The sequence below is a fragment of the Streptomyces sp. NPDC048825 genome (genome assembly GCF_043198355.1).
Classification (GTDB): domain Bacteria; phylum Actinomycetota; class Actinomycetes; order Streptomycetales; family Streptomycetaceae; genus Streptomyces; species Streptomyces xiangluensis.
On record NZ_JBICUR010000014.1, the window covers coordinates 149,853 to 207,523 of the forward strand.

General features: G+C 69.0%; 50 protein-coding genes and 1 tRNA gene (2 of these 51 cut by a window edge). 35 read left to right on the top strand and 16 right to left on the bottom strand.

The genetic code is table 11. From position 1 onward, the window contains the following. Positions 1-1,877 carry the 5' end (the start) of a Pls/PosA family non-ribosomal peptide synthetase gene (locus ACGFNK_RS30650; protein ID WP_393421080.1) on the bottom strand. 1,999 nt of this gene lie to the left of the window's left edge, so the window shows 1,877 of its 3,876 coding nt (coding positions 1-1,877); the start codon lies at positions 1,875-1,877; its stop codon lies beyond the left edge, outside the window. Positions 1,878-2,241: 364 nt separating this feature from the next. Between ACGFNK_RS30650 and ACGFNK_RS30655 the strand changes: the two genes are divergently transcribed. Beyond that, the gene (locus tag ACGFNK_RS30655) at positions 2,242-2,937 is read left to right on the top strand and encodes a DUF2637 domain-containing protein (RefSeq protein ID WP_393421082.1); all 696 of its coding nucleotides are present in this window, start codon (positions 2,242-2,244) and stop codon (positions 2,935-2,937) included. Between the two features lie 677 nt (positions 2,938-3,614). Then, on the top strand, positions 3,615-4,295 hold the full coding sequence (locus ACGFNK_RS30660) for a TetR/AcrR family transcriptional regulator (protein ID WP_393421270.1): 681 nt from the start codon (positions 3,615-3,617) through the stop codon (positions 4,293-4,295). A gap of 121 nt (positions 4,296-4,416) precedes the next feature. Here ACGFNK_RS30660 and ACGFNK_RS30665 read toward each other — a convergent pair whose 3' ends face one another. Continuing rightward, positions 4,417-5,265, bottom strand: a complete 849-nt coding sequence (locus tag ACGFNK_RS30665; protein ID WP_393421084.1) for a hypothetical protein — start codon at positions 5,263-5,265, stop codon at positions 4,417-4,419. Positions 5,266-5,817: 552 nt separating this feature from the next. Between ACGFNK_RS30665 and ACGFNK_RS30670 the strand changes: the two genes are divergently transcribed. The 8 genes from ACGFNK_RS30670 (at position 5,818) to ACGFNK_RS30705 (ending at position 13,057) form a co-directional block, all read left to right on the top strand. Continuing rightward, entirely contained in the window at positions 5,818-6,483 is a 666-nt protein-coding gene (locus tag ACGFNK_RS30670; RefSeq protein ID WP_393421271.1) for a TetR/AcrR family transcriptional regulator, read from the top strand. A gap of 339 nt (positions 6,484-6,822) precedes the next feature. Next, complete coding sequence (gene glnT / locus ACGFNK_RS30675) at positions 6,823-8,214, top strand: type III glutamate--ammonia ligase (protein WP_386344417.1); 1,392 nt, start codon at positions 6,823-6,825, stop codon at positions 8,212-8,214. 13 nt (positions 8,215-8,227) lie between these two features. Continuing rightward, positions 8,228-9,088, top strand: a complete 861-nt coding sequence (locus ACGFNK_RS30680; RefSeq protein WP_393421086.1) for a creatininase family protein — start codon at positions 8,228-8,230, stop codon at positions 9,086-9,088. A 58-nt stretch (positions 9,089-9,146) separates the two neighbouring features. Then, complete coding sequence (locus tag ACGFNK_RS30685) at positions 9,147-10,169, top strand: ABC transporter substrate-binding protein (protein WP_393421088.1); 1,023 nt, start codon at positions 9,147-9,149, stop codon at positions 10,167-10,169. Further along, positions 10,166-11,056 (top strand): ABC transporter permease, encoded by an 891-nt coding sequence (locus ACGFNK_RS30690; protein WP_393421090.1) that lies wholly within the window; start codon positions 10,166-10,168, stop codon positions 11,054-11,056. The genes ACGFNK_RS30685 and ACGFNK_RS30690 overlap by 4 nt, the downstream gene beginning before the upstream one ends. Next, on the top strand, positions 11,044-11,832 hold the full coding sequence (locus tag ACGFNK_RS30695; protein WP_393421092.1) for an ABC transporter ATP-binding protein: 789 nt from the start codon (positions 11,044-11,046) through the stop codon (positions 11,830-11,832). The genes ACGFNK_RS30690 and ACGFNK_RS30695 overlap by 13 nt, the downstream gene beginning before the upstream one ends. A gap of 212 nt (positions 11,833-12,044) precedes the next feature. Beyond that, on the top strand, positions 12,045-12,869 hold the full coding sequence (locus ACGFNK_RS30700; RefSeq protein WP_393421094.1) for an N-acyl homoserine lactonase family protein: 825 nt from the start codon (positions 12,045-12,047) through the stop codon (positions 12,867-12,869). A gap of 32 nt (positions 12,870-12,901) precedes the next feature. Next, entirely contained in the window at positions 12,902-13,057 is a 156-nt protein-coding gene (locus ACGFNK_RS30705) for a hypothetical protein (protein WP_393421096.1), read from the top strand. 77 nt (positions 13,058-13,134) lie between these two features. On the opposite strand, the gene ACGFNK_RS30710 is transcribed toward ACGFNK_RS30705, so the two are convergent. Continuing rightward, positions 13,135-13,219, bottom strand: a tRNA-Leu gene (locus tag ACGFNK_RS30710). 187 nt (positions 13,220-13,406) lie between these two features. Here ACGFNK_RS30710 and ACGFNK_RS30715 point away from each other — a divergent pair. From ACGFNK_RS30715 to ACGFNK_RS30725, 3 genes are all read left to right on the top strand, one after another. Next, entirely contained in the window at positions 13,407-14,732 is a 1,326-nt protein-coding gene (locus ACGFNK_RS30715) for a M20/M25/M40 family metallo-hydrolase (protein WP_393421098.1), read from the top strand. 172 nt (positions 14,733-14,904) lie between these two features. Further along, positions 14,905-15,138 (top strand): chaplin ChpH, encoded by a 234-nt coding sequence (chpH, locus tag ACGFNK_RS30720; RefSeq protein ID WP_386344430.1) that lies wholly within the window; start codon positions 14,905-14,907, stop codon positions 15,136-15,138. Positions 15,139-15,286: 148 nt separating this feature from the next. Further along, positions 15,287-16,003, top strand: coding sequence for a chaplin (locus ACGFNK_RS30725; RefSeq protein ID WP_393421100.1), 717 nt, complete (start codon positions 15,287-15,289; stop codon positions 16,001-16,003). 83 nt (positions 16,004-16,086) lie between these two features. Here ACGFNK_RS30725 and ACGFNK_RS30730 read toward each other — a convergent pair whose 3' ends face one another. After that, positions 16,087-16,275 (bottom strand): DUF5703 family protein, encoded by a 189-nt coding sequence (locus ACGFNK_RS30730; protein ID WP_033323315.1) that lies wholly within the window; start codon positions 16,273-16,275, stop codon positions 16,087-16,089. Between the two features lie 47 nt (positions 16,276-16,322). Between ACGFNK_RS30730 and ACGFNK_RS30735 the strand changes: the two genes are divergently transcribed. Continuing rightward, the gene (locus ACGFNK_RS30735) at positions 16,323-17,048 is read left to right on the top strand and encodes a hypothetical protein (RefSeq protein ID WP_344393452.1); all 726 of its coding nucleotides are present in this window, start codon (positions 16,323-16,325) and stop codon (positions 17,046-17,048) included. A gap of 272 nt (positions 17,049-17,320) precedes the next feature. Here ACGFNK_RS30735 and ACGFNK_RS30740 read toward each other — a convergent pair whose 3' ends face one another. Continuing rightward, positions 17,321-19,792: a helix-hairpin-helix domain-containing protein gene (locus ACGFNK_RS30740; RefSeq protein ID WP_393421102.1), complete on the bottom strand. Its 2,472-nt coding sequence runs from the start codon at positions 19,790-19,792 to the stop codon at positions 17,321-17,323. Continuing rightward, positions 19,789-20,772: an aldo/keto reductase gene (locus ACGFNK_RS30745; protein ID WP_393421104.1), complete on the bottom strand. Its 984-nt coding sequence runs from the start codon at positions 20,770-20,772 to the stop codon at positions 19,789-19,791. The genes ACGFNK_RS30740 and ACGFNK_RS30745 overlap by 4 nt, the downstream gene beginning before the upstream one ends. Positions 20,773-20,958: 186 nt before the next feature. Between ACGFNK_RS30745 and ACGFNK_RS30750 the strand changes: the two genes are divergently transcribed. The 6 genes from ACGFNK_RS30750 to mshC all read left to right on the top strand — a co-directional run bounded on the left by ACGFNK_RS30750 (position 20,959) and on the right by mshC (position 26,689). After that, positions 20,959-22,011, top strand: coding sequence for an LLM class F420-dependent oxidoreductase (locus ACGFNK_RS30750; RefSeq protein ID WP_393421106.1), 1,053 nt, complete (start codon positions 20,959-20,961; stop codon positions 22,009-22,011). Positions 22,012-22,262: 251 nt separating this feature from the next. Further along, positions 22,263-23,051, top strand: a complete 789-nt coding sequence (locus ACGFNK_RS30755) for a ferritin-like domain-containing protein (protein WP_386344441.1) — start codon at positions 22,263-22,265, stop codon at positions 23,049-23,051. A gap of 153 nt (positions 23,052-23,204) precedes the next feature. Then, a complete protein-coding gene (locus ACGFNK_RS30760; RefSeq protein ID WP_386344443.1) occupies positions 23,205-23,891 on the top strand; it encodes a histidine phosphatase family protein in 687 nt (228 codons plus the stop codon). 99 nt (positions 23,892-23,990) lie between these two features. Continuing rightward, positions 23,991-24,581, top strand: coding sequence for a DUF3090 domain-containing protein (locus tag ACGFNK_RS30765; RefSeq protein WP_386344444.1), 591 nt, complete (start codon positions 23,991-23,993; stop codon positions 24,579-24,581). After that, the gene (locus ACGFNK_RS30770) at positions 24,545-25,357 is read left to right on the top strand and encodes an SCO1664 family protein (protein WP_393421108.1); all 813 of its coding nucleotides are present in this window, start codon (positions 24,545-24,547) and stop codon (positions 25,355-25,357) included. The genes ACGFNK_RS30765 and ACGFNK_RS30770 overlap by 37 nt, the downstream gene beginning before the upstream one ends. 102 nt (positions 25,358-25,459) lie before the next feature. Then, entirely contained in the window at positions 25,460-26,689 is a 1,230-nt protein-coding gene (gene mshC, locus ACGFNK_RS30775; RefSeq protein WP_393421110.1) for a cysteine--1-D-myo-inosityl 2-amino-2-deoxy-alpha-D-glucopyranoside ligase, read from the top strand. 79 nt (positions 26,690-26,768) lie between these two features. Here the strand turns inward: mshC and ACGFNK_RS30780 are convergent, their stop codons facing one another. The 6 genes from ACGFNK_RS30780 to ACGFNK_RS30805 all read right to left on the bottom strand — a co-directional run bounded on the left by ACGFNK_RS30780 (position 26,769) and on the right by ACGFNK_RS30805 (position 33,952). Further along, positions 26,769-27,767, bottom strand: a complete 999-nt coding sequence (locus ACGFNK_RS30780; RefSeq protein ID WP_393421112.1) for a PAC2 family protein — start codon at positions 27,765-27,767, stop codon at positions 26,769-26,771. A gap of 157 nt (positions 27,768-27,924) precedes the next feature. After that, positions 27,925-28,596: a FadR/GntR family transcriptional regulator gene (locus ACGFNK_RS30785; protein WP_386344451.1), complete on the bottom strand. Its 672-nt coding sequence runs from the start codon at positions 28,594-28,596 to the stop codon at positions 27,925-27,927. Positions 28,597-28,768: 172 nt separating this feature from the next. Beyond that, complete coding sequence (locus ACGFNK_RS30790) at positions 28,769-30,385, bottom strand: FAD-dependent oxidoreductase (RefSeq protein ID WP_393421114.1); 1,617 nt, start codon at positions 30,383-30,385, stop codon at positions 28,769-28,771. Between the two features lie 50 nt (positions 30,386-30,435). Further along, positions 30,436-31,974 (bottom strand): glycerol kinase GlpK, encoded by a 1,539-nt coding sequence (gene glpK, locus ACGFNK_RS30795; protein ID WP_386344455.1) that lies wholly within the window; start codon positions 31,972-31,974, stop codon positions 30,436-30,438. Between the two features lie 116 nt (positions 31,975-32,090). Next, on the bottom strand, positions 32,091-32,879 hold the full coding sequence (locus ACGFNK_RS30800) for an MIP/aquaporin family protein (protein WP_393421116.1): 789 nt from the start codon (positions 32,877-32,879) through the stop codon (positions 32,091-32,093). 308 nt (positions 32,880-33,187) lie between these two features. Next, a complete protein-coding gene (locus ACGFNK_RS30805; protein ID WP_393421118.1) occupies positions 33,188-33,952 on the bottom strand; it encodes an IclR family transcriptional regulator in 765 nt (254 codons plus the stop codon). 280 nt (positions 33,953-34,232) lie between these two features. Here ACGFNK_RS30805 and metH point away from each other — a divergent pair, with 280 nt between their 5' ends. From metH to ACGFNK_RS30825, 4 genes are all read left to right on the top strand, one after another. Beyond that, on the top strand, positions 34,233-37,751 hold the full coding sequence (metH, locus tag ACGFNK_RS30810) for a methionine synthase (RefSeq protein WP_393421120.1): 3,519 nt from the start codon (positions 34,233-34,235) through the stop codon (positions 37,749-37,751). A gap of 185 nt (positions 37,752-37,936) precedes the next feature. Continuing rightward, entirely contained in the window at positions 37,937-38,632 is a 696-nt protein-coding gene (locus tag ACGFNK_RS30815) for an HAD family hydrolase (RefSeq protein ID WP_393421122.1), read from the top strand. Positions 38,633-39,103: 471 nt separating this feature from the next. Next, the gene (locus ACGFNK_RS30820; RefSeq protein ID WP_393421124.1) at positions 39,104-40,708 is read left to right on the top strand and encodes an ABC transporter substrate-binding protein; all 1,605 of its coding nucleotides are present in this window, start codon (positions 39,104-39,106) and stop codon (positions 40,706-40,708) included. 108 nt (positions 40,709-40,816) lie between these two features. Further along, positions 40,817-42,400, top strand: coding sequence for an ABC transporter substrate-binding protein (locus ACGFNK_RS30825; protein ID WP_393421126.1), 1,584 nt, complete (start codon positions 40,817-40,819; stop codon positions 42,398-42,400). Positions 42,401-42,488: 88 nt separating this feature from the next. On the opposite strand, the gene ACGFNK_RS30830 is transcribed toward ACGFNK_RS30825, so the two are convergent. Further along, on the bottom strand, positions 42,489-43,160 hold the full coding sequence (locus ACGFNK_RS30830; RefSeq protein ID WP_016639462.1) for a response regulator transcription factor: 672 nt from the start codon (positions 43,158-43,160) through the stop codon (positions 42,489-42,491). Between the two features lie 14 nt (positions 43,161-43,174). Next, positions 43,175-44,182, bottom strand: a complete 1,008-nt coding sequence (locus ACGFNK_RS30835; protein ID WP_393421128.1) for a RecB family exonuclease — start codon at positions 44,180-44,182, stop codon at positions 43,175-43,177. A 184-nt stretch (positions 44,183-44,366) separates the two neighbouring features. Here ACGFNK_RS30835 and ACGFNK_RS30840 point away from each other — a divergent pair, with 184 nt between their 5' ends. The 3 genes from ACGFNK_RS30840 (at position 44,367) to ACGFNK_RS30850 (ending at position 47,705) form a co-directional block, all read left to right on the top strand. Further along, entirely contained in the window at positions 44,367-45,926 is a 1,560-nt protein-coding gene (locus ACGFNK_RS30840) for a site-2 protease family protein (RefSeq protein WP_393421130.1), read from the top strand. A 57-nt stretch (positions 45,927-45,983) separates the two neighbouring features. Next, positions 45,984-46,886: a tRNA (adenine-N1)-methyltransferase gene (locus tag ACGFNK_RS30845; RefSeq protein ID WP_386344467.1), complete on the top strand. Its 903-nt coding sequence runs from the start codon at positions 45,984-45,986 to the stop codon at positions 46,884-46,886. A gap of 243 nt (positions 46,887-47,129) precedes the next feature. Next, on the top strand, positions 47,130-47,705 hold the full coding sequence (locus ACGFNK_RS30850) for a hypothetical protein (RefSeq protein WP_393421132.1): 576 nt from the start codon (positions 47,130-47,132) through the stop codon (positions 47,703-47,705). A 57-nt stretch (positions 47,706-47,762) separates the two neighbouring features. Here ACGFNK_RS30850 and ACGFNK_RS30855 read toward each other — a convergent pair whose 3' ends face one another. After that, complete coding sequence (locus tag ACGFNK_RS30855) at positions 47,763-48,068, bottom strand: ferredoxin (protein WP_386344471.1); 306 nt, start codon at positions 48,066-48,068, stop codon at positions 47,763-47,765. A 254-nt stretch (positions 48,069-48,322) separates the two neighbouring features. Between ACGFNK_RS30855 and arc the strand changes: the two genes are divergently transcribed. The 6 genes from arc (at position 48,323) to prcA (ending at position 54,357) form a co-directional block, all read left to right on the top strand. Further along, the gene (gene arc, locus ACGFNK_RS30860; protein ID WP_344393485.1) at positions 48,323-50,089 is read left to right on the top strand and encodes a proteasome ATPase; all 1,767 of its coding nucleotides are present in this window, start codon (positions 48,323-48,325) and stop codon (positions 50,087-50,089) included. A gap of 234 nt (positions 50,090-50,323) precedes the next feature. After that, positions 50,324-51,835, top strand: a complete 1,512-nt coding sequence (gene dop, locus ACGFNK_RS30865; protein WP_393421135.1) for a depupylase/deamidase Dop — start codon at positions 50,324-50,326, stop codon at positions 51,833-51,835. A gap of 166 nt (positions 51,836-52,001) precedes the next feature. Continuing rightward, positions 52,002-52,220: a ubiquitin-like protein Pup gene (locus ACGFNK_RS30870; RefSeq protein ID WP_033323361.1), complete on the top strand. Its 219-nt coding sequence runs from the start codon at positions 52,002-52,004 to the stop codon at positions 52,218-52,220. A gap of 304 nt (positions 52,221-52,524) precedes the next feature. Then, positions 52,525-52,701 carry an endonuclease domain-containing protein gene (locus tag ACGFNK_RS30875; RefSeq protein ID WP_386344617.1) on the top strand — a complete coding sequence of 59 codons (177 nt, stop codon included), beginning with the start codon at positions 52,525-52,527 and terminating at the stop codon, positions 52,699-52,701. Then, on the top strand, positions 52,653-53,498 hold the full coding sequence (gene prcB, locus ACGFNK_RS30880; RefSeq protein ID WP_386344476.1) for a proteasome subunit beta: 846 nt from the start codon (positions 52,653-52,655) through the stop codon (positions 53,496-53,498). Before ACGFNK_RS30875 ends, prcB begins: the two co-directional genes overlap by 49 nt. 79 nt (positions 53,499-53,577) lie before the next feature. After that, positions 53,578-54,357 (top strand): proteasome subunit alpha, encoded by a 780-nt coding sequence (gene prcA, locus ACGFNK_RS30885; RefSeq protein ID WP_393421137.1) that lies wholly within the window; start codon positions 53,578-53,580, stop codon positions 54,355-54,357. Positions 54,358-54,422: 65 nt separating this feature from the next. On the opposite strand, the gene ACGFNK_RS30890 is transcribed toward prcA, so the two are convergent. Next, complete coding sequence (locus ACGFNK_RS30890) at positions 54,423-55,439, bottom strand: LacI family DNA-binding transcriptional regulator (protein ID WP_393421139.1); 1,017 nt, start codon at positions 55,437-55,439, stop codon at positions 54,423-54,425. A 108-nt stretch (positions 55,440-55,547) separates the two neighbouring features. On the opposite strand from ACGFNK_RS30890, the gene ACGFNK_RS30895 reads away from it, so the two are divergent. Beyond that, positions 55,548-56,807: an MFS transporter gene (locus ACGFNK_RS30895; RefSeq protein WP_393421141.1), complete on the top strand. Its 1,260-nt coding sequence runs from the start codon at positions 55,548-55,550 to the stop codon at positions 56,805-56,807. 9 nt (positions 56,808-56,816) lie between these two features. Next, positions 56,817-57,671, top strand: the 5' portion of a protein-coding gene (pafA, locus tag ACGFNK_RS30900; protein ID WP_030955459.1) for a Pup--protein ligase. 507 nt of this gene lie beyond the right edge of the window; only the first 855 of its 1,362 coding nucleotides appear in the window; its start codon is at positions 56,817-56,819; its stop codon lies off the right edge, out of view.

Below are 57,671 nucleotides of genomic sequence, written 5' to 3' on the forward strand. Positions count from 1 at the left end.
GCCACCGTCCAGCGCAGCCCGAGGATCGTGAACAGAGGGATGAGCAGAAGCAGTTGAACGACCTTGGCCCGCAGCGGCACCGGCGCGATCTCGCGGGCGGCACCGTCGCCCTGCGCGGACTTCTCCAGATGCCGGGCCAGCTTGCGCAGCACGGGGTGCTGATAGAGGTCGACCACGGCGGCGCTGGGGTAGCGGGTACGCAGCCTGGTGGTGAGCTGGGCGGCGGCCAGGCTGCTTCCGCCGATCGCGAAGAAGTCGTCCCGCGCGCCGCCCACCGGGATGCCGAGCACCTCGCTCCACTGCTCGGCGAGCCAGGCCTCGGTGCCGTACAGCTGCTCGGTGGGACCACCGGTCTCCAGGCCTTCGAGCGGCCACGGCAGCGCGTTCCGGTCGACCTTGCCGGACGTACGCGTCGGCAGCTCGTCGACGGGCGCGAGCAACGGCACCAGGGCCGCGGGCAGTTCGGCACGCAGCTTCTTGACGGCACTCGCGTGGTCCCAGCCGTCCTGCGTCACCACATAGCCGACGAGTAGCTGGTTGCCGCTGCGCGCGCTGCGAACGGCGGCAGCCGCGCCCTGGACACCCGGGAGGGCCTGCAGCGCGGCGTCCACCTCGCCCAGCTCGATCCGCCGCCCGCCGAGCTTGATCTGTTCGTCGGCCCGCCCGAGGAAGACCAGCCCCTCCGGCTCGGCCTTGACCAGGTCACCGCTGCGGTACGCACGCTTCCAGCCCAACGACTCCAGCGGGGCGTACTTCTCCGCGTCCTTCTCCGGGTCGAGATAGCGGGCAAGGCCCACCCCGCCGATCACCAGCTCACCGCTGCCGCCCATCGGCACCGGCTCCCCGGCCTCGTCGACGACAGCCAGTTCCCAGCCGTTCAGCGGCAGCCCGATCCGGATCGGCTCCTCGCCGTTCATCAGCGAGGCGCAGGCGACGACGGTGGCCTCGGTCGGCCCGTACGTGTTCCAGACCTCGCGTCCCTCGGTCACGAGCCGCTGGACGAGCTCGGGCGGGCAGGCCTCGCCGCCGAAGATCAGCAGCCGGACGTCGTTGAGGGCCTCCGGCTCCCACAGGGCGGCCAGCGTCGGCACCGTGGACACCACGGTGATCTCCTGCTCCACCAGCCAGGGCCCGAGATCGGCACCGCTGCGCACCTGGGAACGCGGCACGGGTACCAGACAGGCCCCGTACCGCCAGGCCAGCCACATCTCCTCGCAGGAGGCGTCGAAGGCGACGGACAGCCCCGCCATGACCCGGTCGCCGGGCCCGATCGGCTCCTCGGTGAGGAACAGCCCGGCCTCGGCGTCCACGAAGGCGGTGGCGCTGCGGTGACTGACGGCGACGCCCTTGGGCTTCCCGGTCGAGCCGGAGGTGAAGATGATCCAGGCGTCGTGCTCGGTACCGGGCCGCGCGGCGGGCGTCTCGCTCTTCTCACCGACGGTCAGCTCGTGCCCGGCCCCGACGACTGCCCGCACTCCAGCCTCGCCGAACACCAACTCGGCGCGCTCGTCGGGGTCCTCGGCGTCCACGGGCACATAGGCGGCGCCTGCGGCCAGTACGGCGAGGATGGCGACGTACAGGTCATTGGTCCCGGAGGGGACGCGTACGCCGACCCGGTCGCCGAGGCCGACCCCGGCGGTGCTCAGGCGTTGCCGCAGGTTATCGACCTCGACGGCCAGCGCCCGGTACGTCAGAGGGCGGGTCCCGTCGTCCAGAGCCAGCTCGTCCGGATACGAGCGGACGGAGGCCTCGAAGACGTCGACAAGGGTGCGGGGAGAGGCCGCGGGACCCGCGGAGAAACGTGCCGTATCGCCGAACTGTTCGCGGATCTCTGCGTCGAGCACACCGAGAGCACTGCTCTCGTGTATGGCTGCCATCGCGTCCTCGCCTCTCGTTCCCGGAAACCTCCGGGGCGCTGGCGGGCCCGCAGGTCTGCCTGGGGTTGTCCGGCTCCAGCTCCGTAACAAGCCGGAAATCTTAGTACGACTCTGGACTCACCCCTTACGAGCGGCGATACGGGAGGTCCGTTCGGGGTTGCCCATCGAAGGTCCTCGCACGCCGTGACCTCGTGATCTGCCCCTCGGACGAGAGATCGACCACACATCGACCGGGGCCGGAGATCCGATGAGTAACTAAGCACATCAATATGGGTACATTGCTTTTAAATTGGGCGTATCCAGCTAATTTTCCCCTCGTTGGGGAGTGCATGGCGACGATGAGCCCGCAGGGCACGGTGACGGCATGAGCGGTTACTGGCCCCAGCCCGAGGACGGGTTGGACAGCACTGGATATCAGTCGGGCTCCTTCGGAGCGGACGTGCTCGACCCCACGGTCCCCGAAGGCCTGCACACCGAGTGGGACTTCGACCAGGACCTGACCAGGCTGCTCCAGACCGGTGCCCCCGCCGCACCCGTCTCCACGGCGCCCCCGATCCCGCGCAAGCGCGGTGCCCGCCGGCGGCCCAACAGGCTGGTGCGGTGCGCCCGTTGGTTCCAGAGGCCGTGGCTGAAGGTGCTGAGCCTGTCCATCGCGGCGCTGACCGCGGTGATCGTGGGCATGGTGAGCGTGCTGGGCGCGCTGGTCGCCTACGACCCGCTGCGCCGGGTGGCGGCCCCGGGGGCCCATGGGCTGGCCGCATGGTGGCCGCTGCTGGTCTACGGGCCGTGGCTGGTGGCCTCGTTGTCCATTCTGAGGGCCGCGCTGCACCGCCGCCGCGCCGCGCACTCCTGGGCCGTGGTGCTGCTCTTCTCCGCCGTCGCGATGTGCCTGTGCGTCGCCCACGCTCCCAAGGCGCCGATCGCGATGGCGGTGGCGGCCCTTCCACCGGTCACCGCCCTGCTCTCCTTCCAGCAGCTCGTCCGCCAGCTCACGCTCACCACCCCCGCCAAGCCGGTCGTGCCCCGCCAGCGGCGCGCCAGGCGGCACGCCACCGGCTGACCTGCGCAGCCGTGGCAGGGGAATTCATGGCAGCCTCGTCCTCGCCGTCGCCGGACTGCTGAGGGGGCGGCCTGCGACGACCTACTGGGCCTCCGCCGAGTACCTCCAGTCCACGTTCGACGTGGCCTGCCTGGGCAGAACGTTCGACGTGGCCTACCTGGGTAGAAGGGAGGCAGTACCCGAGGTGAGGATGGACGCGATGTACAGGATTCCTCGCTGGGTCGTCCAGGCGATCGGCCTGCTCGCCACGCTGGCGATACTGCTGTGGCTGGCGACCCTGTTGGTGGAGAACTTCTGAGGCAGCAGCTCGGGCTGCGAGTGACGCAGACCCAAGCAACGCGACGGTGCCGGCCGAGAGTCGGCCGACACCAGGGGACGTACTGTGCGCGTCCGAGGACCGACACGACCACTACGCCTGCGCTCTGGCGCGGCGGACTCGGCTGCTGGTTTTCTCCAGCGTGATGACCGTGGCGCTGAACGTGACAGATCCGCCGCTCGCCGGCCAGATGGGCATGGCGTCCTTTGGCGCGGTCGGACCGCTGTTGCTGGTCGGCTGGTCCGAGTTCGGACCGGGTCTGCTGCAGTCCATCCCGTATGGCGGCTTCGGGCCGATCGCCCGACCGTTCCACACCCCTCACCGCGGCTCGGCGCCTCGGCGCGTGTGCGACGATCCTTCGGTGACCACCACGGGACACGGGCGTGTCGGGCGGCCGCGCGCCGCCAAACGGGCGGACAGCGGGCTTTCCGCCCGCGATGAGCTTCTTGCAGCGGCAGCCGAACTCTTCATCGCCCTTGGCTACGCGGCGACGACCACCCGTGCGGTGGCCGAAAGGGCCGGCATGCGGCAGGCGTCCATGTACCACCACTTCGGCGGCAAGGAGGACCTCCTCGCCGAGTTGCTGGAAGCCACCGTCCGGCCGTCCCTCGACGTCGCCCGCATGCTCGCCGCCCCCGACGAAGGGCCCGGCGAGGTCCGTCTGTGGGCGCTGTGCCGCGCGGACGTCGCCCTCCTGTGCGGCGGCCCGCACAACCTCGGTGCCCTCTACTTCCTCCCGGAGGTGGGCGCCGAGCGCTTCGCGGACTTCCGGGCCTTGCGCTGCGAGCTCAAGGCCGCCTACGGGCGGTTGCTCGCGGCGACCGGCCCCGGCGCCGAACTCCCGCCCGAGGAGCTGGAGATCCGCGCCGACCTGGTCTTCGGTCTCATCGAGGGCGTCATCCTCATCCGCCGTGAGGCGCCGCACCGTGACGTCGTCACCTTCGCTGCCGCCACAGCCGACGCGGCCCTGCGGGTGGCCGGCTGCCCTGAGCACGTCCTGCCCAAACTCCGGCGGGAAGGCGAAGCGCTTCTGTCCCTCTGACCGTGAGGGGCCGCCCGAACTGCCGGTTCGCGCCGTAAGTGCGGTGCTCGAAGTACTCCGGCCCGGGGTGTCCTCGACTGCGGCAGGAGAAAGAGGGCTGCGACCGTCGTCGGTGTGTTCTCTAGCACGGCCCTCTCGCCGCGAGGAGAGACCCCGGCCCCTCACAAGCGGCGATCTCCCAGACCAGTGGGACGACAGTGCCGCCGGCGTCGACGTCCTGCACACACAGACAGTCCTTTCCGTCCGTGGTGGGCAGCATCGGAAAGGGGCGCCCCTCGCGATGCGGCAGCGTGGAGCGCAGGACCTGCCAACGCCCGTCCGCCACCCGGCCCAGCGAGACCTCACAGTCGAGCAGCTCTCGCGCCCTGGCGAGCGAGGCGGCTCCGAGTACTCGGTCCGCAAGGCTCTCGGTGCCGGTCAAAGGCTCGCGGCGGTCGCGGGCGTACAGGAACCACGAACCCACCCGGACGAGTATTCCGGCCAGGCCATCGAGCCGTCCGTGCAGCCGGGCGGCCGCGGTGTCGGTGCGGTCTCGTTCCTCCGCCTGCCAGTGCTCACGGTAGGCCACGTACCGCCCCTCCTCGACGATGACGCCGTCGGCCGGGTGCGGACTCGCTCGATCCACAAGGGCGCCGTCCGCCGTGTTGAGACTCCCCACGTCGGGAAAAGGGCCGGGGGGTTGGAAGTCGATCTCGCGATGCCAGGTGAACAAGCCGTCGCCGTACTGCAACTCGCCGGCGAACGCCTCCTGGGCGGCGAGCGAGAGAAGGTGATCCTGACCCAGGTGGTGCAGACCCAGCACCCCGCGGTGGCGGGGATACCCCGGGGGCTGGCGCAGGTCGCCGTAGAGCGAGGATCCCTGGACCCAGGTGACGTTGGTCTCCGCGTCGCGGGTTCCGTCCGGCCGGACGAGCAGTGCACGCTGCCACACGCCGACCAGGGCGTCGGCGGCGGGGCGGTACTCGGGCATGGGTCCTCCTGTCATGCGGGGCACCAATGCCGGGGCGGGGACCGGACGTGCGGGGGGTGCGGGGGCGGGCACGGCGTACACAGTGCCCGGCCGCGCGGCGGGGGCGGTGAGGATGCGCGCGTGAAGCCCCGCGAGCCGCGGTCGGCAGGCGTCAGAGAGCAAACAGCCTGGATGTTGCGCTCACGGCAACGCAGGGTTACGGATCTGCCGGCCACGTGCCCCCACAACTGCGAGCCGCGCCCCCTCAGTCCCTCAAAGGCCGACATCAGGCACCGAAACGTGAGCTTCACACCGCACAGGTACTATGCCGGACGTAGGGGCGTTGAGATCACCGTCGGAGCCGGGGACAGCACAGATGTCCTCCTCCGGAGCTCCGCCTCCGACCCGAGCTGTACGTGATCTCGGTGCGCTGGTGTGTCGCGGACCGACCTGCTGGGAGAGGCGTAATTGAAGCCGGAGAGTGACGACGGGGCAGGTGCGGCGGCCGGTGGTGGACGCCGCGTCGGGCGGCCACGAACCTCCGGTCCGTCGCCGGACGCTCCGCCCCGCGATGTGATCGTCGCCGTCGCGGCGCGGTTGTTCGCCGAGAAGGGGTACTCCGGAACGACCATGACGGCGATCGCGCGGGCAGCGGGGCTGAAGCAGCAGTCGCTCTACTACTGGTTCCCGCGCAAGGAGCAGGTCCTTCAGGCCACTCTCGCCGTCAACCGGGTGTCTCTCGACTTCATCGACCGCCTGCAATCCGTCCCGGACTCTCCGGCGCTCAAGCTGTACCGCCTGGTGCGATACGACACGCTGCAGCTCTGTCTGTCCCCGGTGGATTTCAACGAGATCGAACAGCTCGCTGCGAAGCAGCCCGACGACTTCGCCGGCTTCTGGCGTGACTACGATCGCCTCGTGCGGTGGGTGGTGGCATTCATCGAGGACGGTGTCGCACAGGGGCAGTTGCTGCCCGTCGATGTAGAGCTCACCGCACTCGGTCTGCTGACTTTCGACGAAGGCATGCAGAAGCGCTTTCGGCATCGCGCCCAGCACCGTCTCGACTCGGAGATCCCCTTCCGCTACGGGGACTACAGCGCCGTCGACTATGCGGACTTCGTCGCCGTGACATCAATCCGGTCGCTGCTTGCGCAACCTGGTGAAGTCCGGACCATTCAGCAGCAGGCGGCACGGTACGAGGACTCCCCTCCGCCGGACGGCCGCCGCGCCGAAGCCTGACAGCAGGCAGGGGTTACAGGAGCCACCTGTCACAGGGAGCGCGACGCCGCGGCCCTGCGAGGCGGTCGCGTCTTCTCAGCACTGTTTGCCCAACACGCCCAGAAGTGCGCAGAACCGCACTCATGACGGTGTGCCCTGCCCTGGCACCCATGTCCGCTGCCGACGGCTGCCGACTCAGCGGAAAATCGATACGCCACAGAAACTCACCGGAAACCGCCTGTCCGTACGTTTCCGGCCACGAGATGAACGATCGGCCATTTCGGATTCCTCCTCTCCCCCCCGCAGGTCACCGTGCACAGCTGCGACCCGTGACCCGCTACCGAAGGGCATCAGGCAGACGTGGACATCACTCTCACCACCAAGCGCCAACCCTTGGCGTACGGCGATCAGCCGGTTGACGTCAGCACAGTGCGCTCGGAGCTGGCCGGGGCGGGCGTCCGATACGCCGCCATCAGCTTCGTGGACATGCACGGGAAGCCGAAGGCGAAGGTCGTCCCGCTCGGCCATCTGGACGGTGCCGCGTCCGGCTCCGAACTCTTCACCGGGGCAGCGCTTGACGGGGTGCCTCAGGAGGTCAACGACGACGAGGTCGCTGCGGTGCCCGACCTGGCGCGCGGTATCGCCGTGCCTTGGCAGCAGGACATCACATGGTTCCCGAGCGATCTGTGGTTGAACGGCGCGACGTTCGAGGCGTGCAGCCGCCAGATCCTGAAGCGGTCACAGGCGCGGGCCGCCGAACTCGGCTTCGTGTGCAACCTGGGAATAGAGACCGAGTTCTTCATCCTGCGAGACGGCGAGAACGGTCCGGAACCCATCGAGGAGTCCGATTCCCTTGCCAAGCCCTGCTATGACCTGCGAACCCTGTTGCGGTCCTTCCCGGTCGTCGACGAACTCGTCACCGCCATGAACGCCCTCGGCTGGGGCGTGTACTCCTTCGATCACGAGGACGGCAACGGCCAGTTCGAGATCGACTTCGCCTACACCGACGCACTCGGCATGGCCGATCGCCTCACCTTCTTCAAGCTCATGCTGGGCGAGATCACGCGCCGCCACGGTGTCTACGGGACGTTCATGCCGAAGCCGTTCGCCAATCAGACCGGCAGCGGCGCCCACATGAACATGTCGCTGGCAGACGGAGAGGGAACGAACCTCTTCGAGGAACCCGCCGATCCTCGCGGCTGCGGACTCTCCACGCTCGGATACCAGTTCATCGCCGGCGTCCTTCGCCATGCCAGAAGCATCAGCGCCGTGATCGCTCCCACCGTCAACAGCTACAAGCGCCTGGTCAAGTCGGGCAGTCTGTCCGGATTCACCTGGGCCCCGGTGTTCGCCGCCTACGGCGACAACAACCGTACGAACATGCTGCGGATCCCCATGGGCGGCGGGAGGGTCGAGTGCCGGGCCGCGGACGCGGCGATGAATCCGTATCTGGCCACCGCCCTGGTACTCGCAGCCGGGCTGGAGGGCATCCGGGAGGAACTCGACCCCGGCCTGCCCAACACGGACAACCTGTACCTGCTGTCCGAGACGGAACTGTCGGCACGCGGCATCTCCTCGCTTCCGCGCAACCTGCTGGAAGCCATGGAGGCCTTTCAGGAGGACCCACTGTGCCAGGAGGTGATGGGCCCTCAGATGCATGCGGCATTCGTCCAGGAGAAGCTTCGGGAGTGGGAGGAGTATCACGCCCACATATCCCAGTGGGAACGCGACCGCTACCTGAAGTTCTTCTGACGGCGCCGGGCCAATGGAGACATCGGACGACGCCATGGACGCCGTGACATCGTGGGAGAACCTGACAGGTCCGGCCATCGGCGACCTGCTCGCTGCGGACCCCGACCATGTCGCGTTGATACCGGTCGGCGCGACCGAGCAGCACGGGCCCCATCTGCCGACCGCAACCGACACGATCATCGCGCAGGCCATCTGCGACCGGGTGAGCGCGGCCACCGGCGCGCTCGTGCTGCCCGCCATCAGCATCGGAGTCAGCAGGTGGCACGGCACGCAGTTTCCGGGAACGCTGTCACTCACCCCGGACACGCTGCGCGCGATCGTCGAGGCCTACGCCGAGTGGGCGAGTCATTCCGGGATCCGGCGAATCCTCCTGGTCAACGGCCACGTGGGCAACACCGCGGTACTGCGAGTGGCCATCGACGACATCCGTTGCAGTCGACCGGACCTGTACATCGGGCTGCGCGAATGGTGGACGACCGATCCGACCGTGGCCGCGGAGGTCAGTGCCGATGCGGCGGACTGGCACGGAAACCGGGCCGAGACCTCGCTGATGTACGTACTCGCCCCGCACCTCGTGGACCAGGAGGCAGCGAGCGGTGCCGACGACCCCGACCGCACCGCGGACCTGGTCTTCAGCCACCCCGCCGGACACGTCACCCGTAACGGCGTGACGGGCCGTCCCTCGGAGGCGTCGGCCGCGCTCGGCCGGACGCTCCTGGCAAGGGTGGTCGGCGCGCTCGTCCAGACCGTCGAACGTGGCCGGTTGGAGTCGCCGCCGCTGGCCGGAGCGACAGCCCCACCATCCACTTCGTCTCCCGCACAGCCGCCCCCGCCACGGCCGGTCCGAGCGGTTCATCCATCCGGCACACCGTAATTCGGTCCGCTCAGGTCCACACAGCACCACAACGCGAAGCTAAGAAAGGAACAGCGCGATGAAGAGAAGAACGCTCATCCAGGCGGCTCTGGGCCTCGGCCTTGCCGCCGCCTCACCTACCCTGGCGGCCTGCGGCTCGGCCGAATCGGACACGTCCGACGACAGCGGCGGCAAGAAGATCACCCTCGGATTCAGCGCCTGGCCGGGGTGGTTCCCCTGGCAGGTGGCCGACGAAAAGGGGCTGTTCGCCAAGAACGGCATCCAGGTGGAACTGAAGTACTTCGACAGCTACACCGACAGCCTCAACGCGATGGCCACCGGCAGCATCAACGCCAACAGCCAGACCCTCAACGACACCCTCGCCTCGGTGGCCGGCGGGTCTCAGCAGACCATCGTGCTGACCAATGACAACTCCACCGGCAACGACGCGATCATCGCCCGTGAGGGTATCGACACCGTCGCTGATCTCAAGGGCAAGACGGTCGCCGCGGAACAGGGCACCGTCGACCACTTCCTGCTGCTCCTGGCGCTGGAGAAGGCCGGACTGTCCGAGAAGGACGTGAACTTCAAACCCCTTCCCACCGACGCCGCCGCGGCGGCGTTCGCCGCGGGGAAGGTCGACGCCGTGGGAGTGTTCGCGCCGTTCACCACGACGGCGCTGAAGCTCAAGGGCAGCAAGGTGATCGCCTCGTCCAAGGACTTCCCCGGTTCCATCCCCGACCACACCGTCGTCTCACCCGAACTGGCCAAGAACAGCCCCAAGACGGTCCAGGCGCTGGTGGACACATGGTTCGAGACGCTCGGCTGGATCACGGCTCACCACGACGAGGCCGTGGCCATCATGGCCAAGCGAGGCGGGGTGAGTGTCGCCGACTACGAGGCCTACGACGAGGGCACGACGCTGTTCGACACCAAGGCCAACATCGAGGCATTCACCCCCGGCAGCGCCGACGCCAACCTCGATTACCAGGCCAAGAAGATCGCCGACTTCCTGGTCAGCAGCAAGCTGGTCGACACGGCGCCGAAGCTGGACGGGCTGCTCGACCCGACCTTCATCAAGAAGGCGAGCGCCGCAGGATGAGCCCTGCCGAAGGACTCACCTCCACCGCACGGACCCGGAATCTCACCCAGGAAACGCGCGGCCGCTCCGACTGGCCTGAACTGCCCATCCGTCCCGCACCATCGGCTCGCAGATGGCTGGCACCGGGCCGCGAGATCTCCTCGGCGGCTCGGTGGGTGCTGCGGACCGTCTCCGTCCTGGCCCCCCTGGGGGCATGGGTGGCGTTGAGCGCGACCAAGGCGGTGGATCCCACCTTCCTGCCCTCTCCCGTCGCGGTGTGGCAGGCCGGCGTGGAGATGGCCCGCTCCGGCGAACTGCTCACCGACACCATGGCCAGCCTCCGGCGGGTGCTGTTCGGCTTCGGCCTGGCCCTGGCGATCTCGGTTCCGCTGGGCTTCGCCATGGGCGTTTGGCGATGGGCCCTCGCGCTGCTGGAGCCGGCCGTCGGGCTCGTGCGCTATTGGCCGGCCAGCGCCTTCGTCCCCCTCCTGATCATTTGGCTGGGACTGGGCGAACCGTCCAAGCTGATGGTCCTCGTCCTCGGCGTGGTGTTCTTCAACATCCTGATGGTCGCCGACGTGGTACGGCAGGTGCCGCGTCGGCTGCTGGAGGTGTCGAGCACGCTCGGTGCGGGTCCGGGCGTGCTGATCCGCAAGGTGATCCTGCCGCACGCGCTGCCCGGCATCATCGACGCTGCCCGGGTCAACGCCGCGGCAGCTTGGAACTTTCTGGTGATCGCCGAGCTCTTCGCGGCGACTTCGGGGCTCGGATACCGGATCATCCGGTCCCAGCGTTTCCTGCAGACCGACCGTATCTTCGCGGTCCTGGTCGTGATCGGAGTGATCGGCATCGTGATGGACGTGGGATTGCGGCTGCTGCGCGACAGAGTCGGGAGGTGGACGGTTTGACCTCGGGGTTGCTGCTGACCGGCGTGGTGAAGGACTTTCCGGTCACCGGCGGTACGCAGCGGGTGCTGGAGGGCATCGACATCTCCGTCACACCCGGTGAGTTCGTGTGTGTGGTGGGCGCGAGCGGGTCGGGCAAGTCCACGCTGCTTTCTCTGATCGCCGGCCTCGCGGCGCCGACGGAAGGTTCGATCACCTTGGACGAGGAGCCGGTCACAGGGCCGGGACCGGACCGGGGGCTGGTTTTCCAGACGGGAGAGCTGTTTCCCTGGCGCACGGTTGCGGGCAACGTCGGGTTCGGGCTGGAACTGCTGCGGATTCCCCGAGCCGAGCGCGCCGCACGGGTCGCCTGGTATCTGGAGGAGGTCGGTCTCACCGCCTACGCCGACACTCTGCCCGGCAAGCTGTCTGGCGGGCAGCGGCAACGGGTGGCCATCGCCCGCGCCTTGGCCTGCGAACCGCATGTCCTGCTGCTGGACGAGCCGTTCGGAGCGCTGGACGTGCAGACCAAGGAGGACATGCAGATCTTCCTCCGTAAGGTCTGGCAGGACACCGGTACAACCGTGGTCATGGTCACGCACGACGTCGAAGAAGCCGTCTTCCTGGCGCAGCGGGTGCTCGTACTCGCCAGCAACCCGGGGCGGGTGGCCTCCGAGATGGCCGTCGACCTGCCCGCGGAGCGCTCGCTCACGGACCGGCGCACCGCGGAGTTCCTCGGGATGCGCACCGTGATCGAGGACCTCGTCCGCGACCAGCACTCCTCCGTCGTGGGTGGCTGACTCCGACGTCGTGTCGTCGCTCCCGGCCGGCGGGACAGCCCGATATCGGCCATGGACCGACTCCGGGACAACTTGGCCGGCGGTGCTCCGGTGGCGAACGTGATCCCGGTCGGCGCAGGGCCGTCGGCCCCACCGCCGGGTTCATCGACCGGTGTGTACGGTCAGGTCGGCCGTGCCGAACGCCAGTCGGTGCAAGAGAAGGAGACAGAGACATGTCGAGTGGCGTACGGGAGATCGTGCTGCTCACCCTGGGCTGGGAAGATCTGCCGAAGTCGGTATCGGTGCACGGGGCGTCGCCCGAGCAGCGTCTACGCGAACCGGTTCCCGGCGTGCTGCTGCACTGCGACGGCGGCTGGCTGCTGCTGGACACCGGCTTCAACACGGCGCTGATCAACGATCCGGCGCTACGACGGCGGTTCCACGGCCGGCCGGACTTCCGGGCGATTCTGCCCGGGCCGGGAGAGCCGTTGGAGGAGGCACTGGCCAGGGCGGGCATCGGCATCGACGAGATCCATGCTGTCGGCCTGAGCCATCTGCACTACGACCACGCAGGCGGGCTGAAGCACTTCGCCGGCCGCGTACCGGTCCACGTACAGCGCAGGGAACTGGACTACGGGCTGTCCGGCTCACCCGCACCCGAGCAGCACGCGATATACCGGGTCGATTTCGACGACCCCTCGATCGACTGGCGTACCGCTGATGGTGACGCCGAGATCGCGCCGGGAGTGACTGCGGTACTCACGGCCGGGCACACTCCGGGACATCAGAGCTTCGTGGTGGATCTGGACGCGTCGGTGGGCGGTGGCGGGTTCGTCTTCGCTTTCGACGCGGCGGACTTGACGGAGAACATCGAACAGGAACTGCCTGTCGGTGGCACAGTGGACGTCGATCCGGAAGCCACCGTGGAACCGATTCGTCGGCTCAAGCGAATCGCTGCCGAGCGCGGATACCGCCTGGTCCCGGGACACGACCCGGTGGTTTGGCCGACGCTCACTTCGGAACTCGCCGCCTACTTCGCAGGAGTGCGCCGTCGCTGAGACCGGACGAGCCAAGACACCCGGGTGCGGGTATGTCGGTCACTGTCCTGGATCTTGGTCAGTTCGTCGCGTCGGCCGGTGATGTACGGGTCGCCGTCGCTGCAGCCGAGGTCACCGGACTGGGCGACGGGTTCGCGCAGCGGCGGGCGCAGCCCGGTATGCGGCTTGAAGTTGCGCGAGGCGGCTGACCAACCCCCGCAACCCCGGAAACAGCTCGTGCGGGCCGAGGCTCAGCTCGACCCGCACAAGTTGGGGATGCGGTCAGTGTCCGAGGGGGGACTTGAACCCCCACGCCCGATAAAGGGCACTAGCACCTCAAGCTAGCGCGTCTGCCATTCCGCCACCCGGACAAGGTGTAGGTCGTGCGAGGATGACCCCGCGGCGACAGAGAAAACATTACCAGGCTTCCGATGGCTCCCGATCACAGGCCCGCGGGGTGTGAACCCCGTGTGACGGGCCGGTCCTGGCCTTGGGGCGGGGAGGGTCGGAGAGGGAGGATGAGGGGGAGAGGCAGCAGTGACCGTGGGAGGCAGCAGCGTGAGTGAGTCGGATACGGCCAGGAGCATCACCGGTGAGGACGAGGTCGTCGACCTCTGCCGCGAGCTGATCCAGATCGACACCAGCAATTACGGCGACCACTCGGGCCCGGGTGAACGCAGGGCCGCCGAGTACGTCGCCGAGAAGCTCGCCGAGGTGGGGCTCGAACCGCAGATCTTCGAGTCGCACAAGGGCCGCGCCTCCACAGTCGTCCGGATCGAGGGCGAGGACCGATCGCGGCCCGGACTGCTCATCCACGGCCACACCGACGTCGTACCCGCCAACGCCTCGGACTGGACCCACCACCCGTTCTCCGGCGAGATCGCGGACGGCTGTGTGTGGGGCCGGGGCGCCGTCGACATGAAGGACATGGACGCGATGACCCTCGCGGTCGTACGCGACCGGCTGCGCAGCGGACGCAAGCCGCCCCGTGACCTCGTGCTGGCCTTCCTGGCGGACGAGGAGGCCGGCGGCAAGTTCGGCGCGAAGCACCTCGTCGCCAAGCACCCGGACCTCTTCGAGGGCGTGACCGAGGGGATCGGCGAGGTCGGCGGATTCTCCTTCACCGTCAACGAGAAACTGCGGCTGTATCTCGTCGAGACCGCCCAGAAGGGCATGCACTGGATGAAGCTGACCGTGGACGGCACCGCCGGACACGGTTCGATGATCCACCGGGACAACGCCATCACCGAACTCTCCGAAGCCGTCGGGCGGCTCGGCCGGCACAAGTTCCCGGTGCGCGTGACCAAGACACTGCGGCACTTCCTCGACGAGCTGGGCGACGCCCTCGGCACCGAGCTCGATCCGGAGAACATGGACGAGACGCTCGCCAAGCTCGGCGGCATCGCCAAGCTCATCGGCGCCTCGCTGCAGAACACCGCCAACCCGACCCAGCTGGGCGCCGGTTACAAGGTGAACGTGATCCCGGGCCAGGCCACCGCGCACGTCGACGGCCGCTATCTGCCGGGCTACGAGGAGGAGTTCCTCACCGACCTGGACCGGATCCTCGGCCCGCGGGTGAAGCGGGAGGACGTGCACGCCGACAAGGCGCTGGAGACCACCTTCGACGGGGCCATCGTCGACGCCATGCAGACCGCGCTGTCCGCCGAGGATCCGATCGCGCGCGCCGTGCCGTACATGCTGTCGGCGGGCACGGACGCCAAGTCCTTCGACGACCTCGGCATCCGCTGCTTCGGTTTCGCCCCGCTGAAGCTGCCGCCGGAGCTGGACTTCGCGGGCATGTTCCACGGTGTCGACGAGCGGGTGCCGGTCGATGCGCTGAAGTTCGGCGTGCGGGTGCTGGACCGCTTCATCGAGGCGTCCTGAACAACAACGTGTCCGGAATTAACACGCTGAAACGAAACTCCAATAATCGCCAGCGCGTGCGGAGTTGACTGAGAAGGGTGAATGCGCTCATAGGCTCGTAGCCCTATTACTCCCTCCTCGTTACAGGTGATGCGATCCGTGACCAGGGTCGCATTGCCTACAAGGAGGAATAATGATCAAGAAGGTCGTCGCTGCTGCGGCTGCCACTGGTGGCCTCGTTCTCGCTGGTGCGGGAGTTGCGGCTGCCGACGCGGGTGCTCAGGGGGCTGCAATGCACTCGCCCGGCGTGCTTTCGGGCAACGTCGTTCAGGCGCCGGTTCACGTGCAGTCGAACGTGTGCGGCAACACGGTCTCCGTGATCGGGCTGCTGAACCCCGCCTTCGGCAACACCTGCATCAACGCGTGACGTTGCGCTTCACACCCAAGAGGGTCTGAGTCCGCGGCCCCGGAGTGCGCGCCACGCACTCCGGGGCCGCCGGCTTTCTGTATTCCGCATTCCGCGTACGTGCACTGGGCGCGTGCGCATTCCTGAAGCAACAAGGCAGGGAAAAGCTATGCGACAGGTCACCCGCAAGGGCCTGATGACCGTGGCGGCAGCCACCGGCGTCCTGGCCGTCACCGGCGGCTACGCACACGCCGACTCGGGCGCGAACGGCTCCTCCTCCGACTCCTCGGGCGTGCTCTCGGGGAACTCGGTGGAGGCACCGGTCGACGTGCAGGCGAACGTCTGCGGCAACACCGTGAACGTGGTCGGGCTGCTCAACCCGGCGGTCGGCAACAGCTGCGCCAACGAGGGCGGCGGTTCCGGCAACTCCTCCGGCGGCGGCTCGCAGGCCGACGGACCCACCGGTGACTCATCCGGCATCGGCTCCGGCAACCATGTGCGGGTCCCGGTGGACGTACCGCTCAACGTCTGCGGCAACGGCGTCAACGTCGGCGGCATCGGCAACGAGGCCGCGGGCAACGGCTGCGCCAACATCGAGGGCGATCACGAGACGTCGCCTCCCGGCCACGGGGAGCAGACGCCTCCGGGCAACCCCGGCGACCAGGAGCAGCCGGGCACGCCGCAGCAGCCGCCGTCCGCGGACGCGGAGCAGGTGGACGCCTCGAAGCCGAACAACCCGGACACCCAGGCCGTCGCGCAGCCCAAGGGCTCCGCGCAGCTCGCGGCGACCGGCAGCGAGCTGCCGATCGGCCTCGTGCTGCCGGTGGGCGCGGGCGCGCTGCTGATGGGCGCCGTGCTCTACCGCAAGGCTCGGGCCGCGGCGTAACACGGCACGGAAGGCACCGACCACCTGCTGAAACGGAGCGGGCCCCGCGACCGCGGGGCCCGCTCCGTTTCAGCCACTCAGTGTCACCACGTGGCTCGCACCTGGCGGATGATCCGCCGGCGCAACCGCACCCTGCGGCTGCCGTCGGGGTGCAGGCTGAGGCGGTCCAACTCCCAGTGTCCGTACTCCGCATGGTCCGTCAGCAAACGCGTCGTTTCCTTGCGGGAGACCCCGCGCGGCACGTACACGTCGACAAATTCGTATTCCGGCATCGCATCTATTGTGCGGGCAGAGGCCCGGTACGGATAGCGTCTGCACTATGTCTGATGCTGCGCAGCCCACCGCTGCCGAGGTACGCGCCGCCGCCGAGGCGATCAAGGCTGCGCTCGACCGCCACCTTGCGGCGGTCGAGCGCAGGTCGGGGGAGGACGACCCGGCCGTCTACGAGGCGTTCAACGAGCTGGCTTCGGCCGCCGAGGAGTACGACGAGCTCCTCTACGACCTCTATGACGAGGTCACGCCCTTCGAGATCCCCGGTACGGAAGACACCCTGCCGCCGTACACCGGGCCCGAGGAGCCGAACGCGCTGAGCGTGCTGATCCGCCGCGACTACGCAGTCGTGGAGCCGCAGCGGCTGCTGGCGCAGGCCCAGCGGGTGGAGGCCGTGGAGGAGTCGGGGGCGGCAGCCGCGGGCTTCGACGCGGCGGCCGGCACCGTGCACGGTGCGCTGGGCGTGCTGTTCGGCGAGTTCGAGCCGGACGAAATCGCTTCCCGGCACAAGGAGTTCGGCCTGGAGGAGGGTGACTCCACGCTGTGGGTCACCGCCGCGGACGAACCGGCCGAGCCCGGCGAATGGCTGGACGCCCCCTTCGAGGGGGCCGATCCCCAGCGGATCGTCTGCCGCTTCGACGTCAGCGCGGTCTTCGACGAGGAGCCCGAAGACGACCTGGACGACCTCGACGACAGCAGCGCGAACGGCCGCGGTCCGGCTCACGGTGCAGGGCTGGACGACGACGACCTGGAGCCGCTGGACGCGGATCGCTGAGCAGTTCGCGGAGGGTTCGCACGGGTGGCGGTCACGGGCTGTTGGGCCTGTGACCGCCACCGGTGTTTGGTGACTGAGGTGCGGGTCGGGAGGCACACTCACACCCCTGGCACGGCTCGGCCGCTCGGGCAGGAGTCCGGGCGCGGTCGGGACCGTCGGCGCCCGGCCGTCAGCCATCTCGCCGCCCGGTCGGCCCGGGGCGGTGGGCCCCGGCCGGTATCGCGTGCGGTGCCGACGGCACTGCGAGCGCCGCGGCCACCACCCTTGCGGGATCAGCCTGCCGTCGGGACCTGGGCCTTGAGCAAGGTGGGCAGCCGGGTCGTGCGGGGCTTGGCCGGGATGTCCGCCACCGCCTGGGGCAGGGCCTGTTCGACGCCGTGGACCACGGAGAGGTGGCTTTCGGCGCGACCGAAGGCCGTGTAGATCCAGGGTCTGGTCAGGGTCTGGGCTGCGTCGCCGGGCAGGACCACGATCACGGCGGGCCAGCGCCGGCCGACCGCCTGATGGGCGGTGAGCGCCCAGCCGTGGCGTACGGTCTGCTCGACCCGCTCCTTCGGTACGACCACGGGGGCACCCGCGCACTCCAGGTGCAGGCCCTCGGCGTCGGCCTTCACCACGTGGCCGGGCGCCGTACGGCCCGGAGCGGGCGTGTAGGCGATCCGGTCGCCGGGGTCGAATCCGCCGAAGCGGCCCGGGCCCGGGTTGAGCCGCTCCTTCAGCGCGGCGTTCAGCACCCGGGTGCCTGCCGCGCCGCCATGGCCCGGCGTGATCACCTGGGTCTGCTCCGCCGGGATCCCGATCGCCCGTGGCACCGAGTCCGCGACCAGCTGCACGGTGCGGTGCACCGCCTCGCCGGCGTCGCGCACCGGGACGATCACCACCTCCTTGCCGGGGGCCTCCACCTGGTTCAGCTCGCCCACGCCGATGCCCGAGACCAGCTCACCGATCGGGCCGGGGTCCGGTGTGCGCGAGGCGACCTGCGGGCACACCCGCGCCGCGAGCAGATCGGCGAAGACCCGCCCGGGCCCCACCGACCACAGGACACCCGGGTCACCGCTCAGCACAAGCCGCGCCCCGTCGGGCAGCGACTCGGCCAGTATCGCCGCGCTCTCCACGTCCAGCTGGGGCGCGTCGAGCACGACCAGCAGATCGGTCCGCAGCAGGCCGTCCGCGTCCCGGCCCGGTCCCTCGGCCCCGGACAGCAGACCCGCGACGGTGGCCACGGTTTCCTGGGGCTCGGCTGCCGGCTCCCGCTGCTCGGCTCGTGCGAACAGTGCCGCGAACCGCTGCCGACCGTCCACGCTGTGCGTGGCCGCGCACACTCGCAGACCCATCGCCCGGGCAGCGGCGACCAGGGCCGCGGGTTCCGCGCGAGACGCCTCGCCGCCGGTGTGGAGCACGAGGCTGTGGCCCGCGACGGCACGGATCAGTTCGGCGGCGGAGCCGGTCGCGGCCGACTCCCAGTCGCCGGCCGAACCGTCCTCCTTGGGCAGCGAGTTGACCACGCGCGCGAGCCCGTCGGCGAGGCTCTCCTCGGCGAGCGCGTACCGCTCCAGGCCGACGAGGACGCGTACCGGCCGTTCCTGCTCACCTTCCTCGGCGTCGTCACCGGACTGCCCGGACGCCGCCGGCGCGCCGGGCTCGTCCAGCGCGTCCTGGAACACCAGCGCGTCACCTTCGGCGATGGCGCTCTGCACGGCTGCGTCCGGATCCGGCACGGCGCGCTGCGCGAGGGCGGTGCTGAGGGCCGGGGCTTCCAGGGCGGTGTGCCCGACGAGGGCCGCCTGTTCCAGGAGCCATACGGCGACCGCCCGGCCCCGTCGCTCGTCTCCGGGCCCGCACTCCGCGCCCAGCAGCGCCCGGGCGAACCCGTCCGCCTGCTCCGGCCGCACCCCCGCCACACGCAGCAACTGCCAGGGATCCTCGCGCAGTTGTCCGTCCGCTCCCTCCCCGAGGGCCGCGGCGACCTGCGGCGCGAGTGCTTCGGGTGCGCCGCCTTCGAGGAGTACGGCCCGTACGGCGTCGACGGCTTCGGCCGGCACCGGTGCGGCGGCGGACGAGGTCACGGGCTGCGGCCGTCGAACCGGCTCGGGCACGACCCTGCGCGGCGCCGACTCCGCCTCGCTGAAGACGCTGCCCCCGGGCTTCTCCCCGCTCTCCACCGCACGCACGGCCGCGAGCAGATCGGCCGCCGCCCCGCTCAGCTTCGTCCCGCTCTCAACGGCCCCCTTCTTCTCGGCCTTCCGCCGCTCGATCCGCTCCCGCAACTCCCGCTGCGCGGCCAACTCGGCCTCGGCTTCGGACGGTTCACCGCCCGCGGCGGCTTCCCCCGCAGCGCCTGAGGACCCCTCCTCCGAGCCCTCACTGCGGGCCGCGGCGGCTTGGCTGCCAGCAGCCGCGCCGCTTTCGGCGACCCGGCTGTCGGCCCCGGCACCGCCCTCACCGGCCGCGCTTTGGGGGGCGGCGCTGCCCTCAACGTCCCCGCGCTCGGCCGCGGCATCGCCCTCACCGGCCGAGCCTTCCGGGGCAGCGCTGCCCTCGACGTCCCCTCGGCCGCCCCCGGCACCGGCCGGATCAACGGCGCCCGCCGCCCCCTCGCCCGAGGCACCCTTCTCCGGCTCAGGCCCCCCAACCTCGGGCGCCCCCGCTCCGGCGCCCGATTCGGCCCCCGGGCCGACGTTCGGCGCCCCCGGCTCGGCTTCCTCCGCGGGAACGGATTGCGCGGCAGCGGGATCCGTGGTCACAGCGTGCTCCAGTCGTGATCGGGATAGCGGTGCACGGGCGCCGACACATCGTCGAGCGCTCGGCAGATCTCGTCAGGAAGACTAAGGGCCTCCACTGACAACGCAGCCGTGAGCTGCAGTGCGTTGCGCGCCCCGATGATGGGGGCGGCGACGCCGGGCCGGTCGCGGACCCACGCGAGGGCCACCTGGAGCGGTGTCACCGCGAGCCCGTCCGCGGCGGTCGTCACCGCATCCACGATGCTGCTCGCCGCTGCGTCCAGATACGGCGCGACGAACGGCGCCAGATGCTCCGACGCACCCCGGGAGTCCGCGGGCGTGCCGCTGCGGTACTTGCCCGTCAGCACGCCCCGGCCCAGGGGCGAGGAGGGGAGCAGCCCGATGCCCAGGTCCATGGCCGCGGGCAGCACTTCGCGTTCGACGCCGCGCTGCAGCAGGGAGTACTCCATCTGCGTACTGGACAGCCGGGTCCGTATCCCGGGCGCCGCGAGCTGCCAGGTCGCCGCCTTGGCGAGCTGCCAGCCACAGAAGTTGGACACCCCGGCATACCGGGCGCGACCGCTGCTGACCGCGAGGTCGATGGCCTGCAGGGTCTCCTCCAGCGGCGTCTCGGGATCGAAGGCGTGGACCTGCCAAAGGTCCACATAGTCCGTGCCGAGCCGCGCCAGCGAGGCGTCGAGCGCGGAGAGCAGATGCCCGCGCGAACCGTCGAAGCGCCGGTCCGGGTCCGGCACGCTCCCCGCCTTCGTCGAGATCACCAGGTCCCGGCGTGGCACCAGCTGCTCCATGAGCTGCCCGAGCAGATACTCGGCCTCCCCGTCGCCGTACACATCCGCCGTGTCGACGAGGGTGCCGCCCGCCTCCCAGAACGCCTTCAACAGGTCCGCGGCGTCGTGCTCGTCGGTGTCCCGGCCCCAGGTGAGGGTGCCGAGTCCGATCCTGGACACACGCAGGCCGGTACGGCCGAGATGCCTCTGCTCCATGTCGGCTGAGATTACTGGCCCGAAGTCAGTGCGGGGGGACCCTGTGGACAACCAGGATCACCCGAGCCCGAAGCCGTCCCAGAACCCGTCCCCGAACCCGTCCTCGTCAGTCCTCCCTGCCGCCGGGCCCGAGGGCGCGCTAGGGTGCCGCCCAAGGGACGTTACTGATCAGTAAGGGGATCGGCCATGCAGCTCGGGATCAACCTCGGCTACTGGGGCGCCGGAATGGACGCAGACAATCTCGCCGTGGCCAAGGAGGCCGACCGCCTGGGCTACGCGGTCTGCTGGGCCGCCGAGGCGTACGGCTCGGACGCGGCCACCGTGCTCGCCTGGGTCGCCGCCAAGACCGAGCGCATCGACGTCGGCTCGGCCATCTTCCAGATCCCGGCCCGTCAGCCCGCGATGACCGCGATGACCGCCGCGACCCTCGACTCGCTCTCCGGCGGCCGCTTCCGCCTCGGCCTCGGCGTCTCCGGACCCCAGGTCTCCGAGGGCTGGTACGGCGTCAAGTTCGACAAGCCGCTGGCCCGCACCCGCGAGTACGTCGAGATCGTCCGCAAGGCGATGACCCGCGAACGTCTGTCGTACGAGGGCGAGCACTGGACGCTGCCGCTGCCGGACGGCCCGGGCAAGCCCCTCAAGCTGACCGTGCACCCGCAGCGCGAGCACATCCCGCTCTACATCGCGGCGATCGGCCCCAAGAACCTGGAACAGACCGGCGAGATCGCCGACGGCGCCCTGGTGATCTTCCCCTCCGCCGAGCACCTGGAGGAGACCACACTGCGGCACCTGCGCGCGGGGCGCGAGAAGGCCGGCCGGACCATGGACGGCTTCGACGTCTGCCCGACGCTGCCGCTCGCCGTCGGGGACGACAAGGACGTGACCACGCTCGCCGACACCTTCCGCCCGTACACCGCGCTGTACGTCGGCGGCATGGGCAGCCCCAAGCAGAACTTCTACAACCAGCTCGCCCGGCGCATGGGTTACGAGAAGGAGGCCGCCGAGATCCAGGACAAGTACCTGTCCGGCGACAAGCAGGGCGCCGCGTCCGCCGTACCGCACGAGCTGATCGACCAGACCACGCTGCTCGGCTCCGTGGACCGGATCGCCGACCGCATGAAGGCCTACGCCGAGGCGGGAGTCACCACGCTCAGCCTGGCCCCCGCGGGTTTCACTCTGGACGAGCGGCTCGCCTCCCTCCGCGCCGGTACGGAGGCCCTCGAACGCGCCGGGCTGTGAGACCGGCCGGAGTGTGACGTCGGTGTGACACCGGATCGGCAACCGGGAGTTTCTGCGGCCGTGGTGGGGGCTCGGGGGTCGACCCCGCCACGGCCGTCGCGGGGAACAACGCGCCGACGGTGGCCGTGGTTACGCGTCGCAGAGGCTCTGGGTGTCCACCGTTCGGCGGATTTGTCCGACACAGGTGTTGCCGCGCCCCTGGCAGCGCATTTGACTCGTTCTTTGCGGAGTTCTGCATGGAAGGGGCAGTGATGCTTTCGGCCAAGAGTCTGTTCCAGGAGATCCTCGACCACGACGAGTCGTTCCAGCTCTTCTGTTCCATCGCCGCCAGCGGGGAGTCGCAGGGCGGCTGGGAGAACGCGCGCATCGCGGCACTCGTACCGGAGAGCGAGCGCGCGCTCGCACCCAAGATCACCCGCCACGGCGCCGACGAGGACAAGCACGGGCGCATCTTCAACGCCCTCATGAAGAAGCGCGGCCTCGAACCCGTCGAGGTCCCGCCCGCCACCGACTACACCATGCTCCTGGAGAACAACGGCATCGGCCTCGCCCACGAGAAGCTCAAGGGCGACCAGGCGCTCACCGTCCAGGACATCGTCACCTACCTCGCGCACAGCAGGGTCACCGAACAGCGTGCCTCCGAGGAGATGGATCTCCTCCGCAAGTACTTCGCCGACCACCCCGACATCGGTCGGGCGGTCAAGATGATCTCCGATGACGAGGACAACCACCTGGCGTACTGCCACGAGGAACTGCTGCGCTTCGCGGCAGCGGGCCACGGCCGGATGATCCAGCGCACCCTGCGCGAGTGCGCGCTCGCCGAGATCCGCATCTACCGGGACGTCAGCCTCGCCGTGATGGCCAACATGGGGCGCATCCTCGGCTGGTCGAAGGCCAAGTCCGGCGTCCTCGCCGCGGCTATCCACGCCGTCTACCTGTACGAGCGGCTCGGCGGCTGGCGCCGCATGGTCTCCCTGAAGATGCCCGAGCGCCGCGACGCCCTGAGCGGGCCGGCATCGGCGGCACCCGAGTTCGCGTAACGGCGTGAGCCACGCGTGCGTGCCGCTCGTGCACAACGCGAGTTCAGGACGCGAGTACGGGGCACGCGCGCGTGGAGCCCGACAAGTGACCCCGCGGAACTCCGGTACCTCCCGAACCGTGGCGCATCCCGGCGGCGGCTTACGCTGGGCCGCATGCCCACGTTGATCCTTGTCCGGCACGGACGTTCCACCGCCAACACCGCGGGTCTGCTCGCCGGGTGGACGCCCGGCGTCTCCCTCGACGAGCGCGGCGCCGAACAGGCCGCCGCGCTGCCCGGGCGGCTCGCCGGGCTGCCGATATCCGAGGTCGTCACCAGCCCCCTGCAGCGCTGCCAGGAGACCCTGCGGCCCCTGCTCGACGCCCGGCCCGAACTGCGCGCGCACACCGACGAGCGCATCGGGGAGTGCCACTACGGCGACTGGTCGGGGCGCAAGCTCGCCGAGCTGAAGGACGAGCCGCTGATGGAGGTCGTACAGGCGCATCCGTCCGCCGCGGCGTTCCCCGGCGGCGAGTCCATGCGGGCGATGCAGACCCGGGCCGCCGAAGCCGTACGCGAGTGGAACGCGCGCGTGGAGCGCGATCACGGCTCCGACGCCGTCTACCTCATGTGCTCCCACGGCGACATCATCAAGTCCCTCGTCGCGGACGCACTGGGGCTTCATCTGGATCTCTTCCAGCGGATTTCCGTAGAACCGTGTTCCATCACCGCGATCCGCTACACACGGCTGCGGCCGTTTCTCGTACGCCTCGGGGACACCGGCGATTTCGCCTCCCTCGCACCGCACGAGGAGCCTCCGGGCGGTGACGCCACGGTCGGTGGCAGTGCGGGCGCACCGTGATCGTCGGCCGCAGTAGGGTGAAGCGGTCGAAGCAGCGCAGCAGTTGCCGGCAGCACACGCAGTCGATGGCAGAAGCACTCGATCCAATGGAGACAGGACGTGTCGCGTCAGGTGTTCCTCTATGACCCACCGGACCGTTTCGTGGCCGGTACGGTCGGGCTGCCCGGGCGCCGTACCTTCTTCCTGCAGGCCACGGCCGGACCCCGGGTGACCAGCGTGGCTCTGGAGAAAACGCAGGTGGCGGCGCTCGCCGAGCGGATGGACGAGCTTCTCGACGAGGTCGTACGACGTACGGGAGGCAGTGCGGCCGTCCCGGCGGTGGCCCCGACGGAGGTCTCCGACACCGCCCCTCTGGAGGCTCCCGTGGAGGAGGAGTTCCGGGTCGGCACCATGGCGCTGGCCTGGGACGGTGACGAACAGCGCATGATCGTCGAGGCGCAGGCACTCGTCGAGCTGGACGCCGACTCCGAGGAGGACCTGGCCGCCGCCGAGGAGAGGCTCCTGCAGGACGAGGAGAACGGCCCGCCGATGCTCCGGGTCCGCCTCACCGGCGCACAGGCCAGGGCCTTCGCCAAGCGAGCCCTCGACGTCGTCAACGCGGGCCGGCCGCCCTGCCCGCTGTGCAGTCTCCCGCTCGATCCGGAAGGACACGTATGTCCGCGCCAGAACGGATACCGCCGCGAGGCGTGAGCACGGCCGAGCTGCTCGCCGAGGGCGAGCTGACGGTGCGCGGCCAGGTGCGTGAGGCCTCCAACGCGGTCCTCCTGTGCGATGTGACGTACGAGGACCGCACCGAGCCCTGCGTCTACAAGCCGGTCGCCGGCGAGCGCCCGCTGTGGGACTTCCCCGACGGCACCCTCGCCCAGCGGGAGGTCGCCGCCTACGAGGTGTCCGAGGCGAGCGGCTGGGGGCTCGTCCCCGCCACCGTGCTGCGCGACGGGCCGTACGGCGAGGGCATGTGCCAGCAGTGGGTCGAGCCGGTGCCCGGAGCCGAGCTGCTCGCGCTGGTCGACGGCGAGGAGCCCGGCGAGGGCTGGAAGGCCATCGGGTTCGCCGAGGTCGGTCAGGGGCGTACGGCGCTGCTCGTGCACGCCGACGACGAGCGACTGCGCAGGCTCGCCGTACTCGACGCCGTGATCAACAACGCCGACCGCAAGGGCGGGCATCTGCTGCCCACCAGTGAGGGGCGGCTGTACGGCATCGACCACGGAGTGACTTTCAACACCGAGAACAAGCTGCGCACGCTGCTTTGGGGCTGGGCGGGGGAGAAGCTCACCCCTGAGGCCGTCGACGTTCTCGGGGGACTCAAGGACGCCCTCGAGGGGGCGCTGGGCCTGCGGCTGGCCGAGCTCATCACTCCGGCCGAACTGGACGCCACGCGCGCGCGTGTCACCGATCTGCTCACCACGGGACGGCACCCGGAGCCCTCGGGGGAGTGGCCCGCGATCCCGTGGCCGCCCGTGTAGCACGCCGACGCACAGGGCAGCCGCGTACGCAAGAAGGCCTTCCCGGCCGCCGGTGCCCGATGCGGTTCGTATACGGAAGATGCGTCCGGTTAGGCTCAAGACATGTATGCCTGGCCCGCTTCTGAGGTCCCCGCCCTGCCCGGACAGGGCCGCGACCTCCGGATCCACGACACCGCGACCGGGGGGCTGATCGCCCTCGATCCCGGACCCGTCGCCCGTATCTACGTCTGCGGCATCACTCCGTACGACGCGACCCACCTCGGTCACGCGGCGACCTACAACGCGTTCGACCTCGTTCAGCGCGTGTGGCTCGACACCAAGCGGCAGGTTCACTACGTCCAGAACGTGACGGACATCGACGATCCGCTTCTCGAGCGCGCCGCCCGGGACGACGTCGACTGGGTGGCGCTCGCCGAGAAGGAGACCGCCCTCTTCCGCGAGGACATGACCGCCCTGCGGATGCTGCCCCCGAAGCAGTACATCGGCGCCGTCGAGGCGATACCCGGGATCGTCCCGCTCGTCGAGCGGCTGCGTGACGCGGGAGCCGCGTACGAACTCGAGGGCGACGTCTATTTCTCCGTGGAGGCGGACACGCACTTCGGGAAGGTGTCCGGGCTGGACGCCGCCGCGATGCGGCTGCTGTCCGCCGAGCGCGGCGGTGACCCGGAGCGGGCGGGCAAGAAGAATCCGCTCGACCCGATGCTGTGGATGGCCGCCCGGGAGGGCGAGCCCAGCTGGGACGGCGCCTCGCTCGGCCGGGGCCGGCCCGGCTGGCACATCGAGTGCGTCGCGATCGCCCTCGACCACCTGGGCATGGGCTTCGACGTCCAGGGCGGCGGATCCGATCTGGCCTTCCCGCACCATGAGATGGGCGCCTCACACGCGCAGGCGCTGACCGGGGAGTTCCCCTTCGCGCAGGCGTATGTGCACGCCGGCATGGTCGGGCTCGACGGCGAGAAGATGTCGAAGTCCAAGGGCAACCTGGTCTTCGTGTCGAAGCTGCGGCGCGACGGAGTCGACCCGGCGGCCATCCGGCTCGCCCTGCTCTCGCACCACTACCGGGCCGACTGGGAGTGGACCGACCAGGTCCTCCAGGACGCCCTCGCGCGTCTGGAGCGCTGGCGGGCCGCCGTGTCGCGGCCCGACGGACCGGCCGCCGACGCGCTCGTCGAGGAGATCCGCGAGGCCCTCGCGAACGACCTGGACGCTCCCGCCGCGCTCACCGCGGTCGACCGCTGGGCCGCCCTCCAGCAGGAACAGGGCGGCATCGACGAGGGCGCCCCCGGTGTCGTATCGCGTGCCGTGGACGCGCTCCTAGGGGTGGCCCTGTAAGGCTGCCGAGCAGGTTCAGAAGCAACCGAGGGCGGTGCGTCGCGTACGCACCGCCCTTGTGGTCTCTCGCTCTTACGGTTCAGTCCTCCGACGAGTCGTCAACTGAACCCTCGTCATCGGCCTCCGGACGCTGCGGCTTCGACGGCCGGGGACGGCCGCCCGGGTTGTCCCTCAGGAACGGGGCGGGGTCGCCGCTCTCCGTGGCATGACCGCCGGCCTGGCCCGTCGCCGGGCCGCTGCCGTCCCGCCGCCGCAGATAGCGCTCGAACTCGCGGGCGATCGCGTCGCCCGAGGCCTCGGGAAGCTCGGCGGTGTCCCGGGCCTCCTCCAGCGACTGAACGTACTCGGCGACCTCGCTGTCCTCCGCGGCCAACTGGTCCACGCCCAACTGCCAGGCCCGGGCGTCCTCGGGCAGCTCGCCGAGCGGGATACGCAGGTCGATGAGGTCTTCCAGGCGGTTGAGGAGGGCCAGCGTCGCTTTCGGGTTCGGCGGCTGGGAGACGTAGTGCGGCACAGCCGCCCACAACGAGACCGCCGGTACGCCCGCGTGCGTGCACGCCTCCTGGAGGATGCCGACGATGCCCGTCGGCCCCTCGTACTTGGTCTCCTCAAGGTCCATGGTGCGGGCCAGGTCCGCGTCGGACGTGACGCCGCTGACCGGGACCGGACGCGTGTGCGGGGTGTCGCCGAGCAGGGCGCCCATGATCACGACCAGCTCCACGCCCAGCTCATGGGCGAAGCCCAGGATCTCGTTGCAGAACGAGCGCCAGCGCATGGACGGTTCGATACCGCGGACCAGGACCAGGTCACGCGGCTTTTCTCCGCCGACCCGGACCACGGAGAGCCGGGTTGTCGGCCAGGTGACCTTGCGTACGCCGCCGTCCAGCCACACCGTGGGCCGGTTGACCTGGAAGTCGTAGTAGTCCTCGGCGTCGAGCGCGGCGAAGACCTCGCCCTTCCACTCCCTGTCGAGATGCGCGACCGCGGTGGAAGCGGCGTCGCCGGCGTCGTTCCAGCCCTCGAACGCGGCCACCATGACCGGGTCGACCAGCTCGGGAACCCCCTCGAGCTCGATCACCCAGCGCCTCCTTCCGACGTGCCCTCACGTACGCCCCAACCTTACGGCGTGCGTGCGGGGCGCCCGCAGCCCCCTTGCATGGGGGAGTGAACGCATCACTGCCCCGTTCGCCACCCCGGAACACCCCCCACTCATCGGAGCTGTGATCGCCCGCTCCTCACAGGGTGCTGCGCAGCCACTGCTCCACGCTCGCGATGTGCACCGTCGCCCAGGAGCGGGCCGCCTCCGCGTCGCGGTCGCGCAGGGCCGCGAGGATCGCGCGGTGCTCGTGCAGGGTGCGGCTGACCGCGTCCTCCTGGGTCAGCCCGCGCCAGATGCGGGCCCGCGTGGTGGGCCCGGACAGACCGTCGAGGAGCGAGCAGAGCACGGAGTTGCCGGAGCTCTGCACGATGCCGCGGTGGAACTCCAGGTCGCAGGCGACGAGTTCCTCCACCGAGGGGGCGGCGCCCAGCGCGTCCAGCTGGGCCGTGAGCGCGTCGACTTGCTGCTCGCTGATGCGCAGGGCGGCCATCGAGGTCGCGGCCGGCTCCAGGATGCGGCGTACGGCCAGGAACTCCAGGACCGTGTCGTCGCGGTGGAAGTCGACGACGAAGCTCAGCGCCTCCAGGAGAAGTTGCGGGTCCAGGCTGGTGACGTAGGTGCCGTCGCCCTGCCGTACGTCCAGGATGCGGATCAGGGAGAGCGCCCGTACGGCCTCCCGCAGGGAGTTGCGGGACAGGCCCAGATCGGCGGCGAGTTCGCTCTCCTTGGGGAGCCGGTCGCCGGGGCGCAGCGCGCCGGAGACGATCATTCCCTTGATCTTTTCGATCGCCTCATCGGTGACTGCCATGGCGGGCCTCCCTGTCGATCAGATATGTCGCTCAGACATCCGATGTCTCATTATGGGGCTTCGGCGGTCCTGGTGAGGCCTGTGCGGGGACGAGCATCCACGACATGTACGACACGGGGGAGGGGCGGCTCCATTGAATGGAAGCCGCCCCTCGAAGGGGAGTGCGTGCCTCCTACTTCCTGTCGAACAGCTCCTGCACGTGGTGGCGGACCTCGTCCGTCGCGAGCCCGCGGATCGTCAGCGTCGTACGGCGGCGCAGCACGTCGTCCGCCGTCTCGGCCCACTCGTTGTCCCGGGCGTAGACGACCTGCGCCCAGATCTCAGGGGCGTCCGGGTGGACCCGCTCGGCGAGCTCCGGGTTCTCGTTCGCGAGGCGGGCGATGTCGAAGGCCAGCGAGCCGTAGTGCGTGGCCAGGTGCCTGGCGGTGTCCGGCGCCATGCGCGGCCCCGGTGCCGGGTGGTCGACGAGCAGACGGTGCGCGACCGCGCGCGGGTTGGCGACGCCCGGCAGCGGCAGCTTCTTCGGCAGCTCGGAGACCGGCTCGAAGTCCTCGCCGAGCGGACGGCCCGGCAGCGACTCCAGCTTCTTCATGACCGTACGGCCGATGTGGCGGAAGGTCGTCCACTTGCCGCCCGCGACGGACAGCATGCCGCCCGCGCCCTCGGTGACGACCGTCTCCCGCTTGGCCTTCGAGGTGTCGCCGGGCCCGCCGGGCAGGACGCGCAGACCCGCGAAGGAGTACGTGATCAGGTCACGGGACAGCTGCTGGTCACGGATCGAGAACGCGGCCTCGTCCAGGATCTGCGCGATGTCCTTCTCGTTGACCGCGACGTCCGCGGGGTCGCCCTCGTACGCCTCGTCGGTCGTGCCGAGCAGCAGCATGTCCTCCCAGGGGAGGGCGAAGGTGATGCGGTACTTGTCGATCGGGGTGGCCAGCGCGGCCTTCCACGGCGAGGTCCGCTTGAGCACGAGGTGTGCGCCCTTCGACAGACGTATGGAAGGCGCCGCGTTCGCGTTCTCCATCCGGCGCAGGTGGTCGACCCACGGCCCTGTCGCGTTGAGAACAAGGCGGGCCGACACTCCGAACTCGCTGCCGTCGAGGCGGTCGCGCAGCTCTGCGCCGCTCACCCGGCCCTTGGTGAAGCGCAGCCCGGTGACCTCGGCGTGGTTCAGTACGACGGCACCCGACTCGACGGCCGCGCGGACCGTCATCAGCGCCATCCGGGAGTCGTTCATCTGGTCGTCGCCGTACACGGCCACGGCCTTGAGGTTGTCCGTACGCAGTTCGGGCACGTCCTGCGCGGCCTTCGACGGCGAGAGCAGGTGCCCGACACCATCACCGAACGCCGACAGCGCGGAGTAGGCGAAGACGCCCGCTCCGAGCTTCGCCGCGCCGTGCGGCCCGCCCTTGTACACGGGGAGGTAGAACGTGAGCGGGTTCGCCAGGTGGGGGGCCACCTGACGGGAGACCGCACGGCGCTCGAAGTGGTTCTCCGCGACCAGCTTCACCGCGCCGGTCTGCAGATAGCGCAGACCGCCGTGGAGCAGCTTGGAGGAGGCGGAGGAGGTGGCACCGGCGAAGTCGCCGGCGTCGACCAGCGCCACCCGCAGCCCGGACTGCGCGGCATGCCAGGCGGTGGAGATGCCCAGGATGCCGCCGCCGATGACGAGGAGGTCGTACGTCGCCTTGGAGAGCCGCTCCCGGGTCTCGGCGCGGCTCGGGTGAAAGCCGGAGGCCGGGCGCGTACCGAGGGCAGGTACGGACTGCAGGGTGGACTGACTGGTCATGCGGATTCTTACTCCTTGTCAGAGCTTCTCGGAGCGCTCGTCAGCTCTCGTCAGCTCTCGTCCTCGAGCCAGCCCATGGTCCGCTCCACGGCCTTGAGCCAGCTCTTGTACTCGCGGTCGCGGGTCTCCGCGGCCATGTTGGGGGTCCACTCGGCGGCCCGGCGCCAGTTGGCGCGCAGGTCGTCGGTGCTGTTCCAGAAGCCGACGGCGAGGCCGGCGGCGTAGGCGGCGCCGAGGCAGGTGGTCTCGGCGACCATCGGGCGCACCACGGGGGCGTCCAGGAAGTCCGAGAGGGTCTGCATCAGCAGGTTGTTGGAGGTCATGCCGCCGTCGACCTTGAGGGCGGCGAGCTCGACGCCGGAGTCCTTGGTCATGGCGTCGCTGATCTCACGGGTCTGCCAGGCGGTGGCCTCCAGCACGGCACGGGCGATGTGCGCCTTGGTGACGTAGCGGGTCAGGCCGGCGATCACACCGCGGGCGTCGGGGCGCCAGTACGGGGCGAACAGGCCGGAGAACGCGGGGACGAAGTAGGCGCCGCCGTTGTCCTCGACCGACGAGGCCAGGGTCTCGATCTCTGCGGCCGTGCTGATCAGGCCCATCTGGTCGCGCATCCACTGCACCAGCGCGCCGGTGACGGCGATGGAGCCCTCCAGGGCGTAGACCGGCGCCTGGTCGCCGATCCGGTAGCCGACCGTGGTCAGCAGGCCCGAGTAGGAGTTGATGATCTTGTCACCGGTGTTCATCAGCATGAAGGTGCCGGTGCCGTACGTCGACTTGGCCTCGCCCTCGGAGAAGCAGGTCTGGCCGAACAGGGCCGCCTGCTGGTCGCCGAGCGCGGAGGCGACCGCGATGCCCCCGAGCAGGTCGCCCAGCTTGCCGCCGGTGATCTCGCCGTACACCTCGGCGGAGGACCGGATCTCGGGCAGCATCTGCATCGGCACGCCGATGGATTCGCAGATCTTCTCGTCCCACTGCATCGTGTGCAGGTTCATGAGGAGGGTGCGGGAGGCGTTGGTGACGTCGGTGACGTGGCGGCCGCCGTCGACACCGCCGGTGAGGTTCCAGATGACCCAGGAGTCCATGGTGCCGAAGAGGATGTCGCCGGCCTCGGCGCGCTCCCGCAGGCCCTCGACGTTGTCGAGCAGCCAGCGGGCCTTCGGACCTGCGAAGTACGACGCGAGCGGCAGGCCCGTCTCGCGGCGGAAGCGGTCCTGGCCGACGTTGCGGCCGAGTTCCCTGCAGAGGGCGTCGGTGCGGGTGTCCTGCCAGACGATGGCGTTGTGGACGGGCTCACCGGTGTTCTTGTCCCACAGCAGCGTGGTCTCGCGCTGGTTGGTGATGCCGATGGCCTTGATGTCGTCGCGGGTGATGCCGGCCTTCTCGATGGCACTGGCCACGACTTCCTGGACGTTGGTCCAGATCTCGGCGGCGTTGTGCTCGACCCAGCCGGGCTTGGGGAAGATCTGCTCGTGCTCCTTCTGGTCGACGGAGACGATCCGGCCGTCCCGGTCGAAGACGATGCAGCGGCTGGAGGTGGTGCCCTGGTCGATGGCGGCGATGAAGGGACCTGCGGTGTGGGCGTCGGTCACGGTGTGCTCCTGAAATTCCGTGGTCAAAGGTGCGGTCTGAGGGGCTGGCTTACTGCGCTGGTTTACGGCTCGCTCGCGTCTACAAGTGAACGTACGACCGTCGGGGACCTACGGCTCTAAGCAAAAGCGACGTTGTAGATACCTGCGGCGATCGCTCCGCCGATCAGCGGACCGACGACCGGTATCCAGGCGTAGCCCCAGTCGGAACCGCCCTTGTTCGGCAGGGGCAGCAGGGCGTGGACGATTCGCGGGCCGAGGTCACGCGCCGGGTTGATGGCATACCCGGTCGGACCGCCCAGCGAGAGGCCGATGCTGACGACCACGAGCGCGGTGATCAGCGCGCCGAGGGTGCCGAGGCCCTTGCCGCTGTCGTTCAGGCCCTGGGTGAGGACCGCGAGCACCAGCACGACCGTGCCGATGATCTCCGTGGCGAGGTTCTGCGCGGCGATGCGGATCTCGGGACCGGTGGAGAAGATGCCGAGCACCGGGCCGGCCGCAGCCTCCCGCGCCTCGACGGACTTGGTGTCCTGAGCGCCGGGACCGCCGACGATCTCTCGGTCGGTGAGGTGGGCGTGGAACTGTCCGTAATACGCGACCCAGACCAGCGCCGCGCCGATCATGGCGCCGAGGAGCTGTCCCGCCCAGTAGGTGGGGACGTCGCCCCATTCGCCGTCCTTGATGGCGATGCCGAGCGTGACGGCGGGGTTCAGGTGGGCACCGGAGAGGGGTGCCGACGTGTAGACGGCGGTGAGTACCGCGAAGCCCCACCCGAAGGCGATGGCGAGCCATCCGGCGTTACGCGCCTTGGAGGCCTTCAGTGTGACGGCGGCGCAGACCCCGCCGCCGAGGAGGATGAGTATGGCGGTACCGATGGTCTCGCCGATGAAGATGTCGGAGCTGGACACCCGCGACTCCTTTGTCCTTCGTCCAGGGGGAAAGCCGAACCCCGGGTCCCTCCGGTGGTTCGCGCTCTCGAGGATGAGAGCGATGCCGGCCCTTGGCGTTGCCACACTCTAGCGCTTATTGCCGGTAGGTGTTCGACAATGCCGACCGATGGACGCGAGTCTTGTCCCAGGCTCGGCGGCACGTCAAGAGTCCTGTTGCCGAATCTCTCGCAGACCTCGTGATCGTTACTGATCGACAGAGGGCCGGGGCATCGACGAATCCACCGTCGATGCCCCGGCCCTCTGTCCTGCTGGTCTTCTACGGACGCTCAGAACCGCCCGGCGCCCAGGTCCCGCGACACGGCGCGGGCGCAGTCCCGTACCGCCGCGATCAGCCCGGGACGCAGCTCCCCGTTCGCGCAGAACCGCTCCACGGCTCCGGTGACGCCCACAGCGCCGACCGGCATCCGCCGCCGGTCGTGGATGGGCGCGGCGACGGACGCTATGCCCTCCCAGGTCTCCTCCACGTCGGCCGCGAAGCCACGCGCGCGCGTGAGGTCCAGGACCTCCTCCAGGGCATCCAACTCGCATACGGTGCGCGCCGTGAACTCCTTGCGCTCGGCCTCCACGACCTCGGTGTGCGCCACCGGGTCGTACGCCGACAGCACCTTGCCCAGTGCCGTGGAGTGCAGCGGCTGCATGGCACCGACCTCCAGGACCTGACGGCTGTCGTCGGGCCTGAAGACGTGGTGCACGATCAGCACTCCGTGCTGGTGCAGGACTCCCAGGTAGACGCTCTCGCCGCTGGAGCGGGCCAGATCGTCGGTCCAGACGAGGGCACGCGCCCGCAGCTCGTGGACGTCCAGATACGTGGTGCCGAGCCGCAGCAGTTCCGCGCCCAGCTGATAGCGCCCGGAGGCGGCGTCCTGCTCGACGAAGCCCTCCTGCTGGAGCGTGCGGAGTATGCCGTGGGCGGTGCCCTTGGCGAGACCGAGCGAGGAGGCGATGTCCGACAGGCCGAGCCGTCGCTCACCGCCCGCGAGGAGCCGCAGCATCGCGGCCGCCCGTTCGAGCGACTGGATGTTCCGTGCCATCGCAGTCCTGCCTCCGTCCCCTTCGACCGTCGACATGCGGGCTCCGGTGCCGCCGTTCGACAATGCTGAACACTATCGGTCGTTGCCGACCTCCCGCCAATGGGTGGCCGTCAGTTGTCGTCACGATTCCGGCCGGAGCCTGACCGGAGCCTGGCTCGCAACGCCCGTCCGTCCCGTGGACTCGCCTGACCGTCGCACCCGCTCCCGGCTACGCTGGCTGAGTGCGTCTTCCGCCGGAAGCCGCATAGCCGACAGCCGTCGCACCACAGGGAGCTCTTTCATGGCCTCGTCGCCAACCCCTTCCGCCGACAGCCGGACCCGCATCACCGCCCTTCGTGAGGCGCTCGCCACCCGTGTGGTGGTGGCCGACGGCGCCATGGGCACGATGCTGCAGGCCCAGGACCCGACGCTCGAGGATTTCGAGAACCTCGAGGGCTGTAACGAGATTCTGAACGTCACGCGCCCCGACATCGTGCGTTCCGTCCACGAGGAGTACTTCTCCGTCGGCGTCGACTGCGTCGAGACGAACACCTTCGGTTCGAACCACTCAGCTGCCAGCGAGTACGAGATCGCCGACCGGATCTTCGAGCTGTCCGAGGCGGGCGCCCGGATCGCCCGCGAGGTCGCCGACGAGTTCGGCGCCAGGGACGGTCGCCAGCGCTGGGTCCTCGGCTCGATCGGCCCGGGCACCAAGCTGCCGTCGCTCGGCCACATCGCGTACGACGTACTGCGTGACGGCTACCAGCAGAACGCCGAGGGCCTGCTCGCCGGCGGCGCGGACGCCCTGATCGTGGAGACCACGCAGGACCTGCTGCAGACCAAGTCGAGCCTGATCGGTGCGCGCCGCGCGATGGATGCCGTGGGCGTGAACGTGCCGCTGATCTGCTCGCTCGCCTTCGAGACCACGGGCGTCATGCTGCTCGGTTCGGAGATCGGTGCGGCGCTGACCGCCCTGGAGCCGCTCGGCATCGACCTGATCGGCCTGAACTGCTCGACCGGCCCGGCCGAGATGAGTGAGCACCTGCGGTATCTGGCCCGCCACTCGCGTACGCCGCTGATGTGCATGCCGAACGCCGGGCTGCCCATCCTCACGAAGGACGGCGCGTACTTCCCGCTGACGGCGCCCGAGATGGCCGACGCCCAGGAGAACTTCGTACGCGATTACGGCCTCTCACTGGTCGGCGGCTGCTGCGGCTCGACGCCCGAGCACCTGCGCCAAGTCGTCGAGCGTGTACGCGATCTGGCCCCGGCCGAGCGCCACCCGCAGCCCGAGCCCGGCGCCGCCTCCCTCTACCAGACCGTGCCGTTCCGTCAGGACACCGCGTACATGGCGATCGGTGAGCGCACCAACGCCAACGGTTCGAAGAAGTTCCGCGAGGCCATGCTGGAGGGCCGCTGGGACGACTGCGTGGAGATGGCCCGCGAGCAGATCCGCGAGGGCGCCCACATGCTGGACCTGTGCGTGGACTACGTGGGCCGTGACGGCGTCGCCGACATGGAGGAACTGGCCGGCCGCTTCGCCACCGCCTCCACGCTGCCGATCGTCCTGGACTCCACCGAAGTCGACGTGATCCGGGCCGGGTTGGAGAAGCTCGGCGGCCGTGCGGTCATCAACTCGGTCAACTACGAGGACGGCGACGGCCCCGAGTCCCGGTTCGCGAAGGTCACCAAGCTCGCGCAGGAGCACGGTGCCGCGCTCATCGCGCTGACCATCGACGAGGAGGGGCAGGCCCGTACGCCGGAGCACAAGGTCGCGATCGCCGAGCGGCTGATCGCCGACCTGACCGGCAACTGGGGCATCCACGAGTCGGACATCCTCATCGACACCCTGACCTTCACCATCTGCACCGGCCAGGAGGAGTCCCGCAAGGACGGCATCGCCACCATCGAGGCGATCCGCGAACTCAAGCGCCGCCACCCGGATGTGCAGACCACGCTGGGCCTGTCGAACATCTCCTTCGGCCTCAACCCGGCCGCCCGCGTCCTGCTCAACTCGGTCTTCCTGGACGAGTGCGTCAAGGCGGGCCTGGACTCGGCGATCGTCCACGCGTCGAAGATCCTCCCGATCGCCCGCTTCACCGAGGAAGAGGTCCAGACGGCCCTCGACCTGATCTACGACCGCCGCGCCGAGGGATACGACCCGCTCCAGAAGCTCATGGCCCTGTTCGAGGGCGCCACCACCAAGTCCCTGAAGGCGGGCCGCGCCGAGGAACTGGCCGCACTGCCGCTGGACGAGCGCCTCAAGCGCCGCATCATCGACGGCGAGAAGAACGGTCTCGAACAGGACCTGGACGACGCGCTCCAGGAGCGCCCTGCCCTGGACATCGTCAACGAGACCCTCCTTGACGGCATGAAGGTGGTCGGCGAACTGTTCGGCTCCGGCCAGATGCAGCTGCCGTTCGTGCTCCAGTCCGCCGAGGTGATGAAGACCGCGGTCGCCTACCTCGAACCGCACATGGAGAAGGTCGAGGGCGACGAGGCCGGCAAGGGCACCATCGTGCTCGCCACCGTGCGCGGCGACGTGCACGACATCGGCAAGAACCTGGTCGACATCATCCTGTCCAACAACGGCTACAACGTGGTCAACCTGGGCATCAAGCAGCCCGTCTCCGCGATCCTGGAGGCCGCCGAGGAGCACAAGGCCGATGTCATCGGCATGTCCGGCCTCCTGGTCAAGTCCACGGTGATCATGAAGGAGAACCTGCAGGAGCTCAACCAGCGCAAGATGGCCGCCGACTACCCCGTCATCCTCGGCGGGGCGGCACTGACCCGGGCGTACGTCGAACAGGACCTGCACGAGATCTACGAGGGCGAAGTCCGCTACGCCCGCGACGCGTTCGAGGGTCTGCGGCTGATGGACGCGCTGATCGGCGTCAAGCGGGGTGTGCCGGGGGCATCCCTGCCCGAGCTGAAGCAGCGCCGGGTCAGGGCCACCGCCCAGACCGTCGTCGAGGAACGCCCCGAGGAGGGCGCCGTCCGCTCCGACGTGGCCATCGACAACCCCATCCCGGAGCCGCCGTTCTGGGGCACCCGCGTCATCAAGGGCATCCAGCTCAAGGAGTACGCCTCCTGGCTGGACGAGGGCGCGCTGTTCAAGGGCCAGTGGGGCCTGAAGCAGGCGCGTACGGGCGATGGCCCCACGTACGAGGAGCTGGTGGAGACCGAGGGCAGGCCCCGGCTGCGCGGCTGGCTGGACCAGTTGCAGCGGGACAATCTGCTGGAAGCGGCCGTGGTCTACGGCTACTTCCCGTGCGTGTCCAAGGACGACGACCTGATCCTGCTGGACGAGGCGGGCAACGAGCGCACCCGCTTCACCTTCCCGCGTCAGCGCCGTGGCCGCCGGCTGTGCCTGGCCGACTTCTTCCGCCCCGAGGAGTCAGGCGAGACGGACGTGGTCGGCCTCCAGGTCGTCACCGTCGGTTCCCGGATCGGCGAGGAGACGGCGAAGCTGTTCGCCTCCGACGCCTACCGCGACTACCTCGAACTGCACGGGTTGTCCGTGCAGTTGGCGGAGGCCCTGGCGGAGTACTGGCACGCGCGCGTGCGTTCCGAACTCGGCTTCGCTGGTGAGGACCCGGCCGGCATCGAGGACATGTTCGCGCTGAAGTACCGCGGCGCCCGCTTCTCGCTGGGCTACGGCGCCTGCCCGGACCTGGAGGACCGCGCCAAGATCGCCGAACTGCTGGAGCCTGAGCGGATCGGCGTCCAGCTGTCCGAGGAGTTCCAGCTCCACCCGGAGCAGTCCACGGACGCGATCGTCATTCACCACCCCGAGGCAAAATACTTCAACGCTCGCTGAGCTGAGACTGAGGCGGGGCCCGCGAGGGCACGCTGAGATGGCCCCACGGCGGGCCTAGAGTGTGCCCTCGCACACCTCGGTTAAACGCAGCGTTTCCGCTGCGAGAGTCGTACACTGGTCGGTCCAGCGCAGGCCGGTTCCTCACAAGGAGCCGGCCTTCTCGTCCCTCTCGGAGGTGTGCCCGGATGACCAGTACGGTTCCCGCACTCGGTACCCGTACGGCCGAAGGCTCCGCCTTGCAGGCCGTGCTCCTCGACATGGACGGAACCCTGGTGGACACCGAGGGCTTCTGGTGGGACGCCGAGGTCGAGGTGTTCGCGCGCCTCGGCCACAGGCTCGACGACTCCTGGCGTCATGTCGTGGTCGGCGGTCCCATGACCCGCAGCGCGGGTTTCCTCATCGAGGCCACCGGAGCCGACATCACCCTCGCCGAGCTCACGGTGCTGCTGAACGACGGGTTCGAGGACCGTATCGGCCGCGCCCTGCCGCTGATGCCGGGCGCCGCGAGGCTGCTCGCCGAACTGGCCGCGCACGAGATCCCCACGGCTCTGGTCTCCGCCTCGCACCGTCGCATCATCGACCGCGTACTGACCTCGCTCGGCGCGGGAAACTTCGGGCTGACCGTCGCGGGGGACGAGGTCGAGCGCACCAAGCCGCACCCCGACCCGTATCTGCTCGCGGCAGGCGGCCTCGGCGCGGACCCGGCCAGGTGCGTGGTCATCGAGGACACCGCGACGGGGATCGCGTCCGCCGAGGCCGCGGGCTGCCATGTGGTGGTCGTACCCTCCGTGGCACCGATCACCCCGGCCGCCCGGCGCACCGTCGTGCCCTCGCTGGAAGAGGTCGACCTGTCCTTCCTGCGCGGTCTGCTGACGGTCTGAGGACTGCTTGTGGACTGCTCGCGGACGGGAATGTGACGGGCTCTCACCTTGGGTGAAAGTTGAATGCGGGATAAAACCACAATCAACTACGTGTGCAGGCCATCTGAGTAATTCAATCTTCGCCAAAATGGCTGAATCGCTGCGCCGCTCAACCCAGTTGATCCTGTGATGTTCACCACCCGCTAACAGGTCGACATGGGGCCGGCGATATGCCGTAAGCCTCTTACCGGCAGTACGGGACGTGACCTTGTGTCCTGTTTGATGGAGGCGTGCGCGAATCTTCCGGTCTCGGGTTTTCAGTGCGTCCACGCCCGGTTTCGCAGCGTGATGGGGAGTCAACTCCGGTAACGGTGAGATGTCCTGGTGGTGCGGACTAATCTCATGGCGAGAACCTCGCCGTAACACCCGTGACCCGCCTGCAACACCCCGGCCTGCCGGTTCACGGATCGAAAGCTCTGGAGAACGTCGAGCATGAACCGTAAGACCTTGGTGCTGCCGGCCGTGATCGGCCTGCTCGCCCCGGTCCTCGCCGCATGTGGCGGGTCCGGCAACGGGGGCGGTAGCGACGACGCCATCGTCGTGGGCACCACCGACCGGTTCGCCGCCTCGAAGGAGGCCCCCGCGCCACTGGACCCGGCCTACGCGTACGACGTCGGCACCTGGAACGTGCTGAGGCAGACCCTCCAGACGCTGATGACCCTGCCCGATGGCGGCGGCGACCCCCAGCCCGAGGCCGCCCAGCGCTGTGGCTTCAGCGACTCCGGCAACGAGCGGTACGCGTGCACCCTGCGCGAAGGTCTCAAGTTCGCGAACGGCCAGCCCATCACCGCGGACGATGTGAAGTTCTCCGTCGAACGCGCGCTGCGGATCCAGGCCGACAGCGGAGTCTTCGCCCTTCTGTCGAACATCGACACCATCGAGACCAAGGGCGACCGCGAGGTGATCTTCCACCTCAAGACCTCCGACGCCACATTCCCGTTCAAGCTGTCGACGCCGGTCGCGGGCATCGTCAACCCCGACGACTACGACGAGAACAAGCTGCGCGACGGCTTCGCGGTGGACGGCTCCGGCCCGTACACCCTCAAGGCCGAGGTCAAGAACGACGAACTCGTGAACGCCGTCTTCACCAAGAACCCCGACTACAAGGGGCACTTGAAGGTGAAGAACGAAAAGGTCGAGCTGCGCTCCTTCGACAGCGCCGACGCCATGGGTACCGCGCTCGACAAGGGCGACATCAGCGTCATGACCCGCACCATGACGCCCGCGCAGATCAGGAAGCTCCAGAACGCCAAGTCCACGAGCATCGACCTGATCGAGCAACCCGGCCTGGAAATCCGCTACCTGGGCTTCAACACCAACGACCCGTCGGTGAAGTCCAAGGCCGTCCGCCAGGCGATGGCGCAGGTCATCAACCGCGGTGAACTCGTCTCCGATGTGTACGGCACCGGCGCCGAACCGCTGTACTCCATGGTGCCGACCACCGTCACCGGCCATGCCAACTCGTTCTTCAACAAGTACGGCGAGCCCGACACCGCCAAGGCCAAGGTCCTGCTGTCCGAGGCGAACGTCACCACGCCGGTGAAGCTGACCCTGCACTACACGGACGACCACTACGGGCCCGCCACCAAAGAGGAGTTCGAGCTGCTGAAGAAGCAGCTGAACGACAGCGGACTGTTCGAGGTCGCCGTCAAGGGCGAGACGTGGGCGACGTACCAGCCGAACGAGCGGAGGGGCAAGTACGAGGTCTACGGCATGGGCTGGTTCCCGGACTTCCCCGACGCCGACAACTACCTCGCGCCGTTCCTCGACAAGAACAACACCATCGGCTCGCCCTACGCGAACCCCGAGATCCGTAACGCCCTGATCCCGGAGTCCCGTCGGCAGGCCGACCGGCTCACCGCGTCGCGGAGCATCGAGGAGATCCAGAACATCGTCGCCGAGGACGTCCCCATGCTCCCCCTGTGGCAGGGCAAGCAGTACATCGCCGCCCGGAACGATGTCACCGGCGCCGAACGGACCCTCAACTCCACCTCCTCGCTTCAGCTTTGGGAGCTGGGCCGCGGCGCCGGCAGCTGACCCACCGCGCCGTCAGCAGCCCGCCCCGCGCGACGAAAGCGGCTGACCGGACTTCTCTCGATCTCGCAAACCCTGGGATTTCTCAGACCGACGACAAGGCACACGTACGTGAACATGCGCACCACATGGCCGGTTCTGTCCATAGCGACAGCGCTGACCGGCACTCTGCTGACAGGCTGCGGCTCCCAGTCGGGTGACTCCGGCGGCACCGGCTCGTCCGTCGTCATCGGGATGACCGACGAGGTCCTGGCCACCGACCCCGCCTCGGGCTACGACCCGGGTTCCTGGCTGTTGTTCAACAACGTCTTCCAGTCCCTGCTGAGCTTCCCCAAGGGCGGCACGGAACCGGAGCCGGAAGCCGCGAAGTCGTGCTCCTTCACGGACGGGGACACCAGGGTCTACGAGTGCACCCTGCGCGACGGTCTGAAGTTCAGCAACGGTGATGAACTCACCTCCGAGGACGTCAAGTTCTCCTTCGACCGCATGATGAAGATCAACGACGCCGACGGCCCCGCGATCATGTTCCCCATGCTCGACAAGGTCGAGACGCCGGACGAGAAGACGGTCGTCTTCCAGCTGAAGGTCCCCGACGCCACCTTCCCCAGCAAGATCGCCTCCGGCGCCGGCTCGATCGTGAACCACCAGGAGTACGACGCGGACGGGCTGCGCGAGGACGGCGAGGCCGTCGGCTCGGGCCCGTACCAACTCGACTCCTTCAGCGAGGACGAGGCCGTGTTCTCGGTCAACGAGAACTACGAAGGCAACGCCGACGTGCAGAACTCCGGCGTGACCCTCAAGTTCTTCCATGGCGACCGCTCCCGCCTGCGCAAGGCCCTCACCGACACCAAGGTCGACGTCGCCTACCGCGGGCTCGCGGCCCAGGACGTCGCGGACATCGAGACCGACACGTCCACCAGCCAGGGCATCGACGTCATCGAGGGCTCCAGCGCAGAGGTGCAGCACCTGGTCTTCAACACCCAGGACCCGGTCGCGGGCAAGCTGAGCGTCCGCAAGGCGATCGCCCACCTCCTCGACCGTGAGGCCCTCGTCGAGGAGGTCTACGACTCCACGGCGACACCGCTGTACTCGATCATCCCGGCCGGCATCACCGGCCACAACACGGCCTTCTTCGACACCTACGGCGCCCGCCCCTCGCGCACCAAGGCCGAGGACGAGCTGCGCGCCGACGGCATCACCGAGAAAGTGAAGCTGACCCTCTGGTCGACGCCGACCCGCTACGGCCCGTCGACGGACCAGGAGTTCGAGGCGATCGCCGAGCAGCTCAACGCCAGCGGCCTGTTCGACGCGAGCGTGAAATCGGTCGCCTACGACCAGTACGAGAAGGACATCGAGGCCGGCAAGTACGGCGTGTACGTGAAGGGCTGGGTGCCGGACTACCCCGACCCGGACAACTTCACGGCCCCGTTCTTCGGCGAGGGCAACGTGCTCGGCAACGGCTACACGAACTCCACGGTCACCGGGCAGCTCATCCCCGAGACCGCCGCCCTGAGCGACCGCTCCTCGACCGCGCAGCAGTACGGGAAGCTCCAGGACATCGTCGCCGAGGAGGTCCCGGTCCTCCCGATCTGGCAGGCCAAGCAGTACGCGGTCGTCCGCGACAACGTGTACGGCCTGGAGTACTGCCTCGACGCGTCGACCGTGTTCCGGTTCTGGGAGATCAGCAAGGACTGACGGTCTGCCGGTTGTGCGCATACGGCGATGGCCGCCCCCTGTTCTTCGGAAAGGGGGCGGCCATCGCCGTATACGGGTGCGCGGTCGGTCACTGCGCGCCGGGGCGCACCAGTCCGCTCTCGTACGCGTACACCGCCGCCTGTACGCGGTCACGCAGGCCCAGCTTGGTGAGGACGTGGCCCACGTGTGTCTTGACCGTGGTCTCGCTGACGAAGAGGTCCGCGGCGATCTCCGCGTTCGACAAGCCGCGGGCCACCAGCTTCAGCACCTCGACCTCCCGCTCGGTCAGCGTGTGCAGGGTGTCCGGCACCGGCTCGTCACCCGAGGGCAGATGCCCCGCGTACTTGTCGAGCAGCCGGCGTGTGATGCTCGGCGCGAGCATCGCCTCGCCCGCGGCGACCACGCGGATCGCCTGCACCAGCTCGTTGGCCGGGGCGTCCTTGAGCAGGAAGCCGCTGGCGCCCGCACGCAGTGCTTCCACCACGTACTCGTCGAGGTCGAAGGTGGTCAGCACCAGGACCTTCGCGGGCCCGTCCCGGCCGGGGCCGGTGATCTGCCGGGTCGCCTCGACACCGTCCATCCGCGGCATACGGATGTCCATCAGAACCACATCGGGCTGCAGGGCACGTACCTGGTCGAGTGCCTGGAGGCCGTCTCCGGCCTCGCCGACGACCGCGATGTCCTGCTCCGCCTCCAGGATCATCCGGAAGCCGGTTCGCAGCAGCGGCTGGTCGTCGACCAGTAGGACACGGATGGCCACGTAAGTCTCCTTCGCTAGTCCGGCCCCATTCTGCCCTGTTGGGCTCCGCCCGGGTCGGGCGCCCTGACCGGCAGCGGCTGCGTCTCGTGGGGGGCGGCCCCCGGACCCCCGGCCGAGTCCGGGTCCGGTGCCCTGACGGGGAGCGGATACGGCGGGGGAGTGCCGCCGAATTCCGGGCATACCGCCTGGTGGTCGCACCAGCCGCACAGTTTGGTGGGCCGCGGTCGCCAGTCGCCGGTCTCCGTGGCCAGCCGGATCGCGTCCCACAGTGCGTGCAGCTTGCGCTCGACCCGCTCCAGGTCGGCGACCAGCGGGTCGTACGTCAGGACGTCACCGCTGCCGAGATAGACGAGCTGGAGGCGGCGCGGGACGACCTTCTTCAGGCGCCAGACCACCAGGGCGTAGAACTTCATCTGGAACAGCGCGCCCTCGGCGTACTCCGGTCTTGGCGCCTTGCCCGTCTTGTAGTCGACGATCCGCACCTCGCCCGTCGGCGCCACATCGACCCGGTCGATGATGCCGCGCAACTTCAGGCCCGAGTCGAGCTGGGCCTCCACGAACAGCTCGCGCTCGGCGGGTTCGAGGCGGGTCGGGTCCTCCAGCGTGAACCAGCGCTCGACAAGCTGCTCGGCCTCGGCGAGCCAGCGCGCCAGCCGCTCGCCCGCCGCCTGCTCGTCGGCGTCGGTGAACAGCTCGGCCAGCTCCGGCTTCGCCGTACGCAGCCGGTCCCACTGACCTGGGATCAGCGACTTCGCGCGCGGCACCGTGCGCTCGGTGGCCGGGGCGTCGAAGAGCCGCTCCAGGACCGAGTGAACCAGCGTGCCGCGCGTGGCCGCCTCGCTCGGCTTCTCGGGCAGCTTGTCGATCACCCGGAACCGGTACAGCAGCGGACACTGCATGAAGTCACCCGCACGCGAGGGCGACAACGAGGCCGGGGGCACGGCCACAGCGGCCGTGGACGAGGTGCCGGAGCCCGTGCCGCTGTCCGGTCGCGCGACACCGTCGTCGGTACTGGTTTCCATGACGACAGACCTTACGGCCCGCCACTGACAACGCCACACACAGTGACCTGCAGGATGGGCACAACGGGCGGGAAACAGTGGGGGTGCCGGGGCGAAACACACCGCGACGGCCGCATACCATCGACGGCAGAACCTCTCGCCCTGCATGATCGTGAGCGGGAGACGCGTCGAACGAGGGGACATCGTGGACGAGAGCGGCGGGAGCGGGCAGCCGCGATCCGGAACGGACGGAGCGACCGAGCACCCCGCGGTGCCGGACGCAACCACCGCACACCCGCGCCCCGATGGGGACTCGGCCAACGACGACAGCCGCCCGGACTCCACCGACACCACCGCCCCCAACAACCCGACGGACACGATGGCTTGGGAGAAGCAGCCCTCATCCACCCGCCGCTCCGGCAGGACGGGGGACGCCGCAGGCCCCTCGGCTGCGGGCGCCCCGGCCGGAGAGCGGGACGGCTCGATGGAGTCGGCTGTGGCCCGCCGGGGTGGCGAGGGCACGGACGGTTCCGGCCCCGGCGGTGGTGGCCCGGACACGCGGCCCCCTGCGGGAAGCGGCGGCTCCGGACCCCAGCCGCCACCGCGCCGCAAGGGGCCCGGTGGCGGGCTGCTCATGGGCCGCCCGTTCGGGGTGCCCGTGTACGTCGCGCCCAGCTGGTTCCTCGTCGCGGCACTCATCACCTGGGTCTTCGGCGGCCAGCTCGAGCGCGTACTGCCCGAACTCGGCGGCGCCCGCTACCTCGTGTCCCTCTTCTTCGCGGTCGCCTTCTACGCCTCCGTACTCGTCCACGAACTGGCCCACACGGTGGCCGCCCTGCGCTTCAAACTGCCGGTGCGCCGCATCCAGCTGCAGTTCTTCGGCGGCGTCTCCGAGATCGAGAAGGAGTCCGAGACTCCGGGCCGCGAGTTCATCCTCGCCTTCGTCGGCCCCTTGCTCTCCCTCGTCCTCGCCGGCCTCTTCTACCTCGCCCTGCTGACCGTCGAGCCGGGCACCGTGCCCGGCGTACTGCTGGCCGGCCTGATGATCTCCAACCTGATCGTCGCCGCGTTCAACCTGCTCCCCGGCCTGCCCCTCGACGGCGGCCGTATGCTCCGCGCCGTCGTCTGGAAGATCACCGGCAAGCCGATGAGCGGCACCATCGCCGCCGCCTGGGTCGGCCGCGCACTCGCGATCTCCGTACTGATCGGACTGCCCCTGCTCACCCAGTCCGGCGCGCTCGGCGCCGAAGCCGAGGACATCGGCGGCATGGACACCGTCATGGACGCCCTGCTCGCCGCGATCCTCGCCGCGATCATCTGGACCGGCGCCGGAAACAGTCTCCGCATGGCCCGTCTCAGGGAACACCTTCCGGAGCTGCGCGCCCGCTCCCTTACCCGCCGCGCCGTCCCCGTAGAGACCGACACCCCGCTCTCCGAAGCGCTGCGCCGCGCCAACGACGCCGGTGCCCGCGCCCTGGTCGTGGTCGACGCCCACGGGGAACCCCTCTCCCTCGTCCGCGAGGCCGCCATCGTCGGCGTACCGGAGCACCGCCGCCCCTGGGTCGCCGTCAGCGGCCTCGCCCAGGACCTCACCGACGGCATGCGGATCTCCGCCGAACTCGCGGGCGAGGAACTCCTCGACGTCCTGCGGGCCACCCCCGCCACCGAGTACCTGGTGGTGGAGGAGTCCGGCGAGATCTACGGTGTCCTGTCCGCGGCCGACGTCGAGCGCGCTTTCGTGAAGGCCATGGCCAGGCCCAGCTGAACTCAGGCGCACGCGCGCGTGGTCTGCGGCCCGCGCCCAGGCCGGTAGGCTGGTCACATGTCCGAACCGACCGGTGCCGCCCGCCGACGCGGGCCCTTCAAGGTCGGGGACCAGGTCCAGCTCACTGACCCCAAGGGACGCCACTACACGTTCACGCTCGAAGCCGGGAAGAACTTCCACACCCACAAGGGGTCCTTCCCGCACGACGAGCTGATCGGCGCCCCCGAGGGCAGCGTTGTCCGCACCACGGGGAACGTCGCCTATCTCGCGCTGCGCCCCCTGCTCCCCGACTACGTCCTGTCCATGCCCCGCGGCGCCGCCGTGGTCTACCCCAAGGACGCGGGGCAGATCCTGTCCTTCGCCGACATCTTCCCCGGCGCCCGCGTCGTGGAGGCCGGCGTCGGCTCCGGCTCGCTCAGCAGCTTCCTGCTGCGCGCCATCGGCGACCACGGCATGCTGCACAGCTACGAGCGCCGCGCCGACTTCGCCGAGATCGCCCAAGCCAACGTGGAGCGCTACTTCGGCGGTCCGCACCCCGCCTGGCAGCTCACCGTCGGCGACCTCCAGGACAACCTGTCGGACACCGACGTCGACCGTGTGATCCTCGACATGCTCGCCCCCTGGGAGTGCCTGGAAGCCGTCTCCAAGGCACTCGTCCCCGGCGGCATCCTGTGCAGCTACGTCGCGACCACCACCCAGCTTGCCCGGACCGTCGAGTCCATCCGCGAGATCGGCTGCTTCAACGAGCCGACCGCCTGGGAGACGATGATCCGCAACTGGCACATCGAGGGCCTCGCCGTCCGCCCCGACCACCGCATGATCGGGCACACCGGCTTCTTGCTCACCGCCCGCCGCCTCGCCGACGGCGTCGAACCTCCCATGCGCCGCCGCCGTCCCGCCAAGGGCGCATACGGCGAGGACTACGCCGGTCCGAACGCTGACGGAGGCACCGGCCGCTGAGGCGGCCCCGTGCCGTATACAACGCGCAAGTGCCGTGGGGGGGGGGGGGGGGCCCCCCCCCCCCCCGCCCCCCCCCCCCGGGGGGCGGCCCCCCCCCCCCCCCCCCCCCCCCCCCCCCCCCCCCGCCACTTTTCTGTTGACACCGTGCCAGAACCGCCGACCCCGCCGTTCCCCCTCGCTGTGACGTATGGCACCATGCTGGCCACCCCCACCGGCACAGCCCTCACAGGAGACACATCTCTCGTGCAGCAATCCGCCGTCCCGGAACTGGCACACACGCATGCCCGCCCGATCCACTGGGTCGCGACAGCCACCGCCCTGGCCGGAGTCGTCGCGGCCTCCGCATTCCTCCAGCCCGACGCGGCCACCGCCGCCCAGCCCGGCCGCGGCGCCCAGTCCGCCCCCGCCGCCACGGCGCCCCCCGATCCCACCGGCGTCGACTTCCCCGTGGAGTGCGGCCCCACCAAGGTCATCGTGCAGAAGAAGGCCTCCGGAGACCTCGACGGCGACGGCCGCCCCGAAACAGTCGCCGTGGTCCGCTGCGATGCGATCGCGGGCGCCCCGCCCAACGGCGTTTACGTACTCACCCAAGCCGCCGACGCCACCGAACCCCGCATCGTCGCCACCCTCGTCGACCCGAAAGACCGCCTAACCGTCAAGGACTTCGCCGTAGGTGACGCCTCCGTCACCGCCACCCTGCTCGGCTACTCCTCGTCCGACGTCCCGCGTTGCTGCCCGGACGTGGACGAACGCGCCAAGTGGCAGTGGAAAAACGGCACATTCGTCCGCTCCGTCCCCGCCGGCGCCCAGAGCGTGTGACCAAACAGACATACCGGAACGGCCCGGAACGCAAAGTGACTTGACGTGACCGTCGAACTACTCCGCGTCCGGGCCGTACACCTCGGCCTTGTCCGAAACCCGACGCACGTGGATGCACTCGCCCGGACACTCCTTCGCGGAGTCGGCAACATCACGCAGAAGCGTCAGGGGGACGGGTGTTGAAGCCCCCGGGGCCTGCAACAACTCCTCGTCGGAGCCCTTCACATAGGCCAGTCCGTCGATGTCCAGCTCAAAGACCTCGGGTGCATACTGGGCGCAGATGCCGTCGCCGGTGCAGAGGTCCTGATCGATCCACACCTCCAGGTCCTCGCCGCCGACGCCGGCCTCTTGCTGAACGCTCATGACTCCTGCCGATCCTGTGCCGAGCGAACCGGAATAAAACGCAAGTCGGCCCAGCTCTGACGGGTGTTGAACACTTAGACCCTACCTGTGCCCGCTTTCCCATCCCGTTCAGTGGGTATTTCCCTGGCGTGAGGGAGAGCGCAAGGGTGAAGATCGGACACACCCCGACCGTCTTTGTGATCTAGGGGTTTCAATCGACACCCACCCAGGTAGGGTCTGGAAGCGTCCAGCTCCCCTTGGAGGAGGTGAGGACCGTGGCAGCCCACGACGACGACATGAACCGCGGCATCCGCCCGGGACGAGGGTCCGAGGACCCGGCCGGGCAGATCGCCTATCTTGAGCAGGAGATCGCCGTCCTGCGACGCAAGCTCGCCGACTCTCCGCGACACACGAGAATTCTCGAAGAGCGGATCGTCGAGCTGCAGACCAATCTGGCCGGCGTGTCCGCGCAGAACGAGCGGCTCGCCAACACCCTCCGAGAGGCCCGCGACCAGATCGTGGCTCTCAAGGAGGAAGTCGACCGGCTCGCACAGCCGCCGGCCGGCTTCGGTGTCTTCCTCATGGCGAACGAGGACGGCACGGCCGACATCTTCACCGGGGGCCGCAAGCTCCGGGTGAACGTCAGCCCCAGCGTCGAGCTCGAAGAGCTCCGGCGCGGCCAGGAAGTGATGCTCAACGAAGCGCTCAATGTGGTCGAGGCCATGGAGTACGAGCGAGTCGGGGACATCGTCACCCTCAAGGAAATCCTCGAGGACGGCGAGCGCGCCCTGGTACTCGGGCACACCGACGAGGAGCGGGTGGTACGGCTCGCCGAGCCGCTGCTGGACGTCACCATCCGTGCCGGCGACGCCCTCCTGCTCGAACCCCGATCCGGCTACGTCTACGAGGTCGTACCCAAGAGCGAGGTCGAAGAACTCGTCCTCGAAGAGGTCCCCGACATCGGCTACGACCAGATCGGCGGTCTCGGCGGCCAGATCGAGGCGATCCGCGACGCGGTCGAGCTCCCGTACCTCTACCCCGACCTCTTCAAGGAGCATGAACTGCGGCCGCCCAAGGGCGTGCTGCTGTACGGGCCTCCCGGATGCGGTAAGACACTCATCGCCAAGGCCGTGGCCAACTCACTGGCCAAGAAGGTCGCCGAAGTGACCGGCCAGGCCGCCGGCAAGAGCTTCTTCCTCAACATCAAGGGCCCCGAGCTCCTCAACAAGTACGTCGGAGAGACCGAGCGGCAGATCCGCCTCGTCTTCCAGCGTGCCCGTGAAAAGGCCAGCGAGGGCACACCCGTCATCGTCTTCTTCGACGAGATGGAATCCCTCTTCCGCACCCGCGGCTCCGGCGTCAGCTCGGACGTGGAAAACACGATCGTCCCGCAGCTGCTCGCCGAGATCGACGGCGTGGAAGGCCTGCAGAACGTGGTCGTGATCGGCGCCTCCAACCGCGAGGACATGATCGACCCCGCCATCCTGCGCCCCGGACGCCTCGATGTGAAGATCAAGATCGAGCGCCCCGACGCCGAGGCGGCGAAGGACATCTTCGGGAAGTACCTCACCGAGCGGCTACCGCTGCACGCCGACGACCTCGGCGAGCACAGCGGCAGCAAGGCGACCACGGTCCAGAGCATGATCCAGACGGCCGTCGAGCACATGTACGCCGAGACCGAAGAGAACCGCTTCCTCGAGGTCACCTACGCCAACGGCGACAAGGAAGTTCTCTACTTCAAGGACTTCAACTCCGGCGCCATGATCGAAAACATCGTCGGCCGCGCCAAGAAGATGGCCATCAAGGACTTCCTGGAACACAACCAGAAGGGCCTCAGGGTCTCCCATCTGCTCCAGGCCTGCGTGGACGAGTTCAAGGAGAACGAAGACCTGCCCAACACCACAAACCCGGACGACTGGGCCCGCATCTCCGGAAAGAAGGGCGAACGGATCGTCTACATCCGCACCCTCATCACCGGAAAGCAGGGCGCAGACACCGGACGCTCCATCGACACGGTGGCGAACACCGGTCAGTACCTGTAAAAGACAGGGCGACTGCGGGTGCCCTCAACGGGTACCCGCAGTCGACTGTTTTCCAGGGCACCACCGGAGCAGAGCAATGACGCAAATGATCTCCCCACCAGCGCAAAGGCGTTCTAGGCTCTTCCATACCGCCGAGTTGCGCAGTGCGGGGACGGGCACCGCACACGCACCGGAGAACCAGCGGTACTTGAGCGGCGCCCCCGACCGAGGGTGCCGCCGGGCAAGGAGGGCCGCATGACCGTACGGCGAGTAATGGGCATCGAGACGGAGTACGGAATCTCCGTCCCCGGCCACCCCAACGCCAATGCCATGCTCACCTCGTCCCAGATCGTCAACGCCTACGCGGCGGCGATGCACCGGGCGCGCCGCGCCCGGTGGGACTTTGAGGAGGAAAATCCGCTGCGGGACGCCCGAGGCTTCGACCTCGCCCGCGAGGCCGCCGACGCCAGCCAGCTCACCGACGAGGACATTGGTCTCGCCAATGTCATCCTCACCAACGGGGCACGGCTCTACGTCGACCACGCACACCCCGAATACAGCTCACCAGAGGTAACCAACCCGCGGGACGCCGTCCTGTGGGACAAGGCCGGCGAACGCATCATGGCCGAGGCCGCCGAACGCGCGGCCCAGCTCCCCGGCGCCCAGCCGATCCACCTCTACAAAAACAACACCGACAACAAAGGCGCTTCCTACGGCACCCACGAGAACTACCTGATGAAGCGGGAAACCCCCTTCTCAGACATCGTGCGCCACCTCACCCCCTTCTTCGTCTCGCGCCAGGTCATCACCGGCGCAGGCCGCGTAGGCATCGGCCAGGACGGCCACGAACACGGCTTCCAGCTCAGCCAGCGCGCCGACTACTTCGAAGTCGAGGTGGGCCTCGAGACGACTCTGAAGCGCCCCATCATCAACACGCGTGACGAGCCGCACGCGGACGCCGAGAAGTACCGCCGCCTGCACGTGATCATCGGGGACGCGAACCTCTCGGAGATCTCCACGTACCTGAAACTGGGTACGACGGCACTCGTCCTGTCCATGATCGAGGACGGCTTCATCGCCGTCGACCTGGCCGTCGACCAGCCCGTACGCACCCTCCACCAGGTCTCGCACGACCCCTCGCTGCAGCGCCTGATCACCCTCCGCAGCGGCCGGACGCTCACCGCAGTACAACTCCAGATGGAGTACTTCGAACTCGCACGCAAATATGTCGAGGAGCGGTACGGCGCCGACGCGGACGCACAGACCAAGGACGTACTCACCCGTTGGGAAGACGTCCTCGGCCGCCTCGAAAGCGATCCCATGAGCCTCGCCGGCGAACTGGACTGGGTCGCCAAGCGAGAGCTCATGGAAGGCTACCGACGCCGCGACAACCTCGAATGGGACGCTGCACGACTCCACCTCGTCGACCTCCAGTACGCCGACGTACGCCCCGAGAAGGGCCTCTACAACCGCCTGGCGGCACGCGGCAAGATGAAGCGCCTTCTGGACGACACAGACGTGGAACGGGCCCGCACCAAGCCGCCTGAGGACACCCGCGCCTACTTCCGAGGACGCTGCCTCGAGCAGTACGCCGACGACGTCGCGGCCGCCTCCTGGGACTCGGTGATCTTCGACCTCCCCGGCCGCGACTCACTCCAACGCGTACCAACCCTCGAGCCGCTTCGCGGAACGCGTAATCACGTCAAGGAACTCCTTGACCGCTGCCGCACAGCAGAAGACCTGGTCAAGGTCCTCTCCGGCGGCTGAATGAGCCCAGCCGGACCCACCAGCAGCAGGTCACAGGCAGGGTGGAAAACAGCGGCGTCCGGGAATCATGAAGGTGGTGCCCGGACGTTGTAGCAACTGCGGGGCCGATGTCGGACCCTGCTTGTAGGGTCTGATCAAGAACGTCGAACCGAGCGGGGTGAGGGTTATGGCGACCAAGGACACCGGCGGCGGACAGCAGAAGGCGACGCGGTCCACCGAAGAGGTCGAGGAGACTGCGCAGGACGCGCAGGCATCGGAAGACCTCAAGGAACGCCAGGAGAAGCTGAGCGACGACGTGGACTCCGTCCTGGACGAGATTGACGATGTCCTCGAGGAGAACGCCGAGGACTTCGTTCGGTCATTTGTTCAAAAGGGTGGGGAATAGGGGTTAATGTCCGATTCTCTCGGGCGGGAGAGGTGCTCTCGCTGTCAGAGGGGCCAGTCACGGGACGCCTGCGCGTAACAAGGCGTCTCGTGACGGGCTCCAGACGTACTGCAGAGAGTGCTGGGCGGAGAGTCGGCCAAGGCATCAGCGCGCACGTGGGAAGAACGTCCGACACCTGGTAAGGCGACCCAGGGGCGAGGGTCCACCTGAAGCGCCAGTACGGCACGACCGACGCCCAGCGCGCCGAGATGATCGCCTCCCGGACGGGCTCTGCGTGATCAATCCAAAGGCTCCGGTCATTCATGTGGATCACCGCCACGAGACGGGTAGGGTCCGAGGCGTACTGTGCTTCAGCTGCAACGCTGCACTGGGGCAGTTCAAGGATCGGCCCGACGTGATATGGCGGGCTGCGACATACGTGGAAGGAAACGCGTGGAAGCCAACACTCGTAGCACCGGGCGTCTACCGGCTGCCTTCCTGACGCCCGGGTCGTCGTCCTTCATGGACTTCCTGTCCGATCACCAGCCTGAAATCCTGCCGGGGAACCGGCAGTTGCCTCCCGTTCAGGGCGTGATCGAGGCGCCGCACGGCACCACCATCGTGGCCACGACCTTCCCCGGCGGCGTCGTACTCGCCGGTGACCGGCGGGCCACCATGGGCAATGTCATCGCGCAGCGGGACATCGAGAAGGTGTTCCCGGCTGATGAGTACTCGGCGGTGGGGATCGCCGGCACGGCGGGTCTGGCTGTCGAGATGGTGAAGCTCTTCCAGCTGGAGCTGGAGCACTTCGAGAAGGTCGAGGGTGCGCAGCTCTCCTTGGAGGGCAAGGCGAACCGTCTGTCGACGATGATCCGGTCGAACCTCGGCATGGCCATGCAGGGTCTCGCCGTGGTGCCGATCTTCGCGGGGTTTGACGTGGACCGCGGGAAGGGGCGCATCTTCTCGTACGACGTCACGGGTGGTCGTTCCGAGGAGCATGGTTTTGCGGCGACGGGTTCGGGTTCGATCTTCGCGCGCGGTGCCATGAAGAAGCTGTACAGCGAGGATCTGACCGAGGAGCAGGCGACGACGCTTGTCGTGCAGGCCTTGTATGACGCGGCCGACGACGACTCGGCGACCGGTGGCCCTGATGTTGCCCGCCGGATCTATCCGCTCGTCACCGTGATCACCGAGGACGGGTTCCGCCGTCTTACCGACGAGGAGTCCTCCGAGATCGCCCGCTTGATCCTGGAGCGGCGCCTGGAGCAGCCCGACGGCCCGCGTGCGGCGTTGCTCTGACTGCTGCGGCCCTCCAGAAGGCCAAGGCCCCTGTTTTTCAGGTGATCCAGTGACTTCCACAGAAAGGGACGGATAGCCGGTGTCGACGCCGTTCTATGTCTCACCCCAGCAGCAGATGGCCGACCGGGCTGAGTATGCCCGCAAGGGCATCGCCCGTGGTCGCAGTCTGGTTGTGCTGCAGTTTGCCGACGGCATTGTCTTCGTCGGCGAGAACCCGTCCCGTGCGCTGCACAAGTTCAGCGAGATCTATGACCGGATCGGCTTTGCGGCCGCCGGCAAGTACAACGAGTACGAGAATCTCCGCATCGGTGGTGTCCGCTACGCCGACCTGCGGGGTTATACCTACGACCGTGACGATGTGACCGCTCGCGGTCTTGCCAATGTGTATGCCCAGACGCTCGGCACGATCTTCTCCAGTGGGGCGGAGAAGCCGTATGAGGTGGAGTTGGTGGTCGCGGAGGTCGGGGTGACGCCCGACGGTGACCAGCTCTACCGGCTGCCGCACGATGGATCGATCGTGGACGAGCACGGCTCGGTCGCGGTGGGTGGTAACGCCGAGCAGATCAGCAGCTATCTCGATCAGCGTCACCGGGACGGCATGACGCTGGCCGAGGCGCTGAAGCTGGCCGTTCAGGCCCTGTCCCGGGATACCGACGGCAGCGAGCGGGAGATTCCCGCGGAGCGCCTTGAGGTGGCGGTTCTGGACCGTACACGTCCGCAGAAGCGCAAATTCAAGCGCATTGTGGGCGGCCAGTTGTCCCGTCTGCTGGAGGCAGGCAGTTCGGACAGGGCTGCGGACACCGCCGAGTCCGATGGTTCTGACGATGCCGATGGGTCGGATGCGTCCGAGGAGAAGTAAGCCCGCCAGTCATCACCCGATGCGCCCCGGTCCCGCCTTGCAGCGGGGCCGGGGCGCATCGGCGTTCAGGACGGGCGTGGTGGCGCTGTGGAGCCCCGTACGACCAGTTCGACGGGGATGTTGCCTTCCGGTGGTGCTGCACCCTCCAGAACCGCGAGGAGGGCTGTCATGCCGCGTTCGCCGAAGAGTTCGGCGTCGAGGTGGACGGTGGTGAGTTCGGGTTCGATCGCTGTGGCGAGGGCCAGGTCGTCGAAGCCGGTCACCGACAGGTCTTCGGGGATGCGCAGCCCGAGGCGGCGGGCGGCCTTGTAGGCGCCGACGGCGAGTTTGTCGTCGTCGCAGATGAGGGCGGTGGGCCGGGGGCCCGGGCCGTGCAGGGCGTTCTCGGCCGCGGCCAGTGCGCCCTCGATGGTGATCGGGGCCTTTGCCGTGCGTACCTCGGTGTCGGCTGTCTGTGCCACGCGGGTGGCGAGTTCCCGGGCGCGTACGTGGAAGGTCCAGGAGTCGATGTCGGCGGCCAGGTGCAGGAACCGGCGGTGGCCCAGTGCCAGCAGGTGTTCGGTGATCTGGCGCATGCCGTCTGTGATGTCGAGGTTGACGGTCGCGGCGCCGAGGCTGCCCGCCGGGTCGCTGTCCAGCATGACGAGGGGGAGGTCGTCGCCGCGGATTTCCGTGAGGGCTTCGGAGGCCATGGAGGAGGCGATGACGCCGTCCAGGGCGGCTCGTGCGGAGGCGAACGGGTCCGGGGCTGGGCCGATGCCTTCGGGTGAGGGGTACAGGACGACGCCGAAGCCGTGTTTCGCGGCGATGCGGGCGGCTCCTTCGTAGACGGCGGCGAAGAACTCGTTGGTGAGTGCGGGCACCACCAGGAGGGCCGTGCGTGCCTGGCCGAGCCGTAGGTTGCGGGCGGCGAGGTTGGGCCGGTAGCCGAGGTCCTGCGCCGCCTGGCGTACGCGCGCGGCTGTTGCCTCGGAGACCCGTCCGCGCCACTTGTCGCCCAGTACGAGGGAGACGGCGGCCTGGGAGACTCCGGCGGCCCGGGCGACGTCGCGGCTCGTGGGGCGCGTGCTTCCTCGTGCCACCGTCGACCTGCTCTTTCTGCTGGACTCGCGGACTGGGCACATGGTACGTATGACCGCGGGAGTTATACGTACAACTTGAGCTGCCACGGGCTACGAGAAGGGCGGGACATGGCCGCGCGCTACCTGGAGATCCTCAGAACGAGACATGCAGCCCGGCTGCTGGTCGGCACTCTTGTGGGGCGGCTGCCGAACGCCGTGGCCGCGATAGCCGTCCTGCTGTTCGTCCGCGCCGAGGGCGGCAGCTACAGCCTCGCCGGCGCGCTGGCCGCGGCGTACGGGGTGTCGAATGCCGTGGGGCAGCCGTTGCTCGGACGCCTTGTGGACCTCCACGGGCAGCCGCGTGTCCAGCTGCCCGCCGCGCTGGTCTCCGCCCTCGGCATGACGGTGTTCGCCTTCACGGGCATCGGGGCGCTTCCGCTGGCGTACGTCCTGATGGTCGTCGCCGGGTTCTTCACGCCGCCTCTGGAGGGCGGTCTGCGGGCGCTGTGGCCCGCGGTTCTGCGTAGGGAGGACCAGGTGCACACGGCGTATGCGATGGATGCCGTGGCGCAGGAAGTCATGTTCACCGTGGGGCCATTGCTCATCACGCTGTGCGTGTCGCTGTGGTCGGCGCAGGCAGCGCTCCTCGTGCTGAATGTCATAGGGGTGCTGGGGGCGCTCTCCGTGGTGGTGTCGCAGCCTTCGCGCGCGTGGCGTTCGGCGCCGCGTGAGGCGCACTGGCTCGGTGCCTTGCGATCGGCCGGTCTGCTCGTCCTGCTCGGCGCGTTCCTTTTCGTGGGGATCGCGCTGGGCTCGATCAACGTCGCGGCGATGTCGTACGCGGATGACAACGGCGGCGACGTGACGTACGGCTGGCTGATGGCCGCCATCGGGCTCGGCGCGCTCGTCGGGGGCACCGTGTACGGCGCGCGGCAGTGGAGTGGTGCACCGGGGCGGCGGCTGCGTGTGCTTGTCGCGCTTCTGGCGGTGTTCTACGTACCGCTGACGCTGACGCCGGGCGCGGTCGCCATGACGGCGCTGATCGCGCTCTCGGGGTTGTTTCTCGCGCCCTGTATCGCCTGTGCCTTCGTTCTGGTCGACCGGCACGCGCCGAAGGGCACCGTCACCGAGGCGTTCTCCTGGCTTGTGACGACGTTCACGGTGGGGATGTCGGTCGGGACGGGTCTCGCGGGGCCGGTCGTCGAGTGGGGCGGAGCGGTGTGGGGTTTCGCACTGCCGGGTGTCGCGGGAGCCGTGGCGCTGCTGGTTCTGCTGGCCACGGGGCGGGTCCTCGCAGCTGCGGGCAGCGGTGGGGTGGTTGAAGTCGCATCGGAAAATGATCGAAACGGTGCAGGCGAACCTCGTTTCAGCGCAGGGCATCAGGCGTAATGTTCAGTCATGGACCGCCGCATTTTCGGGCTGGAGAACGAGTACGGCGTCACGTGTACGTTCAGGGGACAGCGACGGCTGTCTCCCGACGAGGTGGCGCGGTACCTCTTCCGCCGTGTCGTGTCATGGGGCCGCAGCAGCAATGTCTTTCTGCGAAACGGCGCCCGCCTCTATCTCGACGTGGGGTCACATCCGGAATACGCCACACCGGAATGTGACAACGTGACAGAACTCGTCACCCACGACAAGGCCGGCGAGCGCATTCTGGAAGGACTCCTGGTAGACGCCGAACGACGCCTGCACGAGGAAGGAATCGCGGGCGACGTCTACCTCTTCAAGAACAACACCGACTCGGCGGGCAACTCCTACGGCTGCCACGAGAACTATCTGGTGGCCCGCCACGGGGAGTTCTCCCGGCTCGCGGACATCCTCATCCCGTTCCTCGTCACCAGGCAGCTTCTCTGCGGTGCCGGCAAGGTGCTGCAGACCCCGCGTGGCGCGGTGTACTGCGTCAGCCAGCGCGCCGAGCACATCTGGGAGGGCGTCTCGTCGGCGACGACCCGTTCCCGGCCGATCATCAACACGCGTGACGAACCCCACGCCGACGCCGAGCGCTACCGTCGCCTGCATGTCATCGTGGGTGACTCGAACATGTCCGAGACGACCATGCTGCTCAAGGTCGGCGCCACCGATCTCGTCCTGCGCATGATCGAGGCGGGCACGGTGATGCGCGATCTGACCCTGGAGAACCCGATCCGGGCGATCCGCGAGGTCAGCCATGACATCACGGGCCGCCGCAAGGTGCGCCTGGCCAGCGGCCGGGAGGCCTCCGCTCTGGAGGTGCAGCGTGAGTACTACGAGAAG

What these genes read in the sequence shown, in the direction of transcription:
- ACGFNK_RS30655 (WP_393421082.1), top strand. Translation starts at nt 2,242, where the DNA reads ATGAGCGGTTACTGGCCCCAGCCCGAGGACGGGTTGGACAGCACTGGA.
- ACGFNK_RS30665 (WP_393421084.1), bottom strand. Translation starts at nt 5,265, where the DNA reads ATGCCCGAGTACCGCCCCGCCGCCGACGCCCTGGTCGGCGTGTGGCAG.
- ACGFNK_RS30680 (WP_393421086.1), top strand. Translation starts at nt 8,228, where the DNA reads ATGGAGACATCGGACGACGCCATGGACGCCGTGACATCGTGGGAGAAC.
- ACGFNK_RS30685 (WP_393421088.1), top strand. Translation starts at nt 9,147, where the DNA reads ATGAAGAGAAGAACGCTCATCCAGGCGGCTCTGGGCCTCGGCCTTGCC.
- ACGFNK_RS30690 (WP_393421090.1), top strand. Translation starts at nt 10,166, where the DNA reads ATGAGCCCTGCCGAAGGACTCACCTCCACCGCACGGACCCGGAATCTC.
- ACGFNK_RS30700 (WP_393421094.1), top strand. Translation starts at nt 12,045, where the DNA reads ATGTCGAGTGGCGTACGGGAGATCGTGCTGCTCACCCTGGGCTGGGAA.
- ACGFNK_RS30705 (WP_393421096.1), top strand. Translation starts at nt 12,902, where the DNA reads ATGTCGGTCACTGTCCTGGATCTTGGTCAGTTCGTCGCGTCGGCCGGT.
- chpH (WP_386344430.1), top strand. Translation starts at nt 14,905, where the DNA reads ATGATCAAGAAGGTCGTCGCTGCTGCGGCTGCCACTGGTGGCCTCGTT.
- ACGFNK_RS30725 (WP_393421100.1), top strand. Translation starts at nt 15,287, where the DNA reads ATGCGACAGGTCACCCGCAAGGGCCTGATGACCGTGGCGGCAGCCACC.
- ACGFNK_RS30730 (WP_033323315.1), bottom strand. Translation starts at nt 16,275, where the DNA reads ATGCCGGAATACGAATTTGTCGACGTGTACGTGCCGCGCGGGGTCTCC.
- ACGFNK_RS30735 (WP_344393452.1), top strand. Translation starts at nt 16,323, where the DNA reads ATGTCTGATGCTGCGCAGCCCACCGCTGCCGAGGTACGCGCCGCCGCC.
- ACGFNK_RS30745 (WP_393421104.1), bottom strand. Translation starts at nt 20,772, where the DNA reads ATGGAGCAGAGGCATCTCGGCCGTACCGGCCTGCGTGTGTCCAGGATC.
- ACGFNK_RS30750 (WP_393421106.1), top strand. Translation starts at nt 20,959, where the DNA reads ATGCAGCTCGGGATCAACCTCGGCTACTGGGGCGCCGGAATGGACGCA.
- ACGFNK_RS30755 (WP_386344441.1), top strand. Translation starts at nt 22,263, where the DNA reads ATGCTTTCGGCCAAGAGTCTGTTCCAGGAGATCCTCGACCACGACGAG.
- ACGFNK_RS30760 (WP_386344443.1), top strand. Translation starts at nt 23,205, where the DNA reads ATGCCCACGTTGATCCTTGTCCGGCACGGACGTTCCACCGCCAACACC.
- ACGFNK_RS30770 (WP_393421108.1), top strand. Translation starts at nt 24,545, where the DNA reads ATGTCCGCGCCAGAACGGATACCGCCGCGAGGCGTGAGCACGGCCGAG.
- mshC (WP_393421110.1), top strand. Translation starts at nt 25,460, where the DNA reads ATGTATGCCTGGCCCGCTTCTGAGGTCCCCGCCCTGCCCGGACAGGGC.
- ACGFNK_RS30785 (WP_386344451.1), bottom strand. Translation starts at nt 28,596, where the DNA reads ATGGCAGTCACCGATGAGGCGATCGAAAAGATCAAGGGAATGATCGTC.
- ACGFNK_RS30790 (WP_393421114.1), bottom strand. Translation starts at nt 30,385, where the DNA reads ATGACCAGTCAGTCCACCCTGCAGTCCGTACCTGCCCTCGGTACGCGC.
- ACGFNK_RS30805 (WP_393421118.1), bottom strand. Translation starts at nt 33,952, where the DNA reads ATGGCACGGAACATCCAGTCGCTCGAACGGGCGGCCGCGATGCTGCGG.
- metH (WP_393421120.1), top strand. Translation starts at nt 34,233, where the DNA reads ATGGCCTCGTCGCCAACCCCTTCCGCCGACAGCCGGACCCGCATCACC.
- ACGFNK_RS30815 (WP_393421122.1), top strand. Translation starts at nt 37,937, where the DNA reads ATGACCAGTACGGTTCCCGCACTCGGTACCCGTACGGCCGAAGGCTCC.
- ACGFNK_RS30820 (WP_393421124.1), top strand. Translation starts at nt 39,104, where the DNA reads ATGAACCGTAAGACCTTGGTGCTGCCGGCCGTGATCGGCCTGCTCGCC.
- ACGFNK_RS30835 (WP_393421128.1), bottom strand. Translation starts at nt 44,182, where the DNA reads ATGGAAACCAGTACCGACGACGGTGTCGCGCGACCGGACAGCGGCACG.
- ACGFNK_RS30845 (WP_386344467.1), top strand. Translation starts at nt 45,984, where the DNA reads ATGTCCGAACCGACCGGTGCCGCCCGCCGACGCGGGCCCTTCAAGGTC.
- ACGFNK_RS30855 (WP_386344471.1), bottom strand. Translation starts at nt 48,068, where the DNA reads ATGAGCGTTCAGCAAGAGGCCGGCGTCGGCGGCGAGGACCTGGAGGTG.
- dop (WP_393421135.1), top strand. Translation starts at nt 50,324, where the DNA reads ATGACCGTACGGCGAGTAATGGGCATCGAGACGGAGTACGGAATCTCC.
- ACGFNK_RS30870 (WP_033323361.1), top strand. Translation starts at nt 52,002, where the DNA reads ATGGCGACCAAGGACACCGGCGGCGGACAGCAGAAGGCGACGCGGTCC.
- ACGFNK_RS30895 (WP_393421141.1), top strand. Translation starts at nt 55,548, where the DNA reads ATGGCCGCGCGCTACCTGGAGATCCTCAGAACGAGACATGCAGCCCGG.